Annotated in this window: 51 protein-coding genes and 1 pseudogene (1 of these 52 cut by a window edge); 18 read left to right on the top strand and 34 right to left on the bottom strand. The window is 67.3% G+C overall.

Annotated elements, in window-relative coordinates; translation table 11 throughout:
• Positions 1-109: 109 nt before the first annotated feature.
• Complete coding sequence (locus ACFVTM_RS14790) at positions 110-433, bottom strand: DUF4229 domain-containing protein (RefSeq protein WP_390204230.1); 324 nt, start codon at positions 431-433, stop codon at positions 110-112.
• A 131-nt stretch (positions 434-564) separates the two neighbouring features.
• Here ACFVTM_RS14790 and ACFVTM_RS14795 point away from each other — a divergent pair, with 131 nt between their 5' ends.
• Both ACFVTM_RS14795 and ACFVTM_RS14800 read left to right on the top strand, forming a co-directional pair.
• On the top strand, positions 565-1,014 hold the full coding sequence (locus ACFVTM_RS14795) for a PLD nuclease N-terminal domain-containing protein (RefSeq protein WP_390204232.1): 450 nt from the start codon (positions 565-567) through the stop codon (positions 1,012-1,014).
• 642 nt (positions 1,015-1,656) lie between these two features.
• Positions 1,657-2,478: a hypothetical protein gene (locus ACFVTM_RS14800; protein WP_390204233.1), complete on the top strand. Its 822-nt coding sequence runs from the start codon at positions 1,657-1,659 to the stop codon at positions 2,476-2,478.
• A 434-nt stretch (positions 2,479-2,912) separates the two neighbouring features.
• On the opposite strand, the gene ccsB is transcribed toward ACFVTM_RS14800, so the two are convergent.
• Genes ccsB through ACFVTM_RS14825 form a run of 5 tightly spaced genes read right to left on the bottom strand, consistent with a single transcriptional unit; the run spans position 2,913 to position 7,887 of the window.
• A complete protein-coding gene (ccsB, locus tag ACFVTM_RS14805; RefSeq protein ID WP_390204234.1) occupies positions 2,913-4,025 on the bottom strand; it encodes a c-type cytochrome biogenesis protein CcsB in 1,113 nt (370 codons plus the stop codon).
• Positions 4,025-5,830, bottom strand: a complete 1,806-nt coding sequence (locus ACFVTM_RS14810) for a cytochrome c biogenesis protein ResB (RefSeq protein ID WP_390204235.1) — start codon at positions 5,828-5,830, stop codon at positions 4,025-4,027. Before ACFVTM_RS14810 ends, ccsB begins: the two co-directional genes overlap by 1 nt.
• Positions 5,830-6,585: a cytochrome c biogenesis CcdA family protein gene (locus ACFVTM_RS14815; protein WP_390204236.1), complete on the bottom strand. Its 756-nt coding sequence runs from the start codon at positions 6,583-6,585 to the stop codon at positions 5,830-5,832. The genes ACFVTM_RS14810 and ACFVTM_RS14815 overlap by 1 nt, the downstream gene beginning before the upstream one ends.
• A 13-nt stretch (positions 6,586-6,598) precedes the next feature.
• Positions 6,599-7,219 (bottom strand): TlpA family protein disulfide reductase, encoded by a 621-nt coding sequence (locus ACFVTM_RS14820; RefSeq protein WP_390204237.1) that lies wholly within the window; start codon positions 7,217-7,219, stop codon positions 6,599-6,601.
• A gap of 2 nt (positions 7,220-7,221) precedes the next feature.
• The gene (locus tag ACFVTM_RS14825; protein WP_390204239.1) at positions 7,222-7,887 is read right to left on the bottom strand and encodes a histidine phosphatase family protein; all 666 of its coding nucleotides are present in this window, start codon (positions 7,885-7,887) and stop codon (positions 7,222-7,224) included.
• 213 nt (positions 7,888-8,100) lie between these two features.
• Between ACFVTM_RS14825 and ACFVTM_RS14830 the strand changes: the two genes are divergently transcribed.
• The 3 genes from ACFVTM_RS14830 (at position 8,101) to ACFVTM_RS14840 (ending at position 10,597) form a co-directional block, all read left to right on the top strand.
• Positions 8,101-8,649, top strand: a complete 549-nt coding sequence (locus ACFVTM_RS14830; protein WP_390204241.1) for a YceI family protein — start codon at positions 8,101-8,103, stop codon at positions 8,647-8,649.
• A 175-nt stretch (positions 8,650-8,824) separates the two neighbouring features.
• Positions 8,825-9,559: a hypothetical protein gene (locus tag ACFVTM_RS14835; protein WP_390204243.1), complete on the top strand. Its 735-nt coding sequence runs from the start codon at positions 8,825-8,827 to the stop codon at positions 9,557-9,559.
• Positions 9,560-9,799: 240 nt separating this feature from the next.
• Complete coding sequence (locus ACFVTM_RS14840) at positions 9,800-10,597, top strand: hypothetical protein (RefSeq protein WP_390204245.1); 798 nt, start codon at positions 9,800-9,802, stop codon at positions 10,595-10,597.
• Positions 10,598-10,648: 51 nt separating this feature from the next.
• On the opposite strand, the gene ACFVTM_RS14845 is transcribed toward ACFVTM_RS14840, so the two are convergent.
• Together ACFVTM_RS14845 and ACFVTM_RS14850 are read right to left on the bottom strand one after the other, a co-directional pair.
• A complete protein-coding gene (locus ACFVTM_RS14845) occupies positions 10,649-11,344 on the bottom strand; it encodes a redox-sensing transcriptional repressor Rex (protein ID WP_390204246.1) in 696 nt (231 codons plus the stop codon).
• Between the two features lie 74 nt (positions 11,345-11,418).
• Positions 11,419-11,691 carry a glutaredoxin family protein gene (locus ACFVTM_RS14850; RefSeq protein ID WP_390204248.1) on the bottom strand — a complete coding sequence of 91 codons (273 nt, stop codon included), beginning with the start codon at positions 11,689-11,691 and terminating at the stop codon, positions 11,419-11,421.
• A 157-nt stretch (positions 11,692-11,848) separates the two neighbouring features.
• Here ACFVTM_RS14850 and ACFVTM_RS14855 point away from each other — a divergent pair, with 157 nt between their 5' ends.
• Positions 11,849-12,667 carry an HAD family hydrolase gene (locus ACFVTM_RS14855; RefSeq protein WP_390204250.1) on the top strand — a complete coding sequence of 273 codons (819 nt, stop codon included), beginning with the start codon at positions 11,849-11,851 and terminating at the stop codon, positions 12,665-12,667.
• 205 nt (positions 12,668-12,872) lie between these two features.
• Here ACFVTM_RS14855 and ACFVTM_RS14860 read toward each other — a convergent pair whose 3' ends face one another.
• The 6 genes from ACFVTM_RS14860 to ACFVTM_RS14885 form a co-directional block, all read right to left on the bottom strand.
• The gene (locus tag ACFVTM_RS14860; protein ID WP_003792170.1) at positions 12,873-12,971 is read right to left on the bottom strand and encodes a 30S ribosomal protein bS22; all 99 of its coding nucleotides are present in this window, start codon (positions 12,969-12,971) and stop codon (positions 12,873-12,875) included.
• Between the two features lie 204 nt (positions 12,972-13,175).
• Positions 13,176-13,397: a helix-turn-helix domain-containing protein gene (locus ACFVTM_RS14865; RefSeq protein ID WP_223980874.1), complete on the bottom strand. Its 222-nt coding sequence runs from the start codon at positions 13,395-13,397 to the stop codon at positions 13,176-13,178.
• A 198-nt stretch (positions 13,398-13,595) separates the two neighbouring features.
• The gene (locus ACFVTM_RS14870) at positions 13,596-14,708 is read right to left on the bottom strand and encodes a 3-deoxy-7-phosphoheptulonate synthase (protein WP_390204252.1); all 1,113 of its coding nucleotides are present in this window, start codon (positions 14,706-14,708) and stop codon (positions 13,596-13,598) included.
• 327 nt (positions 14,709-15,035) lie between these two features.
• On the bottom strand, positions 15,036-16,388 hold the full coding sequence (locus tag ACFVTM_RS14875; RefSeq protein WP_390204253.1) for an ABC transporter substrate-binding protein: 1,353 nt from the start codon (positions 16,386-16,388) through the stop codon (positions 15,036-15,038).
• A gap of 267 nt (positions 16,389-16,655) precedes the next feature.
• Positions 16,656-17,609 carry a carbohydrate ABC transporter permease gene (locus ACFVTM_RS14880; RefSeq protein WP_390204254.1) on the bottom strand — a complete coding sequence of 318 codons (954 nt, stop codon included), beginning with the start codon at positions 17,607-17,609 and terminating at the stop codon, positions 16,656-16,658.
• Positions 17,602-18,546 (bottom strand): carbohydrate ABC transporter permease, encoded by a 945-nt coding sequence (locus tag ACFVTM_RS14885; RefSeq protein WP_390204255.1) that lies wholly within the window; start codon positions 18,544-18,546, stop codon positions 17,602-17,604. The genes ACFVTM_RS14880 and ACFVTM_RS14885 overlap by 8 nt, the downstream gene beginning before the upstream one ends.
• 332 nt (positions 18,547-18,878) lie before the next feature.
• Here ACFVTM_RS14885 and ACFVTM_RS14890 point away from each other — a divergent pair, with 332 nt between their 5' ends.
• Genes ACFVTM_RS14890 through ACFVTM_RS14900 form a run of 3 tightly spaced genes read left to right on the top strand, consistent with a single transcriptional unit; the run spans position 18,879 to position 23,439 of the window.
• On the top strand, positions 18,879-20,159 hold the full coding sequence (locus ACFVTM_RS14890) for a dienelactone hydrolase family protein (RefSeq protein WP_390204256.1): 1,281 nt from the start codon (positions 18,879-18,881) through the stop codon (positions 20,157-20,159).
• A 2-nt stretch (positions 20,160-20,161) separates the two neighbouring features.
• Positions 20,162-22,309 (top strand): DUF6807 family protein, encoded by a 2,148-nt coding sequence (locus ACFVTM_RS14895; protein WP_390204258.1) that lies wholly within the window; start codon positions 20,162-20,164, stop codon positions 22,307-22,309.
• A 20-nt stretch (positions 22,310-22,329) separates the two neighbouring features.
• Complete coding sequence (locus ACFVTM_RS14900) at positions 22,330-23,439, top strand: M24 family metallopeptidase (RefSeq protein ID WP_390204313.1); 1,110 nt, start codon at positions 22,330-22,332, stop codon at positions 23,437-23,439.
• Between the two features lie 89 nt (positions 23,440-23,528).
• Here the strand turns inward: ACFVTM_RS14900 and ACFVTM_RS14905 are convergent, their stop codons facing one another.
• Genes ACFVTM_RS14905 through ACFVTM_RS14920 form a run of 4 tightly spaced genes read right to left on the bottom strand, consistent with a single transcriptional unit; the run spans position 23,529 to position 28,006 of the window.
• The gene (locus tag ACFVTM_RS14905) at positions 23,529-24,668 is read right to left on the bottom strand and encodes a mandelate racemase/muconate lactonizing enzyme family protein (RefSeq protein WP_390204259.1); all 1,140 of its coding nucleotides are present in this window, start codon (positions 24,666-24,668) and stop codon (positions 23,529-23,531) included.
• Complete coding sequence (locus ACFVTM_RS14910; RefSeq protein WP_390204260.1) at positions 24,668-25,573, bottom strand: 5-dehydro-4-deoxyglucarate dehydratase; 906 nt, start codon at positions 25,571-25,573, stop codon at positions 24,668-24,670. Before ACFVTM_RS14910 ends, ACFVTM_RS14905 begins: the two co-directional genes overlap by 1 nt.
• Positions 25,570-26,547, bottom strand: a complete 978-nt coding sequence (locus ACFVTM_RS14915) for an NAD-dependent epimerase/dehydratase family protein (RefSeq protein ID WP_390204262.1) — start codon at positions 26,545-26,547, stop codon at positions 25,570-25,572. Before ACFVTM_RS14915 ends, ACFVTM_RS14910 begins: the two co-directional genes overlap by 4 nt.
• Positions 26,548-26,578: 31 nt before the next feature.
• Positions 26,579-28,006 carry a Gfo/Idh/MocA family protein gene (locus tag ACFVTM_RS14920; protein ID WP_390204263.1) on the bottom strand — a complete coding sequence of 476 codons (1,428 nt, stop codon included), beginning with the start codon at positions 28,004-28,006 and terminating at the stop codon, positions 26,579-26,581.
• A gap of 177 nt (positions 28,007-28,183) precedes the next feature.
• Between ACFVTM_RS14920 and ACFVTM_RS14925 the strand changes: the two genes are divergently transcribed.
• Together ACFVTM_RS14925 and ACFVTM_RS14930 are read left to right on the top strand one after the other, a co-directional pair.
• Positions 28,184-29,200 (top strand): LacI family DNA-binding transcriptional regulator, encoded by a 1,017-nt coding sequence (locus ACFVTM_RS14925; RefSeq protein WP_390204264.1) that lies wholly within the window; start codon positions 28,184-28,186, stop codon positions 29,198-29,200.
• Positions 29,201-29,333: 133 nt separating this feature from the next.
• Positions 29,334-30,683, top strand: coding sequence for an alpha-hydroxy-acid oxidizing protein (locus ACFVTM_RS14930; RefSeq protein ID WP_390204266.1), 1,350 nt, complete (start codon positions 29,334-29,336; stop codon positions 30,681-30,683).
• A gap of 79 nt (positions 30,684-30,762) precedes the next feature.
• On the opposite strand, the gene ACFVTM_RS14935 is transcribed toward ACFVTM_RS14930, so the two are convergent.
• On the bottom strand, positions 30,763-31,323 hold the full coding sequence (locus ACFVTM_RS14935) for an ArsR/SmtB family transcription factor (RefSeq protein WP_390204268.1): 561 nt from the start codon (positions 31,321-31,323) through the stop codon (positions 30,763-30,765).
• A gap of 81 nt (positions 31,324-31,404) precedes the next feature.
• Positions 31,405-32,628, bottom strand: coding sequence for an acetoin utilization protein AcuC (locus tag ACFVTM_RS14940; RefSeq protein WP_390204269.1), 1,224 nt, complete (start codon positions 32,626-32,628; stop codon positions 31,405-31,407).
• Positions 32,629-32,746: 118 nt separating this feature from the next.
• Between ACFVTM_RS14940 and ACFVTM_RS14945 the strand changes: the two genes are divergently transcribed.
• Positions 32,747-34,177: a TrkH family potassium uptake protein gene (locus ACFVTM_RS14945; RefSeq protein ID WP_390204270.1), complete on the top strand. Its 1,431-nt coding sequence runs from the start codon at positions 32,747-32,749 to the stop codon at positions 34,175-34,177.
• Between the two features lie 40 nt (positions 34,178-34,217).
• Positions 34,218-34,856: a TrkA family potassium uptake protein gene (locus tag ACFVTM_RS14950; RefSeq protein WP_374208249.1), complete on the top strand. Its 639-nt coding sequence runs from the start codon at positions 34,218-34,220 to the stop codon at positions 34,854-34,856.
• Positions 34,857-34,858: 2 nt separating this feature from the next.
• Here the strand turns inward: ACFVTM_RS14950 and proC are convergent, their stop codons facing one another.
• From proC to ACFVTM_RS14985, 7 genes are all read right to left on the bottom strand, one after another.
• Positions 34,859-35,692: a pyrroline-5-carboxylate reductase gene (gene proC, locus ACFVTM_RS14955; protein ID WP_390204272.1), complete on the bottom strand. Its 834-nt coding sequence runs from the start codon at positions 35,690-35,692 to the stop codon at positions 34,859-34,861.
• Between the two features lie 467 nt (positions 35,693-36,159).
• Positions 36,160-37,479 carry an RNA polymerase sigma factor gene (locus tag ACFVTM_RS14960; protein WP_390204314.1) on the bottom strand — a complete coding sequence of 440 codons (1,320 nt, stop codon included), beginning with the start codon at positions 37,477-37,479 and terminating at the stop codon, positions 36,160-36,162.
• Positions 37,480-37,501: 22 nt separating this feature from the next.
• Complete coding sequence (locus tag ACFVTM_RS14965) at positions 37,502-37,843, bottom strand: YciI family protein (protein ID WP_390204274.1); 342 nt, start codon at positions 37,841-37,843, stop codon at positions 37,502-37,504.
• Positions 37,844-37,943: 100 nt separating this feature from the next.
• Positions 37,944-38,948 (bottom strand): Ppx/GppA phosphatase family protein, encoded by a 1,005-nt coding sequence (locus ACFVTM_RS14970; protein ID WP_390204275.1) that lies wholly within the window; start codon positions 38,946-38,948, stop codon positions 37,944-37,946.
• Between the two features lie 99 nt (positions 38,949-39,047).
• Complete coding sequence (locus tag ACFVTM_RS14975; protein WP_390204276.1) at positions 39,048-39,542, bottom strand: SseB family protein; 495 nt, start codon at positions 39,540-39,542, stop codon at positions 39,048-39,050.
• 117 nt (positions 39,543-39,659) lie between these two features.
• Positions 39,660-42,407 (bottom strand): type I DNA topoisomerase, encoded by a 2,748-nt coding sequence (gene topA / locus ACFVTM_RS14980; protein WP_390204278.1) that lies wholly within the window; start codon positions 42,405-42,407, stop codon positions 39,660-39,662.
• 171 nt (positions 42,408-42,578) lie between these two features.
• A complete protein-coding gene (locus ACFVTM_RS14985) occupies positions 42,579-43,331 on the bottom strand; it encodes an ArsR/SmtB family transcription factor (protein WP_390204279.1) in 753 nt (250 codons plus the stop codon).
• A gap of 190 nt (positions 43,332-43,521) precedes the next feature.
• Between ACFVTM_RS14985 and ACFVTM_RS14990 the strand changes: the two are divergent.
• Positions 43,522-44,667 (top strand): annotated as a pseudogene (locus ACFVTM_RS14990) (MFS transporter); the annotation flags it as partial.
• Positions 44,668-44,778: 111 nt separating this feature from the next.
• Here the strand turns inward: ACFVTM_RS14990 and ACFVTM_RS14995 are convergent.
• Both ACFVTM_RS14995 and ACFVTM_RS15000 read right to left on the bottom strand, forming a co-directional pair.
• A complete protein-coding gene (locus tag ACFVTM_RS14995; RefSeq protein ID WP_390204316.1) occupies positions 44,779-46,365 on the bottom strand; it encodes a methyltransferase in 1,587 nt (528 codons plus the stop codon).
• A 260-nt stretch (positions 46,366-46,625) separates the two neighbouring features.
• Positions 46,626-47,435, bottom strand: coding sequence for a MerR family transcriptional regulator (locus ACFVTM_RS15000; RefSeq protein ID WP_390204281.1), 810 nt, complete (start codon positions 47,433-47,435; stop codon positions 46,626-46,628).
• Between the two features lie 191 nt (positions 47,436-47,626).
• Here ACFVTM_RS15000 and ACFVTM_RS15005 point away from each other — a divergent pair, with 191 nt between their 5' ends.
• Positions 47,627-48,085, top strand: coding sequence for a hypothetical protein (locus tag ACFVTM_RS15005; RefSeq protein ID WP_390204282.1), 459 nt, complete (start codon positions 47,627-47,629; stop codon positions 48,083-48,085).
• A gap of 111 nt (positions 48,086-48,196) precedes the next feature.
• Positions 48,197-48,739 carry a hypothetical protein gene (locus tag ACFVTM_RS15010; RefSeq protein ID WP_390204284.1) on the top strand — a complete coding sequence of 181 codons (543 nt, stop codon included), beginning with the start codon at positions 48,197-48,199 and terminating at the stop codon, positions 48,737-48,739.
• 34 nt (positions 48,740-48,773) lie between these two features.
• Here the strand turns inward: ACFVTM_RS15010 and ACFVTM_RS15015 are convergent, their stop codons facing one another.
• On the bottom strand, positions 48,774-49,667 hold the full coding sequence (locus ACFVTM_RS15015) for a rhodanese-related sulfurtransferase (protein ID WP_390204286.1): 894 nt from the start codon (positions 49,665-49,667) through the stop codon (positions 48,774-48,776).
• Between the two features lie 117 nt (positions 49,668-49,784).
• Between ACFVTM_RS15015 and ACFVTM_RS15020 the strand changes: the two genes are divergently transcribed.
• Together ACFVTM_RS15020 and ACFVTM_RS15025 are read left to right on the top strand one after the other, a co-directional pair.
• The gene (locus ACFVTM_RS15020; protein WP_390204287.1) at positions 49,785-50,477 is read left to right on the top strand and encodes a GNAT family N-acetyltransferase; all 693 of its coding nucleotides are present in this window, start codon (positions 49,785-49,787) and stop codon (positions 50,475-50,477) included.
• Positions 50,478-50,803: 326 nt separating this feature from the next.
• Entirely contained in the window at positions 50,804-53,230 is a 2,427-nt protein-coding gene (locus ACFVTM_RS15025) for a DEAD/DEAH box helicase (RefSeq protein WP_390204288.1), read from the top strand.
• A 23-nt stretch (positions 53,231-53,253) separates the two neighbouring features.
• Here ACFVTM_RS15025 and ACFVTM_RS15030 read toward each other — a convergent pair whose 3' ends face one another.
• The 4 genes from ACFVTM_RS15030 to ACFVTM_RS15045 form a co-directional block, all read right to left on the bottom strand.
• Positions 53,254-53,673, bottom strand: a complete 420-nt coding sequence (locus ACFVTM_RS15030; protein WP_390204289.1) for an Rv3654c family TadE-like protein — start codon at positions 53,671-53,673, stop codon at positions 53,254-53,256.
• Positions 53,673-54,050 (bottom strand): TadE family type IV pilus minor pilin, encoded by a 378-nt coding sequence (locus tag ACFVTM_RS15035; RefSeq protein ID WP_390204290.1) that lies wholly within the window; start codon positions 54,048-54,050, stop codon positions 53,673-53,675. The genes ACFVTM_RS15030 and ACFVTM_RS15035 overlap by 1 nt, the downstream gene beginning before the upstream one ends.
• A gap of 71 nt (positions 54,051-54,121) precedes the next feature.
• Positions 54,122-54,406 carry a DUF4244 domain-containing protein gene (locus ACFVTM_RS15040; RefSeq protein WP_390204291.1) on the bottom strand — a complete coding sequence of 95 codons (285 nt, stop codon included), beginning with the start codon at positions 54,404-54,406 and terminating at the stop codon, positions 54,122-54,124.
• 321 nt (positions 54,407-54,727) lie between these two features.
• Positions 54,728-56,310: the 3' portion of a hypothetical protein gene (locus ACFVTM_RS15045; RefSeq protein ID WP_390204292.1), read on the bottom strand. 181 nt of this gene lie beyond the right edge of the window; 1,583 of the gene's 1,764 nt are visible here — the last part of the coding sequence; its start codon lies off the right edge, out of view; its stop codon occupies positions 54,728-54,730.

Raw genomic sequence — 56,310 nt, forward strand, 5'->3', positions numbered from 1 at the left:
CCGGGTTCTAACCGGGTCCGGGTTCTAACCGGGTCCGGGTTCTAACCGGGTCCGGGTTCTAACCGGGTCCGGGTTCTAACCGGGTCCGGGTTCTAGGCAGGGCTGGGTTCTAGGCCCCGGGCTGCTGCGAGTCCTTGGGGCGGTGGTCCGTGCGGACGGCAATGTCGGGGTTCGCGTCCACGAGGCGGTCTTCGGCCTCGGCGTCGGCCACCTCGCCGGCGCTGCGCAGCGGCTTGGCCTTGCCCGAGAACCGGTGGTGCAGCGTTGCGGTGGCCGCGTCGCGCTGCCTCTGGAAGAACAGGAAACTGACAGCGAAGGACATCATCCCGGCACACAGCGCGGCCAGGAGCACTCCCAGCTGCAAGTAGAGGAAAAGCGCAAACAAGGGAGCAAACAGCGCCAGCCGAATCAGGGTGTATTTAAGGAAAGCCACCCCACAAGTTTAGCCGCCAGGACGGCGGCCACGCTTCGGCCCTTATCCCCGCACGCGCCGGTAGTGCGGGTGGCCCGCGCCTGCACACAGTGACCCACGCCGTCGGGCCGCCCGACGGCTAGACTGAAGGTATGCTCCGTGTAGTGGTTCCGATCGTCATACTGGTCGTGTTTGTCTATGGACTGGTCGACCTCATCCGGACTGACGCGCGGCTGACCAGAGGGATCTCCAAGACGTCCTGGGTCTTTGTCCAGATCCTCCTTCCCGTGGTCGGCGCCATCCTGTGGTTCATCATTGGGCGGCCCCGCGCCACGGACACCGCCCCCGTCGCCTACAGCCACCCGGTAGCGCCCGACGACGACCCGGACTTCCTCCGCAACCTTGAAATCCGCCGGCGCAACCAGGCCGAGGCCGACAGGCTCAAGAAGCTCAAGGACGAACTCGACGCCAAGGAGCGCAAGGCCGACGCCGGCAGCGCGGAAGCCGCCGAGGCCGCCGGCACCGCAGGCACCGGTGACGCCCACGAACCCGGCGACGCCGGAACTGACGCCGGAACGCCCGGCACTGACGAAGCGAAGTAGCCCCGCGGAATCCCGTCACCATTAGCGGCCCCTGTCACCCCCGGGCGGCCCAGCTGCGGCCAGTAGCCACAGGTGGCCGGAATTCCAGCCTCAAAGCGGCCATCTCCGGCAAATGGCCGCCCCCAATCGGCGCCCCGTCGGCAGTCCTATGGCACGTCGTCGAGAGCTGCCGTTAGATCACGGTCTCGAATGGCCGTTCCGTCGTTCCGTCGGTATCCCGTACCCATCTCCGACCGCCCCGCAACCCCCGGGCATACCAGCTGCGGCTAGTAGCCACAGATGGCCGGAATCCCGGCCTCAAAGCGGCCAACTCCGTCAAATGACCGCCCCCAAACGGCGCCCCGTCGGCATTCCTATGGCTCTTCGTCGAGAGCTGCGGTTAGATCACGGCCTCGAATGGCCGTTTCGTCGTTCCGTCGGTATCCCGTACCCATCTCCGACCGCCCGGCAACCCCCGGGCATACCAGCTGCGGCTAGTAGCCACAGATGGCCGGAATCCCGGCCTCAAAGCGGCCAACTCCGTCAAATGGCCGCCCCCTCGGGCGCCCGCGCCTGCTGCTCACACGGCCCACTCCTCCCCCACACCGTGCCCGGTCTGTGGATAACCTCCGAGCCAGCTCGGCGCGGGCGCAGAATGCTCGTATGCGCCAGCCCAGTGACCTTCCCCCGCATCTTCGAAGCCGGCCGTTCACTGTGGCCGAGGCGCGCGCTGCCGGGCTGAGCCGACGACGGACCCGGGCCAGGGATCTCGTCAGCCCGTGCTACGGAGTGCGCGCCGCAGCTGCCGCGCCCGATGGTTTGCTGGAACGCGTGCATGCCCTGACTGCCGTGACGGGCGCGGTCGTGAGCCATCTGTCTGCGGCAGTGCTGTGGGGCTTCCCGCTGTCGCAGGCCTTTGGGAACTCGTCTGTCGTCCACCTGACGAGCCGGCCCGGCCAGCGCGCCGTGCGGCACAAGAACGTGGTTGGCCATCAGCAGTCACTTGAACCGGATGAGATCGCGACCGGGACCAGGGTGAGCTGCACTTCCCCGTTGCGGACGTGGTTCGATCTCGCCAGCCTAATTAGCCTCGATGAACTGGTGATTGCCGGCGACTTCCTGTTGCGGCGGAGGAATCCATTGACCACGATCGACAAGCTGGACGCCTTCCTCGCCGGGAAGCAAGGCAGGGCGGGCTACCGGCTCGCCATGCGGGCCCGAGCCTTGATCCGCGCCGGTACGGACTCCCCCAAAGAGACCGAGCTCCGGCTGCTTCTGGTTCGCCATGGCCTGCCCGAGCCCGGAATCAACGTCCCCATGTTCGACGAGACCGGCGGCTGGCTCCAGGACCCGGACCTCTCCTACGAACAGGAAAGATCGCGATTCAGTACGACGGCGGGCATCATGCCAGTCCTGCCCAACGTCGCAGCGACATCTTCCGGGACGAGAACGCGAGGGATGCCGGGTGGCGCGTTGTCGTATTGACCCAATGGCATTTGACCCCGTTCGCCCCTGGGGTGGAGCCGGCCGCGGTCACCCGTGTGCGGGCGGCACTGACGGAGCGGGGATGGACTCCGGGCCCGGTTCCGAAACCGAGACGACGCCAACGTGCTCGCGCGACGTCGCCCCGCATTGCACTCATCTGACACGAATGGCCGCTAAGCAGGTTCCTTCGCGGCCCTTCGGGGCAAGCCGACGGAGAGGAGTGCCCGCATGCCGTGCCACGTCGGCCTAACCGCCTCGCGCCGCCCCACCGCACTCGTCTGACACGAATGGCCGCCAAACCGGATAGCTTAGCGGCCATCTATGGCAAATCGTGCGCTTCTGCTGGTGTCTACAGCCTGCTGGTGTCTACAGCCCCCTGGTGTCTACCGCCTGCTGGTGTCTACAGCCCCCTGGTGTCTACAGCCCGCTGGTGTCTACAGCCCCGAGTAGGAGTGCAGGCCGTTGAAGAACTGGTTCACGATCGTGAAGTTGAAGACCACGCACAGGTAGCCGACGATCGACAGCCAGGCCGCCCGGGTGCCGGTCCAGCCACGGGTGGCGCGGGCGTGCAGGTATCCGGCGTAGACCACCCAGATCACGAACGTCCAGACTTCCTTCGTATCCCAGCCCCAGAACCGGCCCCAGGCCTTCTCCGCCCAGATGGCGCCGAACATGAGCGTGAACGTCCAGCCGACGAACGCGATGGCGTTGATGCGGTAGGAGAGGTTCTCCAGGCTCAGGGCGTTCGGCACGAGTCGCATGAACCCGAGCTTGTCGGCACCACCGGCGGCGATGGTCTTCTGCCGGTGGGACTGCACGAGCTGCAGCGCGGACATGGCGAACGTCAGGGTGAACAGCGCCGAGGACAACACGGCGATCGAAACGTGGATGATCAGCCAGTAGCTCTGCAGCGCCGGCACCAAGTGGCCCACCGGCGTCCAGAAGGAGATGGACGCCGCCACCAGCATGATGATGGCCAGGCCGATCACGAACGTGCCCAGAAAGCGCAGATCGCGGCGGATCAGCACCAGCAGGAAGACGGCCACGGCCACGAACGCGCCGGTGGTGAGGAATTCGTACATGTTGCCCCACGGCACCCGGCCCGCACCCAGCGCGCGGGTGATCACGCCGGCCGCATGAATGGCGGCGCCGAGGACGGTCAACGCGACAGCCACCCGCGCAGGGGCACGCCGCTCGCCGCCGTAGCGCATGCTGCCGTCGGCGGTCTGGCCCGCACCCGCCGCTGCCCCGCGGCCGGAGACGGCCGACGTCGGACGCTCCGCACGGCCTGCAGGTCCGCTGACGTCCGCATCGGAGCGGTCACTGCCGCTTCCGGCGGCCCCCGCACCGACGCCGACGGGGACGCGGGCCGCATGGGTCCCATCCGCCTGGATCTCCGCGGCCTTGAGATCCACCGCGCGCAGCATCTTGCTGCTCTTGGCCAGGTCCCAGGCGAAGGCGATGAACGCCACCGTGTACGTGCCGGCTGCCAGCAGCATGAAGAGCTCGCTGTACTGGCCCATGGTTTCGTTGATCGAGAACAGCATTACTGGTCCTTCTTCGACTCGGACGAGCCGGCTGTTGACTGGATGAAGTCTTCTGCGGGTTGTTCAGGGGAGGCGTGCGCGCCGCCGTCTGCCGCGCTGCCTGTTGCGGTGCTGCCTATCGCCGTGCCGGCGTTATCCGCCCGGCCATTATCCGCCGTCGTGCTGGGAGCGGGCTGGGAGCCGGCCGCGGCATCCTCCGCCAGCTGCCATTCGCCGGCCAGGAGTTTGCGGATGGCCGCGGCTTCCCCGGCAAGCCGGTGGTCTTCGCCGCGGGCCAGGAGACCGTACTCCACCATGGTGCGGCCGTCCTCGTGGGTGCCGGTGCGGACCCAGACGCGACGCCGGTTCACATAGAGCGAGGTCACCAGCCCGGCCACGGCCAGGAGCGCGAAGATCAGGGCGTAGAGCTGGCCGGGGTTGTGGTGGATGTCGACGCCGATGTACCGCTTCACGCCGTCGAAGCTGATGGAGCCCTTGCCGTTTGGCAGCGTGTAGCTGCCTCCGGGCGCCAGGACGATGCCCTTGGTGTCCAGGTTGCGGGCGTTGAGCGGCGTCAGTTTCTTGACGTCGAGTTCGAAGACGTTCTGCGGGGCACCTGCATCCAGGCCGAGGTCGCCGTAGTAGGAGTTCAGGCTCAGCTGCGGGTTGATGAGCTCCGGGTCGCCGCTGAAGGACACGCCCTGATCTGTGACGAAGGCCGTCGGCAGGAAGAACCCGGCGAACGCGAGCTGTTCCGGCTTGGCGTCCGGGACCTTGATGACCACGGAAGAGTAGTAGTTCTCGCCCTGGAGCTTGGCGACCACGGGGCCCTGCATGGCAATATTGCCGGCGGCGTCGCGGACGGTGACCACGGGAGCGTAGCCGTTGCCCGTCAGGTACACGCTGGTGCCGCCGAGGCTGAGGGGGTCGTTGACCTTGAGGACTTCCTTCTTGGCCGGCGCGCCCGGGTTTTCCTTCGTGGTCACGGCGGCCGCGAAGTCGATGGGCTGGCCGAACTTGCCCTTCGACTCACGGTCGAAGGTGATGTCGAACTTGTCCAGCTGGACCGAATACGGCTGGAGCTGGCTGCTCTGGAAGTTGGTGCCGGGCGTGAACTGGTCGTAGCCGACGAGCGTGTTGACGAACGTGTCACCCTCCACCAGGATCCGCTGCCCGCTGTAGCCGAAGAGGCCGCCGGCCGCCACCGAGACCAGCACGCCGATCAGTGCGGTGTGGAAGACGAGGTTGCCGACTTCCTTCAGGAAGCCGCGCTCGGCACCCAGGGAGGGGCGGTCGCCGTCGCGGTCCCGGACGTCGACGCGGTAGCCGCGTTTCTTCAGCAGCTCCGCGGCATCGGAGATGGCTTCCGACGCCGGGATCCCGGCGTCGGCCGGCAGCACCAGAGTGCCGTATTCGGGGAGCCGGGACAGCCGTGCGGGGGTGCGCGGGGGCTGGGAGCGCATCGCCTTGTAGTGCGCGATGGCGCGCGGGATCACGCAGCCGATCAGCGAGATGAACAGCAGGATGTAGATCGCGGAAAACCAGGCCGAGGAGTAGACGTCGTAAAGCTGCAGCGAGTCCAGGATCTTGCCGTAGTCCGGGTGGTCCTTGATGTACTGCGTGACAATGGCCGGGTTGGCCGGGCGCTGCGGGAACAGCGACCCGGGCACGGCGGCGACGGCCAGCAGCAGGAGCAGGAACAGGGCCGTGCGCATGCTGGTCAGCTGCGTCCACGCCCAACGGAGCATACCCAACGGACCCAGCGAGGGCAGGACAGCCTCGGGCTTCGGGGACTTCTTCTTCTTTACGTTCACGCGCTCGCTCATCAGATTGGCAATTTCACATCGGTTTGGAACCAGTACTGCAACCCGGAGACCCAGGTGCCCCACACGCCGCTGGCCATCAGGATCCCGAGCAGGACCAGGATGCCGCCGCCGGTGCGCTGGATGGCGAGCCGGTGCTTGCGGAAGAAGGACATCACGCCGATGCCGCGGCGCACGGCCAGGGCGATCAGCAGGAACGGGATTCCCAGCCCAAGGCTGTATACGAACGCCAGGAACGCCCCTTTGGCCGCCGACGAGCCACCGGAGAGGCTGAGCAGTTGGACGGCGGAATAGGTGGGGCCGATGCACGGCGCCCAGCCCAGCCCGAAGGTGATGCCCAGCAAGGGCGCGCCCCACAGCCCGGCCGGCGGTTTGGCATGGATCTTGGCATCGCGCTGGAGCCAGCCGAAGCCGCCCATGAACACCACGCCCATGACGATCACCAGGACGCCCAGCAGCTGGGTGATCCATTTGTTCTGTGTGCCGGTGATGAGGCTGCCCAGCTGCCCGAAGGCCCCGCCGAGCAGCACGAAGATCACGGAGAATCCGAGGACGAACAGGCCGATGCCGGCCAGCATGCGGCCGCGCCTTTGCTTCTGCAGGTCGACGCCGGTCAGTCCCGTGACGTAGCCCAGGTATCCGGGCACCAGAGGAAGGACGCAGGGCGAGAGGAAGGAGACGAGTCCGGCCAGCAGCGCGACGGGAATGGCGAGCAGGAGCGATCCGTTGAGGATGGCTTCGGCGAAGGGGCTGTTCACGGTCCGGACCGCGCTACTCGGCCACGGCGGAGGCAATGAGGGACTTCAGGGTGCCCGGCTGAATTTCGCCCAGGACCCGGGAGGCGACGCGGCCCTGCTTGTCCAGCACGAGCGTGGTGGGCACGGCGCCGGGCGGCACGAGTCCGGAAACGGCCAGCAGCACGGCGCCGTCCTTGTCGTTGAAGCTCGGGTACGTCAGGTTGAAGGTCTTGTCGAACGCGTCGGCGGTGGCTTTCTCGTCGCGCAGGTTGACGCCGAAGAACTGCACTCCCTTGCTCTTGAACTCCTGGTTCAGCGCCTCCAGGGAGGGCGCCTCGACCCGGCAGGGGGCGCAGGCGGCGAACCAGAAGTTCAGCACGGTGACCTTGCCGGGGAAGTCCGCCGAGGTGACGGCGGTACCGTCGAACAGCGTCCCCTTGAGCGCCACAGGACTCTTGCGGTCCGCGACGGCGAATTCGGTCACGGACCCGTCGCCGGCCACGTAGTTCTTGTTGTCCCCGGCCTTGGCCTGCTTGGCGAGGGCATCGTCCTGGGCGCAGCCGGACAGCCCGAACGCTGCGGCCAGCGCGGCGCCGCCGGCGGTCAGGAGGTGGCGGCGGGACAGCGGGGTCCCTTCGCGGCGGTTCCTGGCCATGGTCAGGCTCCCGGGGTGCTGGCGGCACCGGGCAGGAGGGCGGCAGCAGGCTCGCTGTAGTCGACCCGCAGGAGCCCGCCGGCGTCGTCGAACACCAGCGAGGTCAGGGACGTCAACGTGCATTCGCGTTTGCGCGGGTCGTGCCACAACGGCCTGCCCTCGGCGCTGAGCCGTGTGGCCCAGATCGGCAGCTGGTGGCTGACAAGGATGGCTTCGGCCCCGTTGCCGCCCAGTTCGATGGCCCGGATGCGTGCATCCTGGACTGCCGCGATGACGCGTGCGGCCTGTTCCTTATACGGCTCACCCCAGGATGGCCGGAGCGGGTTGTACAGCTTGGCCCAGTGCTTCGGGCGGAGCAGTTCAGCCTTGGAGACGTGCATACCCTCGAAGGAGTTGGCGGCCTCGATAATGCGGGCCTCGGTGGCGATCTCGAGGCCCAGGGCGTCGGCGATCGGCTGTGCGGTCTCCTGCGCGCGCGCCAGCGGCGACGCGGCGAGGTGGACAATCCGGGCTCCTTGGGCGGAGCGCTCACTGAAGTGTTCCGCCAGCGTGCGGGCCATCTCCCGGCCGAGTTCGGAGAGGTGGAATTCCGGCAGCCTGCCGTACAGGACACCATCGGGATTGTGGACCTCGCCGTGGCGGAGCAAATGAACAGTGGCTTGGGGCATGTCTACCAGTTTCTCAAAGATGCCGGTCGATCTGAAATCTTCTACAAGGAGTAGAACTGAAGAGTTTGGAAAAATGTTCCCCGGAGTTGGAATAAAAGATGCAAATGCATGTTTATACTGGGTGAAGCAGTTAGTTGAGGATTCAACCAATGATGCTTCAACTGACGATCAGACGAACAACCACAGCACCAACCCGACTCAAGGAGAACCACCATGGCACTTCCCGCTAACGTCACCACCGGCATCTGGACCCTCGACCCGTCGCACAGCGAGATCGGTTTCACCGTCCGTCACGCCGGCATCAGCAAGGTCCGCGGCCAGTTCACCGACGCCGCAGCCACCCTGGATCTCGCCGAGAACGTCACTGACTCCAAGGTCAATGCCTCGATCAAGACGGCCAGCTTCGACTCCGGCGACGCCAACCGCGACGGCCACGTCCGCGGCGAAGACTTCTTCGACGTCGAGTCGTTCCCGGAGATCTCCTTTGTCTCCAGCACAATCGTCCCCAAGGGCGACGCCTACGAACTCCAGGGCGACCTCACCATCAAGGGCATCACCCGCCCCGTGGCCCTCGAGACCGAATTCAACGGCGTGGCCGTCGATCCGTTCGGCAACACCCGCGCCGGCCTCTCCGCCGAAACCACCATCAGCCGCAAGGACTTCGGCCTGACCTGGAACGCCGTTCTCGAAGCCGGCGGCGTGCTGGTCAGCGACAAGGTTGCCATCAACCTGGAACTGGCTTTCATCGCTCCGGCAGCCTAGTCAGCAGACAGAGCCACCGGCCGACGCCGGTAACCTGTTCCAGCGCCCCGCTTCATCCTTGTGATGAAGCGGGGCGCTGCTGTTTCCGCCACCACTTTGCGGGTGCCGCGACAGGCCGGAGAGTCCCTAGATAACTCCCTAGATAACAAGGAATCGGCGGTCTACAGTGAGAGCCATGAGCAACCCGAGTGATGTACCGCCGCAGCAGCCGGGCGCACAACCTCCCGCGTCGGGCAACGTCCCTCCCGCCGTCCAAGGGCAGCCGCCGGCCAACCAGCCGCCCGCTCCGGGATACCAGGGCCAGCCCGGATTCCAGGCCCCGCCGGCGGGGTACCAGGCTCCCCCGCCGGGCTACCAGGGGCAGCCGCCGGGCTACCAGGGGCAGCCGCCGGGCTATCAGGGGCAGCCTGCGTCTTCGGGCGGATTCCGTTTCGAGATGCCCACTGACCGTCCCAGGAACTTCAGCGATGCCCTGCCTGTAGGCGGTCTCTCCGGTATGTTCAAGGTCGCTGCGATGCCCACCGAGCTGAAGGTCTCGTACTGGATCTGGCTTATCGGCGGCCTCCTGGGCCTCCTTGGTGGAATCATCGGGTTGTTCGGGTCTTTCGTCCTGATCGCCTTCGCGCCGCCAATCGGGCTCCTGGTGCTGGTGCTTGTCATCGTGGCCCTTGCACTGGCCACGGCCCAGATCCTCCTGGCGATGAAAATGAAGGAAGGCCGGGAGTGGGCCCGCTTCGCCCTCACTATTCTTGTCGGCATCTCCTTGGTGCTGGCGGTCATCAGTGCTGGCGTCGCCGACGGGCGGGGCGGTGGAAGCCTGCCGGGCTTCCTCATCAGCCTGGTGGCCACCGTGCTCATGTGGCTGCCGAACTCACAGGCCTGGTTTGTCGCCAACCGGGGCCGAATCTAGGGCCGCCGCTCCCGAGGAATTCTGGCCAATACTGGCGGCGCCATCGCATCCCTGGGACCGGCCAGGCAGCGTCCGTGCCGTGGCCGTTCCGTAGTTCGAATGCGGGTTGAGAATACCTCTCCGGAATGATCCACACGGCGGGCCGCCCGCGGTACGGTTGAGCTAAACCATGCTGGGGGCAGGGCAGGAGCGCTGGTCCCGGTGGCCGATTCAGTGTATCGACACGCAAAGGACCGCTTCATGAGCAACCCTCCAGTCCAGCCACCACCTCCGAACGGCTCCGAGCCGGGCGGAGAAGCCACTCCCCAGTTCGGCCAGAACGCGCCGCAGGCCCCGCAGTTTGGCCAGAACGCCCCGCAGGCGCCGCAGTACGGCCAGCAGGCCCCTCCCGCGTATGGCCAGAACGCCCCGCAATACGGCCAGCAGACCCCGCCGGCCTACGGCCAGAACGCCCCGCAATACGGCCAGCAGACCCCGCCGGCCTACGGCCAGAACGCGCCGCAGTACGGCCAGCAGCCTCCGGCCTACGGCCAGTCCCCCTATGCCCAGTACCCCTCCCAACAGCCGCAGGCTCCGGGCGCAGTCCCCCAGCTTGTCAACACGTCGTTCTGGCTGATCATCGCGGCCGGGGCCCTCTGGGTCGTCTCCATGCTCGTGTCGCTCGGAACCCTGGACACACCAGCCGTCCGGGACATGTTCGAGCAGCAGATGGCATCGAGCGGCACGAGCGTCAATTTCGAATCCATCAGGGGCGTCCTGATCGGCACCATCGTAGTGTTCGCCGTCATCAGCGCCGGGCTCTACGCCCTCGTCGCATTCAATGTCCGCAAGGGCAAGAACTGGGCTCGGATCCTGGGCACCGTGTTCGCCGCCTTGTCAGTGTTCAACATCGTCCCGCTCAGCCTTGCCACCCTCGCGGCACTGGTCGGCATCGCGGCGATCATCCTGCTGTACCTGCCCGCAACCTCGCCCTATTTCCAGAAGCGGCAGTCCTTCGCTAACCCCTTCGGGCAGCCCGGAGCCCCCTTCGGGAAGTAGCCGCACAGAGAACCGTGCAGCGGGCGCGGGAACCGGAAGGCCTGGCCGAACCTAGTCGGCGTCCTCCGGATCCTGCGCCCTTTGTGCGTGATAAGCCAGGATCTGCAGTTCAGTGGCCATGTCCACCTTGCGGAGGTTGACCCCCGGAGGGACCTGCAGCATCACCGGCGCGAAGCTGAGGATGCTCCGCACGCCGGCGGCAATCACGCGGTCGCAGACGTCCTGGGCCACCGCGGCGGGCAGGGCCAGGACCACCATATTGGCACCGGTTCGCTGCAGTACCGGCTCAAGGTCGGCGGCGTCGCTGACCCGCAGCCAGCCGACCTCGCTGCCCACCACCATCTGGTCGGCGTCGAATATTGCCACAATGTCAAAGCCCCGCGACTCGAATCCGCCGTACCGGGCCAGGGCTTTGCCCAGGTTGCCGGCACCGACGATCGCGACTTTCCAGTCATGGGTCAGCCCGAGTGCGGCCGCGATGTTGCGGTTCAGGTACTGGACCTCGTAGCCGACACCCCGGGTTCCGTAGGAGCCGACGTAGGAGAGGTCCTTGCGCAGCGTTGAGGAACTGACTCCGGAGGCCTCGGCCAGCGACTCGGAGGAGACGCGGTCCACCCCGTCGGCCAGCAGCGTGGTCAGGGCGCGCAGATAGATGGTCAACCGGGCCACGGCCGCGGGGGGTATCTGTTTGGCGGCAGTTCCGGCTCCCCCGGGCACAGCCTCGGAAAATGAATCCAGCGAAGTCACTATCTGCTCCATTGCGTCGCGTTGTGCTTCCCACTCTAGAGCCCCCGTGCACCGCGCAACAAAGCAGGCGGGCGTCAGGACGGCTGGCTCAGGATCCGCTGCAGGGTCCGTGTCAGGCGGGCCTCGTCGATCTTCCAGAAATCCCGCTGGACACCGTTCACCAGCACCACCGGGATCTCCTCGGCGAAGCGTTCACGCAGCCCGGCGTCGTGGTCCACTGTCTGCTCCGACCAGTCGATTCCGAGCGCAGCCGTGACGCGGCCGACGGCGGCGCGCGCCTCCGCGCACAGGTGGCAGTCAGCTTTGGTGATCAGCACTACATCGGGCAAAGACGCGGGTTCGGCCATGCAACCACCGTAGCCCGTGGCCGCATCCGCGTCGACGCGCGGCGCAGAGGACCCTGAAGCCGGTAAAGGAGCCACCGGCCGGGACCGGGGCGGTCCTGCCGCGGCGTCGCCCGCCCCCGGAAGCGTACGGGGGCCGGTCATTGACTAGACTCGTGGCATGCCCGAGGAGAAATACGTCACTGTGGCCAGTGAGCCTGCTGCATCGACGCAGCACGGCGAGGCCGCATTTTTCGACGTCGACAACACCCTCATGAAGGGCGCAAGCCTTTTCCACGTCGCCCGCAAGCTTCACCAGCGCGGCGCCTTCACACTGCGGCAGGCTGCCGGTTTCGCCTGGAAACAGTTCATGTTCGTGCTGCGCGGCGAAAACATGGATGACGTCCATGCCGTCCGCGATTCCGCCCTGACGCTCGCCGCCGGCATCACTGCCAGCGACATCGAGGCCCTGGGCGAAGAGGTCTACGACGAGATGATCGAGTCGCGGATCTGGCCGGGGGCCAAGGCCCTGGCCGAGCAGCATCTCCGGGTCGGGCGCAAAGTATGGCTCGTCACGGCGACGCCGATCGAGGTGGCCACTGTTATCGCGGCCCGGCTGGGCCTCACCGGGGCCCTGGGCACGGTGGGCGAGATCCTGGACGGCTCCTACACGGGGCGGCTGGTGGGAGAGATCCTCCACGGCCCGGCCAAGGCGGTCGCGGTCCAAAAGATTGCCGAGGAGCAGGGCCTGGACCTCAGCCGCTGCTGGGCCTACAGCGATTCCCACAACGACATCCCGCTACTGAGCATGGTGGGGCACCCCGTGGCCATCAATCCGGACTCGAAGCTGCGCCGCTACGCCCGCGAGCACAACTGGCCGGTCTACGATTTCCGCTCCGGCCGGCGCGCCGCCACTTTGGGGTTCAAGGCCGCGACGGTCGGCGGGGTCATTTATGGCCTGTGGCGGGGGTTCTCCCGCTTCCGCGGCCCCAGCCGCTAGGCCCGGCAACTTTTCCGCTGCGGTTCCGGACACGCGCGCCGCGGATCCGGGCCGCCGTCGTCCATTTCCGCAGCCCAAGTCCGCTTCCGGTGCAGCAAAAGGACGGCAGCAAGGAGACGGCAGCAAGAAGACCGGGCGGCAAGAAGGCAAGAAAAATGCCCGCCGCCTGGAAGGCAACGGGCATTTCATGCAGTGCGAAGTATTGCTACTTCTTATTGCGACGCTGGTGGCGCGTCTTGCGAAGCAGCTTGCGGTGCTTCTTCTTGGCCATACGCTTGCGACGCTTCTTAATAACTGAACCCACGAAAGTTCCTTACCGGCTAGATGCAGTACCTGCCTGTTGGGAAGGGTCCGCGGGCTAGGCTGCAGACTGAAACAACTGACAGGTTCTTACAATGACGTAAAACGTTCCTTAACAGGGTACCGCCTCTGCGAGGCACCCTACGACCGCGGGTCAGGTGCGGGCCCAAAGCAGTCGATACACCCTGCGAATGTTGCCGCGGACTGTTCAGCCAGTCCCGGCCTGGCCGTCACTCCGGTCGACGACGGCACCCTTGAGGTACTGTTCGACGGCGTTTTCCGGCACCCGGTAAGAGCGGCCGAACCGCACGGCCGGCATCTCCCCAGAATGTACAAGACGGTACACGGTCATTTTTGATACCCGCATCAGTTCCGCGACCTCGGCCACGGTCAAAAAACGGGCCTTGGAGAAGTTGGCCTCCGTAGACATTTCCCTATTCCTTTGCTCCAGCGAACGGCAGCCCCACCTGGTGACATGGCGGTGTGCCGATGCTGAGCCATCAAACAACCATGTGTTAGCAACACTAGTTGCTCATGGTGCCAATGTGAAAGGCTTCCTCAGGAATCCCCACACGATTTCCGCAGGAATCTCGAAATTCCCGGCAGCACCAGCACCGCCGCTCCTTCCTCAGGAACGCGTCCGGCGCGTGCGGGCCGAGGCGGCCAGCTGGCTGAGGACCGACGCCGTCACGTCCCAGTCCATGCAGGCATCCGTGACGCTCTGGCCGTAGACCAGCTCGTCCCGATCCGCGGCGGGCACGGCGACGTCAAGGTTCTGCGCCCCGCCCACCAGGAAGCTCTCCAACATGACGCCGGCGATGGCCCCGGCAGCGGCTCCGGCACTTTCCAGCTGGGAGCCAATTTCGAGGGCGACCTCGGCCTGGCGGTGGTGGTTCTTGCCGCTGTTGGCATGGCTGGCGTCCACGATCAGGCGGGGGTTCAACTGCTTCGCGGCCAGCTTGGCGGACGCCGCTTCAACGTCGGCGGCGGAGTAGTTGGGTCCCTTGCGTCCGCCGCGGAGGATGATGTGGGTGTCCGGGTTGCCGGCGGTGGCCACGAGCGCTGCCCGGCCGTCGTCGTCGATCCCGAGGAACGCCTGGGCGGCGGCCGCGGCGCTGCACGCATCCAGCGCCACCTGGAGGTCCCCGTCGGTGCCGTTCTTGAAGCCAATCGGCATCGACAGCCCGGAGGCCAGTTGGCGGTGGATCTGGCTCTCCGTGGTGCGGGCACCGATCGCGCCCCAGGCGACGAGGTCCGCGACGTACTGGGGGCTGATGGGCTCGAGGAACTCGGTGGCGGTGGGCAGTCCGAGGGCGGTGACCTGCCGCAGGAAGGCCCGGGCCGCGCGCAGGCCCGCCGCGATGTCGTGACTGCCGTCCAGCCGGGGATCGTTGATCAGGCCCTTCCAGCCCACCGTGGTGCGCGGCTTCTCGAAGTACGTGCGCATGACGATCAGCAGGTCTTCGCGGTGCTTCTCGGCCTGGCTGACCAGCCGGCGGGCGTATTCCAGCCCGGCCTTGGGGTCGTGGATGGAGCAGGGGCCAACGATGACGAGCAGCCGGTTGTCCACGCCGTCCATGATGGCCCGGACCTCGTCCCGGCCCCGCCCGACCACGTCCGCCATCCGCGCCTCAAGCGGCAGTTCGGCCATGAGGTCCTGCGGGGTGGGCAGCGGGGTGAACTCGCTGACGCGCAGGTTCGAGGTGGAGTGCTGGGTGTCGGCTGCTGCTTCGATGCTCATTTTCGGGTCCTGTTCCGGATGCGGAGCGGGCCCTGATCAGAACCCGCCGGAGAAATGGCGAAGGGCAGAGAATGATCTCTGCCCTGTTGGCTCTGAAGGAAAGTTGGATGCGTGTCAGTTAGACGCGGGCCCCTCCAGAGCCAACGAAAAATACGCATACCAACGGTTAGTCATAGCGTCGACCATAGCCCGGAGCCGCGGCCGGGGGCAAATCTCCCGCCTCAGGCGTGTCATTTTCCCCGTCACATGGCTGCCAACAACGCAGATGTGCCCCCACCGGATGGGATCCGGTGGGGGCACATCTTGAGCAGGGCGGCGCCGCTGCCGCTAGCTGCTAATGGCGGATTTCATTTCGTCCACGGCCTTTTGGCCGGCTTCTTCCGGCGAGAGCCTGTCGAACAGGACCTCGGAGGTGTACCGCTTAACGATTTCCTGGATGGCGCCCGCACCCTTCGGCGGCGGGGCCGGAGCCTCGCCGAGCTCGCCCTTGATTTGGTCGATGAAGCCCACCACCTTGACGTCCGCCGGAGTCAGTTTCGGGGCGATGGCCTCGCGCACGTCGGAGTTCGGCGCCACCCCGCGGTCGGCAAGCAGGGCTTCGCCGGCCTTGACGTTGTTGGCCAGGAAGTTGATGAACTTGGCCGTCTCCTCGGGGTGCTTGGTCCGGGACGACGCCGACCAGAACTGGGACGCCTTGTACCAAAGTTTGCTGTCCGCAGCATGTCCCGTCTTGGACGGCATGCGGAGGATCTTCAACTCGCTCCCCGCCGCCTTCTCAAGCGCGGGCAACTGGTTGGACCACCAGAAGGCCATGCCGTTCTTTCCGGTCGCCAGGCCGCTTTGGTCCAGCGGCGCAGCCTCGGCTTCCACCACTTCAGACGCCGACGGCACAGCCTTCTTCGCGCTCAGTTCCTTCAGGAGCGACCACCACGACGCAATGTCCCCCGATTCGAATCCGAGTTTGCCGTCCGCGGTGTACAGCGACTTTCCGTCCTGGCGGAGCCACACACCCAGGGAGGCCTCGTCCGTTCCATAGGCTGCCGCACCATAGGTGCCCTTGGGCGACTTCGCGGTCACCTCGGCCGCGATGCGTCCGAAGTCCTCCCACGTCCACGTGGCATCGTCGGGCAGTGGTACTCCGGCCGCCTTGAAGACTGCCGGGTTGGCGAGGATCGTGGCGGCATTGATGCCGGCCGCGATGCCGGTGAGGCCTTTGCTTCCCTTGCCGGCGTTGAGCGCTGCTTCATCGAACTTGGAGGTGTCGACGTCGTACTTGGACAGGTCGAGAAGTGCCCCGCGGGTGGAGTATTCCGTGATGAACTTTTCGTCCATCTGGATGATGTCCGGGGCGTCATTGGCGGCCATCTGGGTGGCGAGCTTGTCCCAGTATCCGCTCCAGTCGCCGAACTCCGGCTTGATCCTGATGTTCGGGTTCTCCGCTTCGAAGGCGGCGATTGCAGACTGCGTCAGCTGCGCCCGCTTGTCACCTCCCCACCAGGAAAAGCGCAGTTCTACTTTGCCGTCGGCGCTGGTGGGGGCGGCTCCACCGCCGCAGGCGCTGAGGGCGAGGACGACGGCGGCCGCTGCGGCCACCGCGCCGGTCCGGCGCAACCTTCGCGCCGACTTCGTGGATCTTGTCTCGCCTGGGTTGGCGGTTTTGGATGGGCGGGAAAATGGCACTGAATTCTCCGATCTTCTTTGATCTTGAAAGCTGACATGGGTTGAAGGCCAGTGGCGGCTTTGCGTGCCGGGCTGACGGCTGAAGCGAGTCGGGAAAGCGCTTTCTGAAAACTGATCATACAAGCAACCTACTTGTACTACAAGTAGCTTTCCGGTCTGATTTTACGGAACCATTACTGGCAGGTCCGCCCTCCGGCATGAACGACAGGCAGGGCCGGGAGCGCAAGCCAGCCACCGGACGCGTGCGGTCCGGCGCCGCATGGACGCTTACTTGATTCCGGTCGTCGCGATTCCCTTGATGAGGAACCGTTGGCCGAACAGGAACACCAGGAACACGGGCAGCAGGGACACAATGGACATCGCGAAGAGCGAGCCCCAGCTTGTCGCAGACTGCGAGTCCACGAAGGCCCGCAGGGCAACCGGCACAGTGAACATCTCGGGATCAGTGAGGTAGATCAGGGCGCCGAAGAAGTCGTTCCAGGTCCAGATGAAGGTGAAGATCGTGGTGGTGGCGAGAGCCGGGACCATCAGGGGCAGGATGACCCGCAGGAAGATGCGGGGGTGGCCGGCGCCGTCGATCCGCGCCGCCTCATCCAGTTCCGTGGGAATGCCGCGGATGAACTGCACCATGAGGAAAACGAAGAATGCGTCCGTCGCGAGAAGCTTGGGCACAATGAGCGGCCAGAACGTGTTCACCCAGCCGATCTGGGAAAAGAGGATGTACTGCGGCACGATGATCACGTGGAACGGCAGCATGATGGTCAGCAGCATGATCCCGAAGAACAGTTTCTTGCCGCTGAACTGCAGCCGGGCGAAAGCATAGGCGGCCATGGAGCAGGAGATCAGGTTGCCCAGGATGGACCCGAGCACCACCACCGCCGAATTGAGCATGTAGTGCCCGAACGGGTGGGTCAGGGCCGACCATCCGTCGGTGTAGTTGCCCATCTCCAGGGTGCTCAGCCAGAGACCGGGATCGCGGAAAATCAGCTCGTTGGGCCGCAGGGATGAAACCACCATCCACAGCAACGGGTAAATCATGATGCCGCCGGCGATTATCAGTACGGCATGCTTCGCCATGGCTTTGAGGCGCGCGCTGCGGCTGAACGCGAGCGTGCCGCGGGATTCGCGTTTCCTGCCGCCGCCCCTGGGGCCCCTGCCCCGCGATTTCCCTCCGGTGGACGGCAGTTTCTCCGGAGCCGGCAAGGTCTGTAGATCAGTCATCGTAGAACACCCAATACTTTGAAGCGATGAAGTTGATGGCCGTAAAAGCGCCGATGATCACCAGCAGGACCCAGGCCATCGCCGAGGCATAACCCATCTCGAACTGGCCGAATCCCTTCTGGTACAGGTAGAGCGTGAAAAACATGGTGGAGTCGGAGGGCCCGCCGTTGCCTCCCGAGACGATGAACGCCTGGGTGAAGGACTGGAAGGAGCCGATGATCTGCAGGACCAGGTTGAAGAAGATGATGGGGCTCAGCATCGGCAACGTGATCCGCCAAAATTTCTGGAGCGTGGTGGCCCCGTCCACCTCGGCGGCTTCGTAGTACATGTTCGGAATCTGGCGCAGCCCGGCAAGGAAGATGATCATGGGGCTGCCGAAGGTCCAGACGTGGAGCAGGATGATGGAACCGAGCGAAGTGGACGGGTCCGAGATCCAGCCCGGCCCGGTGATCCCGAACATGGCCAGCACCTGGTTCACCAGGCCGGTCGTTCCGAAGATCTGCTTCCAGAGGATGGCGACGGCGACGGAGCCTCCCAGCAGGGACGGCAAGTAGAAAATGGAGCGGTAGAACGGCAGGCCGCGGAGACCCTTGTCCAGCACCAGGGCAATGAGAAGTGCCACGGCCAGCTGCAGCGGAACTCCGATCAGCACATAGGTGAAGGTCACCCGCAGCGAATTGTGGAGCCGCGCATCCCCCAGCATGCGGGTGAAGTTATCCAGCCCGATCCATTCCGGGGGCTGCAGCAGGTTGTAGTCCGTGAAGGACAGGTAGAGGGACATGATCATGGGGCCGACAGTGATGGCCACCAGGCCGATCAGCCACGGCAGCAGGAAGATGTAGGCCGCCTTGTTGTCGCGGCGGTTGGCGCGTTTTTCCTCGGCTGTGACCGGACCTTTCCGCCGGCCCATGGAGGACAGTTCGCTGATAGCGCTCATCGCCCGCCCCTCGGTGTACGGACGCTGTCCGGCGTCCCGCGGTGATGCTGTGCGGCCATGTGGTCTCCTTTGGTCATCGTGGCCTTCCACGGCGTGCTGGGTGAAGTGCCCTCGCCGCCCCGGGCTGCGCCGAAGAGATCCAGCACCTCCCGTCTGTCTGGCTTCCGGAGGGACCGGGCCAACAGCGGCTTTGTACCAAAGTAAACGCTTTCTTGACCCCTGTACACCCTTTTGCTAATTTTTGAGAAAGCGTTTTCTGAATTCGGTCAACTCCGGATAAGAGCGGCTGCGAGAGGCAGGATAACCATGTTTGCACCCGGCAGGCCGAGCCGATGAATTCAGGTCTGATGGATGACGCGGCACCAGATGACGTGCCGCGGCCAAGCGCCATCGGCGGCTACGAGGACTGGCCTGCCTTCATGCGTTCCCGCCCGCGCCACATTGCAGAGTCCGCGCCTTCGCAGGAACTGGCCGACGCCCTCGGCGTTCCGGCCGTTCCCGAGGCTCCGCACGCAGTGTTGGAGTCGGCGGAAACGCACGACGGCGTCACGATTTCCCGGGTCAGCTGGCAGTTGGGCTTCGGTCCCCGCACCCGCGCCTGGTTCCTGCGTCCCGCCGGGGCGTCCGGCCCCCTGCCAGGGGTCCTTGCGCTTCACTGCCATGCAGGCATCAAGTCGGTCGGCGCGGAGCGCCTGCTGCCTGCAGGCGCAGTCCCCGGTGCGTCTTCTGCGGAAACCGGTGCAGGGAAGACGAACGCGGATCTTCAGCGGCGCTTCTACGGCGGCGGGCCCCTTGCCGCCTGGCTGGCATCCCGGGGCTTCGCCGTCCTGGCCCACGACACCTTCTCCTGGGGCAGCCGCCGCTTTGAGCTCGGCACGACCCCGTGGCGCCTGTCCGCCGCCGTCGAGGGCCGCAAGGCACTGTGGCGTGAGGCCGGCGTCGTGCCTTCCGAAACGGAGGAGTACGACGCCGCCGCGGCGGCGCACGAGGACACCGTGGCGAAGGCGGCAGGCCTGCTGGGCACAAGTTTCGCGGGGATGGTGGCCCACGACGACCTTGCGGCCCTCCACGTCCTGGCGGGTCTTCCGGGCGTGGACCCTGGACGCCTGGGCACGGCCGGTTTCTCCGGAGGCGGCAGCCGGTCCCTCATGCTGGCCACAGTCAGCCCGCGGGTCCGGGCTTGCGCGGTGTCGTGCATGATGACCACTTACCGCTCGCTGTTCCCGGCATACCTGGAGGCCCACTCGTGGCTGCTGCAGACGCCGGGCCTTTCACGGCTTGGCGAATATCCGGAGCTGGCGGGGCGCTCGACGGCGGACCGCCTCCTGGTCCAGTACGCGCTGGACGACGAACTGTTCCCGGCGAACGGCATGCGCGACGCCGACGCAACGCTCCGCGGCCAGCTGGCGCCTGGCCAGCACACCGGGAGCTTCTGGCCGGGAGGACACGCCTTCAGCACCGATATGCAGGACGAGGCCGCGCGCTTCCTGGCCGATTCGCTGTCCTGGTCGTTGTCTGGTTCGCTGTCCCGTTTGCTGTCCGGTTCCCTGCCCGCTTCACGGTCCGCGGGCGTCGCCCCGGTCCCTTCTCAGCCACCCAGCCAGGACGGATAGACATGACACGCCCCTCCCCCAGCGCTTCGGCGCCCACAGTCCCTCATCCGGACACGTCTCCGGACACTCCGGCGGCCGTTCATCCCGCGGCGCCGCGGGTCGCACTCGTGGGCGCCCACGGCTACGGTGCCCGGCATCTGGAGAACCTGGCCCGCCTCGCCGCGCTCAACCTTGTAGACGTCGTAGCCGTCGCGGACCCGCGGCCCCCGGCCGAGGGCACCCTGGCCGCAGGCGTGGCCACGTTCTCGTCGCTGGCGGAGCTCCTGGCCGTCGGGCCGGCACCGGATGTGGTCATCCTGGCCACGCCCATCCAGACACATGCCCCGCTGGCCCTCGCCGCCCTCGCAGCGGGTGCCGACGTCTATGTGGAGAAACCGCCCATGGCCTCCCTGGCCCAGTTCAACGAGGTGCTGGCCGCCGCTGACGAGGCGGACCGCCTGGTCCAGGTCGGCTTCCAGAGCCTCGGTTCGCATGCGTTGCCCGCCCTGGACCGGCTGGTGGCGGACGGCGAGATCGGTGATGTCCGGGGTGTCAGCGCCGTGGGCACCTGGGTGCGCACCACCGGCTATTTCAAACGTTCCCGCTGGGCGGGCAAGCGCAGCCTGGACGGCACGGACGTGGTGGACGGTGTCGCCACCAACGCGCTGGCTCATGCGGTGGCCACCGGACTGAGAATCGCCGGTGCGGCCCGGGCGGCCGACGTCGCGGCCGTGGAGACGGATCTCTACCGCGCACACGCGACCGAAAGCGACGACACGTCCGTCATCCGGGTGCGCACCGCCGCGGGAACGGTCCTGCTGTGCGCCCTGACGCTGTGCGCCGACGAACAGACCGCCCCGTCGGTGACCATCCACGGCAGCAAGGGGCAGGCGGAATTCTTCTACACCGAGGACCGGTTGACGGTTTCGACACCCGACGGCGAGCGCACGCAGACGTTTGGCCGCACCGACCTGGTGGAGAACCTGCTGGCGGCCCGCCGTTCCAGCAACCCCGATGCAGCCCTGCTGAGCCCGCTGGCCGGCAACGGTGCTTTCATGAGGGTGCTTGAGGCAATCCGGACAGCGGAACCTCCCCGAGGCATCGGCGCCGAGCATGTCACGTGGGAAGGCGATGGCGACGACGCCCGTCCTGTTGTCCACGGCATCGGCCAGCTGGTGCGCAGGGCCGCGGCGGCGCAGGCAACCTTCGCCGAGCTCGGCACGCCCTGGGCCAGGGAACTGCCCGGAGCAGCAGGCCCGCTTCCGGCGTTCACGATGCACGGAAAAGTGGTGGCGCGGCCGGCAGACGGCAGCCGGATCCGGCCGACGTCCTCGCCCCGGCCCTACCTCCATCCGGTCAGCACCCTGGCCGGCACGGTGGTTACCGATCACATGCCCGAGGACCATGTGTGGCACCTCGGCGCGGGCGTTGCCATCCAGGACGTGGACGGCGTCAATTTCTGGGGCGGGCGCACGTACACCCGCAACGCCGGGGCTTACGTCTGGCGCAAGGACCACGGCCGGATCGCCACGCTCGCGGTGGCAGCCGGGGAATCGGGCGAGAACCGCGGCGGGTGGCGGACCGAAACCCTGAGCTGGCTGGCGGAGCGCGGCTCCACCGGGCCCGACGCTCCCCTCCTCAGCGAGCAGCGGAACTGGAGCTGGGCCGCCGTCGGGCCCTCCAGTTGGCGGCTGACCCTCGACTTCGAACTCACCCCGGCCGGACCTGGTCCGGTCGCTCTCGGCAGCCCCGGTTCCAACGGCAGGCCCCAGGGCGGCTACGGCGGCTTCTTCTGGCGCCTTCCGGCCGTCGCCGAGGCGAGGGTGTGGACCGCAATCGCGGAAGGTGAAGACGCGGTGCACGGCGCCCTGCCACGTCCCGAGGCTCCCTGGCTGGCGTGGTCCGGCGATTTCCGGAAGGGAGAGTCCGACGGCGGTCCCGCCACCCTCGTGTTCCTGCCCCAGACGGCGGGGACGACACCAGCGAACGATCCGTGGTTCGTCCGCGTGGCGGGGTATCCCGGCGTCGGCCTGTCCCTTGCGTGGGAACACGCGGCCACGGCCAGCCACGGCAACCCGCTTCGCCGAAGGGTCACCGTGCTGGTGGCCGACGGCCTCCTGTCCACGCCGGACATCGAACAGCTCATCACGACTTTGGGGGAATCTGCATGAACACGACCGTCAACACCACCATGACAGCCACAGCCGAGGAACCGGGCGGCGGGGCCACTCCTGCCACTCCGGGGAACAAGGCCGACCGCGCAATCAAGAGGCAGCGCGTGCTGGACGTCCTGGCCGAATCAGGCCGGGACTCCCTCCTGCTCACCACCAACACGGCGCTGACCTGGTACCTGGACGGGAGCCGGGTCCACATCAGCCTTGCCGGAGATCCCATCGCGGCGATGCTGGTGGACGGCGACGGCGACCACCTGCTCACGTTCAACAACGAGGCCGCCCGGATCGCCGCCGAGGAACTGCCCGACGGCGTCGCGCTCCACTCGGTGCCCTGGCACGGGCAGCTGCATGCCGCTGCGGCCATGCTGGCGCCCGGCGGCGCCCCCCTGGCCGAGGCTGAAGTCGCTGCCGAGCTGAGGGCTGCGCGGCAGCAATTCCTGCCCGGCGAAAGCGCCCGGTACGCCATGCTCTGTGCCGAAACAGCTGCCGCGTTGACCGACGTTCTCTCGGAGGCGACGCCCGAAACCACCGAGTTTGGCGTGGGCTCGGCCCTGGCTGCACGGATCGTTGCCATGGGAGCTGAGCCGTTGGTGCTCCTCTGCAACGGAGCCGAACGCAGCGAATTCCGGCATCCACTTCCTACGCACTCCCCACTCGGGCGGCGGGCCATGGCCGTGGTCTGCGCGCGGCGGAACGGATTGGTGGCCAACGTGACCCGCTGGGTCAGGTTCGACGCCGGGACGCCGGCGGAGCTCGACGCCGAAGCCCGGATCGCCGCAGTTGAGGCCGATGTCTTTGATGCGACCGTTCCGGGTGCCCGGCTGAACGGCGTTTTCGCCGAAATCCGGGAGGCCTATGGCCGGCATGGTTTCGGAGCCGGCCAGTGGGCCCTCCACCATCAGGGCGGCCCGGCGGGCTATGCGGGCCGGGACCCCCGCGCCACTCCTTCCACCGAGGAGACAGTGGTCCTCAACCAGACCTTTACGTGGAACCCCTCGGGACCGGGGGTGAAGATCGAGGATACGGTGCAGCTGACGGAGTCCGGCATCGCCGTCCTCAGCGTGGATCCGCGCTGGCCTGTGGCCGTGGTGAACGGAATCCGGCGCCCGCTGACCCTGCAGCTATGACCGTCGCGCGAGCGCTAACCCGGTGCCGCTGAAGCTACTGTGCCGCGATGGCAGGAGCGCGAGCTCCCGCCATCGCGGCACAGGGCAGGTCAGTTGAAGGCGAACCCCAGCCCGGGCCGGCCGGCGAGCGTGAGCCGGCTGTTGCGGACCTGCACAGGTGACGGTCCGTCCAGCGCGCCAAGCTGTTCAAAGGAGGCATCCTCGACGTCCTCCACCATGGTGGGTTCGGCCATGGCCAGCGCGAGCTGGCCGGACAGTTCCGGCAGCAGGTGCGGCATGACCCTGATGCTGTGGGCGCGGGCCAGTTCCACGATGCGCCGGAAGGGGGTGATGCCGCCGACCCGGATGATGTTGGGCTGGATGATGTCCACCGCCCCGGCCTCGATGAAGTCACGGAAGCGGTAGATGTTGTGCAGGTTCTCGCCGAGTGCGATCGGCACGGGCGAGTGTTTCCGCAGCCTGCGGTAGGCCCAGAGGTCGTCCGCCCGGAGGGGCTCCTCCAGCCATTCGAGGTCAAACTCCCCCAGTACCTCCAGGGCGCGGAATGTGGCGGGCAGGTCCCAGCGCTGGTTGGCGTCGATCATGAGCTTCCGGCGTGGCCCCAGCACCGTCCGGACGGCGGCAACGCGTTCGGCGTCCTCCCGGATGTCTGGCTTGCCCACCTTGATCTTGACGGCGTTGTGCCCGGCCGCCACCCAGCGTTCCGCCTGCGCCACGAGCTCCTCGAGGGAGTAGTGCAGGTTCACGCCGGACCCATACACCTCCGCCGAATCCTGGCGCTGCCCCAGCAGCCCGGTGACCGAGGTGCCGGTTCGCCGGGCCTGCAGATCCCACAGCGCAAGGTCCACTCCGGCCATGGCGATGGTGGTGAGTCCTCCGCCGCCGACCTCGTGCAGCCGCTTCCACAGCTGGTCCCACACTCCCTCGGGACTGGCGTGGAGCCCCCCGATGAAGGGCGCGACGTCGAAGTCCAGGAGGGCCTTGACCGCTTGCGGGCCGATGGTGGGCGTCCAGGAGAACCCGTGCCCCGCGCCGCCGTCGTCCGTGTGGATTTCGGTGACGATCACATGGTTCTCCGGCGCCTCATTGCCCCAGCTCCGCAGGAGCGGAACCGTCAGGTGGCGGGTGGAGAGACCCGTGATCCGGGGCAGCGTCCGCACGGCTTCGGCGGCCGGCGCTGCGGCAACTGGCTTTGCTGCAACTGGCTCTTCGACAACTGGCGATCCCATTAGCGGCCGGCCAGCTCGTAGCCCTTGGCAAGGATGGACTTGAGCTGGACCAACTGGTCGTCAGAAGGGTCCACCAGCGGCGCACGGACCGGTCCCACCGGTAGGCCGCCCAGGCGGAGACCGGCCTTGATGAGGGAGACGCCGAACCCGGGGGTCTGGTCGCGCAGCCGGACCAGCGGGGCGTAGAAGCCTTCCAGCAGGGCTTGCCGCCGGTCCTCGTCGCCGGAGGTGTAGGCATCGTAATAGGCCTTGGCGATTTCCGGGGCCATGGCGAACGCGGCCGACGAGTAGAGCGGGATGCCCAGGCCACGGTAGGCGCCCTGGGTGAGTTCGGCCGTAAGAAGTCCGTTGAAGAGCAGGAAGTCCTTGCGTCCTGTGGCGGCGACTGCAGTGACGATCTCCTGCGCCAGCCCCACGTCCCCAAGGCCGTCCTTGAAGCCGATCACCTTGGGGTTCGCGGCCAGGCGTGCCATGGATGCCGCCGTGTATTTGGCGTTCCCGCGGTGGTAGACGATCACCGGCAGGCTGCTGGCAGCCGCCACCGCTTCGATATACGCCACGAGGCCGTCTGTGGGTCCGGTGACGAGGTACGGCGGGAGGACCAGCAGGGCGTCCGCCCCCGCTTCCCCGGCGGCGCGGGCGGCGGCGAGCGCGTGGCCCAGGGGACCGCCGGCACCGGCAACAACCGGCACCTGGCCGGCAACGGCCTCGACGGCGGCGACCACCACGGTGCGCACCTCGTCAATGCTCAGGGCGTGGAATTCACCGGTTCCGCAGGCGGGGAACACACCGCCGGGGCCGTACGGAAGGCGGGACGCAATGTGCTCCTTGAGGACATCCACGTCCACGTCCCCCTCCGGTGTGAAGGGTGTGACGGGAAAGAACAGTACGCCGTCGAATTTCATGGGGTCTCCTTGGATCCTGTTCCGGCCGCGACCAGCGCGTCGGGGTTCTCATCATTGAGGGGCAAAGCATTGGCTGGCTGGGCAAGCTCGGTCCGCCAGCTTCGCCGCGGCTTCCAGCCGAGAAGTTCACCGGCCTTGGCGATGGAGAACGCGGGGCTGGCGCCCTCGAGTCCGGCGGCAAGGTGGGAGCTGCCGGGCAGGAATTGCGGCAACAGCTCCGACAGCGGTGCGGTGGCCAGCGCGTCGGCGGCCCCCACGAAGAAGGTCTGGCCGTTGGGGATGGTGTCCATCTTCGCAAGCAGCAGGTCCAGGAAGTCCGCCACGTCCCGCGCATCCACGTAGTTGAACAGGGCCGGCGCGGACAGCGCCGGGTCGTCCAGCCGCTCGCGGACCGTGTGGCCCTGCTGGGTGGGAGCGCCGGCCCATTCTTCCGGCGAAATGACGTAGCACGGCCGGAAGGCCGCGTACCGGATTGCGTCCCCCTGGGCGGCGGCGAACATCTGCACGGTCTGTTCGGCGATGAGCTTGGACAGCGCATAGGCGTTCCAGGGCCGGGGCGTGGTTTCTTCGTCCACGGGAAAGCTGTCCGGCAGCCAGCCTGCGGGTGAGCCGTAGCCCAGCACGGTGGGGCTGCTTGCCGTGATGATCTTGCCGATGCGCAGCTCGGTCGCGGCGCTGATGACGGCGTACGCCAGCCTCGTGTTGGTACTGAGGATGACGTCTTCTGGCGCGCTGAACGGTACGGCGATCGCCGCAAGGTGCACGACGGCGTCGGGTGCTGTTTCGCGAAGGAGGCGCAAGGACTCCCCCTGGGTCAGAAGGTCGGCACTGCGCTGCTCGACGCCGTCGGGCAGCTGCGCGGCCGGCACGGCCTCGCGGTCGACCGAGATGACCTGGTGGCCAGCGGCCGCCAGGCCGGCAACAACGCTGCGCCCCAGGCGGCCTGAACCGCCGGTGACAAATATCCTGCTCATGGTTATCCGGTCCTTACTCGGGTGCGCGGGGTCAGTTGCCGCGGCGAAGGTCGACGCCGAGCCCCAGGTCCGCCGTGCGGACCGGCAGTCCGGATTCCAGGGATGCGTTGCCGGCGATGCCGACGGAGACGGAGCGCAGGCCGTCCAGGTAACCCGACGGCCGCCCCAGGGGATCCTCTCCCGGGCCGTTGAAAAGATCGGACAGGAGGAGCTCGTCGCCGCCACCGTGGCCGCCTTCGCCGTTGACGATCGGCACCTCGTATGCGGGTTCCCAGTGCCGCTGGACTACCAGCCGTTCGCCGTTGCGCCGGACCTGGTCATCCTCCTCCACGGGCGTGGCGCTTGGATCCACCACTGTCTTCCTGTCGGTGCTGTGCTGGACCGCGGCGCGCTCCACCACTTCCAGCTCGGCCCGTCCTTCGGTTCCGTTCACGGCCACGCGGTAGCCCTCCCACGGGCTGTGCGCGTTGAGCGAGTAGCTGAGGACGGGGCCGCCCTGGTAGTCCACCACCAGTGCCAGGTTGTCCTCGATGGTGATGCCGGACGTGAAGACATCCTGGTCGCGGCGGTAGCCGTCAAAGTGCTCGTTGTCGTAGTACAGCGCGCGCAGGCGTTCGTCCTCGCGCAGGTCCAGGACGAACGGATCCTTGGCCGCCGCGCCTGCACCGGCGTCAGGAGTTCCGCGCTCGGGCCGTGCACCGAGGCCACGTTCCGCGGCGTTCCTGTCCCCGTAGAACTTCAGTCCGCCTGAGGCGAAAACCCGCTCCGGGACGTCGTCGATCCACCAGTTGACGAGGTCGAAATGGTGGGAGGACTTGTGGATCAGCAGGCCGCCGGAGTTCTCCTTTTCCCGGTGCCAGCGGCGGAAATAGTCTGCGCCGTGCACTGTGTCGAGGACCCAGCTGAAATCGACGGACGTGACCTTGCCGATCACCCCGCTCTGGATGATCTCCTTGAGGGCGCTGTTGCGCGGCGAGTATCGGTAGTTGAATGTGACCACCACGTTGCGGCCGGTCCGGGCCACGGCATCGGTGATCCGCCGGCACCCTTCGGCGTTGATGGTCAGCGGCTTCTCCACCACGACGTCGGCACCCGCCTCGAGCGCTTCCACAATGTAGTCCGCGTGCGTGTAGTCGGGTGTCGTGACCACCACGCGCTCGATCCCGTTGTCCCTGATGAACGCCGTCAGCTGCCCCGGTTCGAACGACTCCACCGGCTCCGCCCCGCCGAGCTCGCTGATGAGCCTCTGGTAGAACTCCACCCGGCCCGGGTTGACGTCCGACAGGCCCACCAGCTCGGCTGTGTCGGCATGCCTGCCGTAGATGGCCCGGATGTACATCTCGGAACGTCCTCCCGTGCCGATCAGGGCGATCCGCGCCCTGCGGACCGTGGCGGGGGAAGCGGCTGCGTCGGCGTCGACATAGCCGCCAGGGTTGGCGAGTTTGGCTGTGTTGCCCATGCGGTGAGTCCCTTTCGGAAGGCATCGTGCTGGCCGCTTGACGGCCCGGAGCGGCGCGGGAATAATTGTGAGAAAGCGTTTTCTCAGGACGTTATAAGCTTTCTATCAAGACTCTGGCGGTCACGTCAACCATCGCCCTGGCGGGCGGATGCCGGAGACAGCCCGGAAAGGGGCAGCATGGGCAGGAGAGCCACCACACGGCGAATCGGCATCGCCGACGTCGCACTCAAGGCCGGCGTTTCGCATGCCACGGTGTCGCGCGTCATGAACGGCAACTTCACCGTGGACCCTGCCATCGCCGAGCGCGTGCGGGCCGCTGCCACCGAGCTGAACTACCAGCCGAACCCTGTTGGCCGCAGCCTGGCGCTGGGCAAGACGGACACCATCGGCATTGTGGTGCCGGACTTGTCCAACCCCACCTTCCAGGCCATCCTCCGCGGACTCAGCATGGCCGCGGCGCAGGATGGCTACCGGGTGCTGATTGCCGATTCCTCGGAAGTCTCCAGCGAGGAGGCCATCCTGGCCGGCGAGGCACGGCGCCGCTGTGACGGCCTGGTGCTGTGTGCCCCGCGCATGGGCGACGCCGAGCTGGAAGAGCTTGCGCCGTCACTGCATCCCATGGTGTTGATCAACCGCAGCACCATGGACACCAACGCGCCCAGCCTCATGGTGGACTACGGCCAGGGCATCCAGGAACTGGCAGAGCTCCTGGTGGGGCTGGGCCACACGCGGCTGGCGTTCCTGGCCGGACCCGCGCGGAGCGCCTCGAACGAGCTGCGCCTGCAGGGGCTGGAAAAGTTCAAGGCCGCCCACCCGGACATCGACCTCCGGATGCTCGACGCCGGCTCCAACTTCGAGGCGGGCCACCAGTGCGTGGATGCCGTCCTGGCCAGCGGGGCCACCGGCATCATGGCCTTCAACGACCTCGTGGCCATGGGCCTGCTGAGCGGGCTCCACGAGCGCGGCGTCCGGGTCCCCGAGGACATTTCCGTGACCGGCTTCGATGACATCCCCTTTGCGCGCTACACCACGCCCCCGCTCAGCACCGCCGCGGTTCCCATCAACGAGCTCGGCCAGCAGGCATGGCACCGGATGCGGGACCTGATCCGGAACCTGTCGCCCGACGCCGAGGGGCCCACGATATTCTTGCCCCGGCTGGAAGTCCGCGGCAGCACAGGGCCGGCGAAGCCCTAGCGCGCCGGGCGTGACGAGGACGTCGATGAGCTTCCCGGCGGGAGCTGGGGCCAGGCGTTGCCGGGGGCCAAAACATCCCCGCTAGAGTGTTCTGGAGCACACGCTGAAGATCCTGCAGAACCGGAGGCAGCAAATGACGCAGACCGTCCCGCCCGGCAATCCCGAGGCTCCGACCACTCCCGAGGCAACCGCGCCGGGCCCCGGGGCCGCCGCATCCGGGCGAGGCACAGCCGCGGCGGCCGCCGGCGGGGTCCCTGCCGCGCTGAGGCGCCGCGTGCCCAAATACTCGGACCTTGCGCCGCTGATGCAGTTCAAGAAGCCGGAGTTCAGCCGGGCCGCCAGGCTGCGCCGGGCGAGCACCATCTGGGACCTCCGCGACATGGCCAAGCGCCGCACGCCGCAGGCCCCGTTCGACTATACCGACGGCGCCGCCGAGGCCGAGATCAGCCTCCGCCGCGCCCGCCAGGCCTTCCTGGACATCGAGTTCCGGCCCGGGGTCCTGCGCGACGTCTCCAGCATTGACCTCAGTACCCACATCCTGGGCGGGCCCTCCCGCCTGCCGGTGGGGATCGCGCCCACCGGCTTCACCCGGATGATGCAGTCCGAGGGCGAATACGCCGGCTCCCAGGCCGCCGAGGCAGCTGGGATCCCCTACACCCTTTCCACCATGGGCACCGCATCCCTCGAGGACGTGGCCGCCGCCGCACCCGCGGGCCGCAACTGGTTCCAGCTGTACCTGTGGACAGACCGGGACCGTTCCCTGGAACTGATCCAGCGCGCCGCCTCGGCCGGCAACGACACCCTCATGGTCACCGTGGACACCGCCGTCGCCGGCGCCAGGCTCCGCGACGTCCGCAACGGCATGACCATCCCGCCCGCCCTGACACTCAAAACCGTCCTGGACGCGTCCTACCGGCCCGCGTGGTGGTTCAACTTCCTCACGCACGAGCCGCTGACTTTCGCCTCCCTGTCCCGATACACCGGCACCGTCGCGGACCTCATCAACTCCATGTTCGACCCCACCCTGACCTACGCCGACCTCGACTGGCTGCGCGAGACCTGGAAGGGCAAGCTCGTGGTCAAGGGCATCCAGACGGTCGAGGACGCCCGCAGGGTGGTGGACCACGGCGCGGACGGCATCGTGCTCTCCAACCACGGCGGCCGCCAGCTGGACCGCGCACCCATCCCCTTCCACCTGCTCCCCGAAGTCTCCGCCGCGCTGAAGGCAGACCGCAGCGACGCCGCCATCATCCTGGACACCGGCATCATGAGCGGCGCCGACATCATCGCCGCCCTCGCACTCGGCGCCGACTTCACCCTGATCGGCCGCGCCTACCTCTACGGGCTCATGGCCGGCGGACGGGCCGGCGTGGACCGCGCCCTCCAAATCCTGGAGAAGGACATGCAACGCACCATGGCTCTGCTCGGCGTCAGCCGCACCGCGGACCTCACTCCGGAGCACGTGCGGCTGCTCACCAAGTAACCAACCCGGCCGTCCTACTGCCTTTGCGGCAGAGGCCGTTTTCGGCGCGCAGAACGGCTGCTGCCGCTCGCTCGTTGGACTACTTTTTGCGGCCGAACTTGGGCAGGTTGGCCAGGAGGTCGGCGGCCTTGGTGGCGGCGCGGCCCACGGTCCGCCCGATCTGCTGGGGCATCTTGTCCTCGCCTGCAGTTCCCACCGGAATGACGACGGCGGGACTCAGGGGGCTGCCTGCGGGGCGGCCCGCCAGCGCGGCGGCAGGCTGTGCGGCGGGCAGCGCGGCGACGGGTTGGGGGCTGGCCGCCGCGGCCAGCCCATCCGGGGCGGCGACGGGGCTGGACTCAGCCTGGCGGGCTGCGGCCGCGTCGGCTGTCGCCGCGGGGCCGACGTCGAACGCCTGCAGCCAGGTGGCGATCCCGGCGAGGGGCTTGGGGTTGAGTGTGTAGTAGCGCTTCTGGCCCTGGGCGCGCATGCTCACCAGGTCCGCTTCCCGCAGGACTTTGAGATGCTTGGAAATGGTGGGCTGGCTTGCTTCAAGCTCCTGGACCAGTTCCCCCACCGCTTTGTCCCCCTTGCGGAGGGCTATCAGAATGTCGCGCCTGGTTGCCTCAGCAATGACGGCAAATACGTCGTCTGTCACCATGCCCTCCACACTAGCGACATATACGCCGGATGGCATCCACCAATTAATGCCCCGAAAAAGGGTTGCAATCCCGGCTCGGAATTAGTCGAACCAGGGGTCCAGCCCGTGCAGGGGAAAGACTTCCTTGCGGGTGGCCATGATGGTGCGGTCCACCTCGTCGTTGGGGTCGAAACCCACTTCCCAGGACCGCCACCAGAGGTCGACGTCGTCACCCATCGCCTCAGGGGGCTCCACACCGAACCTGTCCCCGTATTTGTCTTTGACGTAGCTCCGCCAGTCCTCCGGAACCGGGGTGCGCAACGGTACGGGGCGGCCGGCGGCGATGGCGATGAGGTGGCTCCAGGACCGCGGCACCACGCTGACCACGTTGTAGCCGCCTCCCCCGGTGGAAATCCACCGGTTCTCGCAGTAGCGCGCGGCGAGGTTGCCGATGGCCGTCGCGGCCTCGCGCTGGCCGTCCACGCTGATGTTCAGGTGGGTGAGCGGGTCAAGCCGGTGCGAGTCGCAGCCGTGCTGACTGACGATGACTTCCGGTTCGAACGCGCCAATGAGCTGGGGCACGACGGCGTGGAAGGCCCGCAGCCAGCCGGCATCGGCGGTGCCGGCCGGGAGGGCAACGTTCACGGCGCTGCCCTGCGCGTTCGGGCCGCCGATCTCGTTGGCGAACCCGGTGCCCGGGAAGAGGGTCAGCCCGGACTCGTGCAGCGAAATAGTCAGCACGCGTGGGTCGTCCCAGAAGATGCTTTGGGTGCCGTCGCCGTGGTGCGCGTCGATGTCGACGTAGGCCACGCGCCGGACACCGCCGTCGAGCAGCCGCTGCACCGCGAGGGCGGCGTCGTTATATATGCAAAAACCGCTGGCCCGGTCCCGGGAGGCGTGGTGCATCCCGCCGCCGAAGTTCACAGCCCGCACCGCGCTGCCGTCCAGCACGGCAGCGGCCGCCAGCAGCGACCCGCCGGCCAGCCGGGCGCTGGCTTCGTGCATGCCGGCAAAGGCGGGGTCATCCTCGGTGCCCAGGCCCCTGGCGTGGTCGGGAATGTCCGGATTTTCGCTGACATTCCGCACGGCGGCCACAAACTCCGGGCTGTGGACCGTGCACAGTTCCGCGTCGGCGGCGACATGCGGAGCCGCGACCGTGACGTGGTCAAGATCCAGCAACCCCAGGCTGCCCGCCAGCTTCGCGGTGAGCTCCATGCGCTCCGGCGCCATCGGGTGGGAGTGGCCAAAGTTGTAGGCGGTCATGGCAGAAGCCCACACTACCGTCGTCGGCAGCGCGGTCTGAGCGAGTCCGGGCAGGAATGTCATCAATCACAGGCTACCCGAGCGGTCCCCGGCTTCCCGCGCGTGCACGCGTGCTCACCCGGCCATTACCCGGCGTTTAGTGGTTTACTACTTGGGGAAGAAGTTTCAACCGAGGAAAAACATGACGCAAAGCCAGTCGAGGTCTACGAGCCCGGCCAGCTGGCAGCCAGGCATGCCGGAGCGGGAAGGCCTGTGGATCTTCACACGCCTGCGCGACTTCATCGACAGCATCGCAAACAGCTCGCCGGCCCGCCTGGCGCTTACGGCGTTCGGCGTCGTGATCCTGGTCTTCACCGCTTTACTCTCCCTGCCCTTAGCGTCCGCGACGGGAGAGGTCACACCACTGCATCAGGCGTTCTTCACCGCGGCGTCCGCTGTCTGCGTCACGGGCCTGACCGTGGTCTCGACGGCGGTGCACTGGTCCTTCTTCGGCCAGCTCGTAATTCTGGTCGGCATTTTCGTGGGCGGCTTGGGCACCTTGACCCTCGCGTCGCTGCTGGCGCTCATGGTCAGCAAGAGACTCGGTGTCCGCGGCAAGCTGATCGCCCAGGAAGCCATGAATGCCGGCCGGCTCGGCGAAGTCGGTACGCTGCTGCGGATCGTGATCGTGACGTCCGTGGTGATCGAGGCTGCCCTGGCGCTGACGCTCATCCCCCGGTTCCTGATCCTCGGAGAGGACTTCTGGCAGTCCGTCTGGCACGGCGTCTTCTACTCCATTTCGGCGTTCAACAACGCCGGTTTCACCCCGCATTCCGACGGAATCGTGCCGTACGAAACAGATCTCTGGATCCTCGTCCCGCTCATGCTCGGGGTGTTCCTGGGCAGTCTGGGCTTCCCCGTGGTCATGGTGCTGCAGCAAAACGGACTGCGGTGGAAGAAATGGAACCTGCACACCAAACTGACCATCCAGGTTTCCTTCATCCTCCTCGCCGCCGGGACGCTGCTCTGGGGCTTCCTGGAGTGGGACAACCTGCGCACCATCGGCGACATGGACCTCGGCGACAAGGTCACGCATGCCCTGTTTGCGTCCGTCATGCTGCGTTCGGGCGGCTTCAACCTTGTCGATCAGAACCAGATGGAATCCACCACCATGCTGCTCTCCGATGCCCTCATGTTCGCTGGCGGCGGCTCGGCCTCCACGGCCGGCGGCATCAAGGTGACCACCATCGCCGTGATGTTCCTGGCGATCACCGCCGAAGCCCGCGGTGACGCCGACGTGAAGATCTACGGCCGCACCATCCCCGAGGGCACCATGCGCGTGGCCATTTCGGTGATCGTCGCCGGCGCCACCCTGGTCTCGGTCTCGGCCCTCCTGCTCCTGCACATCAGCCACGCCTCCCTGGACCGGGTCCTGTTTGAAACGATTTCCGCCTTCGCCACGGTAGGCCTAAGCACCAACCTCAGCGCAGAGTTGCCGCCGTCGGGGGTTTACGTCCTCGCTTTGCTCATGTTTGCCGGGCGCGTCGGGACGGTCACCCTTGCCGCCGGCCTGGCCCTGCGCCAGCGCAGCCAGCTGTACCACTACCCGGAAGAGAGACCGATCATTGGCTAGTTCCTCAGGCGCCGTAAACCGCCCCGCCCACAATGCCCCCGTGCTGGTGATCGGGCTGGGCCGTTTTGGCGCATCCACCGCAGAGCAGCTCGTCAAGCAGGGCCGGGAGGTCCTGGCCATTGAACGCGACCGCGCCCTCGTCCAGAAGTGGGCCAGCGTCCTGACGCACGTCGTGGAAGCCGACGCCACCAACATCGATGCCCTTCGCCAGCTCGGCGCCCAGGAATTCAGTTCCGCGGTGGTGGGCGTGGGCACCTCGATCGAGTCCTCGGTCCTGATCACGGTGAACCTCGTGGACCTCGGGATCGAACACCTCTGGGTCAAGGCGATCACGCCCTCGCACGGCAAGATCCTGACCCGGATCGGCGCCAACCATGTCATCTACCCGGAGGCCGACGCCGGTGTCCGCGCCGCGCACTTGGTCTCCGGGCGCATGCTGGACTTCATCGAGTTCGACGACGACTTCGCGATCGTGAAGATGTACCCGCCGCGCGAGACCGTGGGCTTCACCCTCGATGAGTCCAAGGTGCGGTCCAAGTACGGGGTGACGATTGTGGGCGTGAAGTCCCCGGGTGAGGACTTCACCTACGCGCGGCCGGAAACCAAGGTTTCCTCACGGGACATGCTCATTGTTTCGGGCCACGTGGACCTGCTCGAGCGGTTCGCGGCGCGCCCCTAGGCTCAGGCGAGCTGCCGGGTGATTTCTGCCGCGCGCTCAGCAGCGGCGCGGGCGCCGTCGGCGATGATCGCCGGAAGTCCCCGCTCGTCGAAGGTGGCGATGGCCCGTTCCGTGGTGCCGTTCGGGCTCGTGACCGCCTTGCGCAGCGCGGCAGGGTCCGCACCGGGCTCGGCCAGCATGAAGCCCGCCCCGGCGACCGTCTCGCGGGCCAGCAGGAGCGACAGCTCCGGGTCCAGGCCCAGTTTGGCACCTGCCTCCGCCATGGCCTCCGCCAGGTAGAAAGCGTAGGCGGGACCCGAGCCGCTGATCGCCGAGAGTGCGTCCACCTGGTCTTCGGGGATCTCCACCACGGTGCCGGCAGCCGCCAGGATGTCCTTGGCATGCTGGAGCTGCCCCGCGGAGCAATGGGATCCGGGCGAGACGGAGACGACGCCGCGGCCCAGCTTCGCCGGCGTGTTCGGCATGGTGCGGATGACGGGCTGGCCGGCCGGCAGCGCCGCCTCCAGCTGCTCCAGGGATACGGCTGCGGCGACGCTGATGACGATCGTGTCCGGTGACAGGGAGCCACTGATTTCCCGGGCCAGGTCAGCGATGCCGACGGGCTTGACGCCGAGGATCACGACGCCGGAGCCGGTGGCCGCCTGTTTGTTGTTGTCGGGCTCTTCTTCGCCCGCGATGGCCGTGATCCCGTGGTGCCGCTGGGCCAGTTCGGCCGCGCGCTCGGCCCGGCGGACGGTAGCGACGATATCTGCCGGGTCGACGCCGCCGTCGATCAACCCGCCCAGAATTGCCTCGTTCATTGACCCACAGCCCAGGAATGCGATTCGGTTGCTCATGCCCCCATCATTGCAGTCCGACGTGATTCCCAGCCAGCTCACACCTTCAGCGCAGTCATTGCACAACTTTGGACCCTAGCGTAGTAGGTACCTCATTGAGGGTGCGAGTGATGCAGCAGGCATGCGGATGCCTGTGCGGCACCGGTGGTCTGCAGCGGATTTTTCCCATTTTTCCCGCGGCGGACCTCCGGTGCCTTTGCCGCTTAAGCGCCCAGCCCCACGTGGCCCGTCCCATGCGGCCAGTCGGGTGTGGCCCGTCGCGGCGCCGACCGACGCCGGTGACATCCGTCGGATTGCCAGCCAACGCACAGGTAATACTCGCTGGACGCCCATGATCGGCCACTACCTTGGAAAGTGCCTCAACAGGTGCGAGTGATGATAGCCGGTTCCCCAGGAGCCGGCGGTGCGCCGGGCGATTTGCAGCAGAGTTCCCCCAAGTCCTGCTCCGATCGCCCGGCGCTACTCGTTTAACCCGGGTTGTTGGGTTCGCCGTCTCCGGCCCCGCCGGACGCTGCGCCCCGGAGCTTGCCTTCCAGGAACCGGCATTCCGCGGCGCTGCCGGCCAGCGCCAGGGCCCGTCTGTAGCCCTCGGCTGCTTCCGGAAAGCGCTCCAGGCGCACCAGGAAATCGGCGCGGACGGCATGGAAGAGGTAATAGTTGTCCAGTCCCAGGCCCTCTACCGCGTCCAACGCGGCGGCTGGCCCGTGCAGTTCGGCAAGGGCGACGGCGCGGTTGAGCGCCACGACCGGTCCGGGCGCGACTGCCAGGAGCTGGTCGTACAGCTGCAGGATCTGCGCCCAGTCGGTGTCCCCCGCGGCCGCGGCGTCGCTGTGGACGGCGTTGATCGCCGCCTGGAGCTGATATGGCCCCGGACGGTTCCGTCGCAGGCACCGTCGCACCAACTCCTGGCCTTCGGTGGCCAGGGCGCCGTCCCAGCGCGCCCGGTCCTGTACCGACAGCAGCACGAGTCCGCCGTCGGGGGCGAACCGGGCCGCGCGGCGGGACTCAATGAGCAGCATCAGTGCCAGCAGTCCCGTCGCCTCCGGCTCGTCCGGCATCAGGGACGCCAGGAGCCTGCCGAGCCGGACGGCTTCCGCGCAGAGCTCCGCGCGGGCCGGGCTGTCGGCGGGGCCAGCGGTGTAGCCCTCGTTGAAGATGAGGTAGACCACCGCCAGCACCGATTGCAGCCGTTCCGGCAGTTCGGCGCCCTGCGGGACACGGTACGGGACCTTCGCATCCCGGATTTTTGCCTTGGCCCGGACCAGCCGCTGCGCCATGGTTGCTTCCGGAACCAGGAAGGCCCGGGCGATCTCCGGCGTCGTCAGGCCCCCCAGGAGCCGCAGCGTGAGCGCCACCTGGGCGGACCTGGCCAGGGCCGGATGGCAGCAGGTGAACATCAGCCGCAAAACGTCGTCGTCCACGTCCTCCACCCCTGCCTGGTCCGCCAGGAACTGCTCCTCAGCGGCCGGTGCGGGTCCGTTCCCGGACCGCGCCGCCGCCAGCAGGGCCGCCTGGGCATGTTTGTCTTCGCGTGAGGCCTCCCGCCGCAGCCGGTCGATCGCCCGGTGCCGTGCTGTGGTGATGATCCAGCCGGCCGGGCTGGGCGGGACGCCTCTCTCGGGCCAGAGCTGGACGGCCGCAGCAAAGGCATCCTGGACGGCGTCCTCGGCAATATCGATGCTGCCGAACGTACGGGTCAGGACGGCTACGGCACGGCCGTATTCGTGCCGGAACACCCGGGCAATGTCGGCCTCGGTCGCGGCGCCATGTACGCCCCGGCCGCCCACAGCAGCGCCCCCGGCCCGGCGGCTAGTGCTGGAAGGGTCGGACTTCAACGGGAAGTGTGGTGGCGCCGGCCAGCTTCCGCGCCCAGCCAAGGGCCATGTCCAGATCCTCGGCCTCGATGACCGTGAATCCGCCCAAGTGCTCTTTGCCCTCGGTAAACGGACCGTCGGTGATGAGGATTTCACCATCACTGGGCCGGAGGACCGTGGCCGATTCCGCAGAGTGGAGGCCCGCTGCGAACACCCAGGCCCCCGCGTCCTGCATTTCCTGGTTCAGGGCCGCCAGGTCACGCATGATCGGTTCGAGGAATTCCGGGCTCGGCGCGGGGCCGTCCGGCTGGTAAATGCTGAGCAGGTACTGCGTCATTTCGGTGCCTCCTTGTCGAATCAGCCGGCGGTGTGCCGGCCTCTCAGCAATTACACGATGGGGACCCCTGCAAATCGACACCGCCGAGGCACCGGCAGCCTCAGGAAATTTTTTCCGGTGACTGGAGCCGCGCCGGTGGTTGTTCTGCCAGATGCGGCGCGGGATCTATCGGTCCCTCAAACACCAGCTGGTCCAGGCGGCGGAGGATGAGTCCCTCACGCAGGGCCCACGGGCATGTCACCATGCTGTCGAACTTGAACATTTCAAGGGCCGCTTCCGCGACGAGAGCGCCGGCAAGGACCTGCGGCGCGCGGGCCTCGGAGACACCGGGCAGGTGGAGCCTGTCCCCTATCTCCATGGCCGAGATCCGCTGCGCCCAGAGCCCCAGGTCCAGGGCCAGCAGCTCCCGCCTAACGTAGGGCCCGGCGGCGCTGGGGGCGGCACCGGCGATCCTGGCGAGGGACCGGAAAGTCTTGGATGTGCCCGCCACGAGGTTGGGCGGTCCCAGTTTCTCGAATTTGCGCACCGCGGGTTTGAGCGTGGAGCGGATGTAGCGTCGCAGATCCTTGATGCTCTTGGCCGAGGGCGGGTCCTCGGGCAGCCAGTCGCGCGTCAACCGGCTGGCGCCGAGCGGAACGGACATCGCCAGCTCGGGCAGCTCGTCCTGTCCGAGCGCCATCTCGAAGGAGCCGCCGCCGATATCCAGGTTCAGGATGGGCCCGGCGCCCCAGCCGTACCAGCGACGGACGGCGAAGAACGTCATGGAAGCCTCTTCGCTGCCGCTGAGCTCCCGGAGGGTGACAGTGGTTTCATGCTTGACGCGGGCCAGGACATCCGCGCCGTTGGTGGCCTCGCGGATTGCCGAAGTACAGAACGCGAGGAGGTCGTCGGCCTTGTGCTTGGCCGCGAATTCCCACGCCTCGAGGACGAACTCGACGAGTTCATGCTGCCCGGCGTCGTCGATGTTGCCGTCGTCGTCGAGGTACTGCACGAGCGACAGCCGCCGCTTGTGCGAGGCATAGGGGACCGGACGGGCGCCGGGATGGGCGTCGACCAGCAGGAGATGGACAGTGTTGGACCCGATGTCGAGGACGCCTAGACGCATGTTGCCATTATTCCCCCCACGCAAGCAGCTGGCCTACAGCAACGGCGGTATTCGCGAAGAATACCGCCGTTGCTGTAGGGATCGGGCCGGGCCGCGGGCTTAGGCCGGGGCGCTGCCCTGCGCCGGTCGGTCCGCGGCCGGGTCCGCGGGCTGGGCTGCGGGCAGTTCAGCGTCAGCGGGCTCGTCCGCCGGCTTGAAGTCCCGGCGGATGTTGGCCACGCCCTCCGGGTCGATTTCAAAGCCGTATGCGGCCCCGGGGTTGATCACCATGCCGAGTTCTTCGCCGAGGTTGCCGATGATCGCGGCGCCCTGAGTGCCCAGCACGTTCGGGGCGGCGGCGAGGTACTGCTCGGTGACGCGGCTCGGGTGCGAGAACACGGCCAGGACCGGCTTCCCGGAGGAGTTCGCGAGGACCAGCGGCTCCACCTGGGAGTCGGGGCCCTCCAGGGCGTCCGAGCTGACTACGTAGACCTCACTGTTGAGGAAGGCCAGGATCACGTCCACCGGGTTGGCGTCCGGCTGCTCCCCCCGGGCAAGCTGCTCTTCGAGTTCGTTCAGCGGCTGGTTGTCCAAGTGTGCGGGCTGTTCAGTCATCTTCCTACTCGATCACGTCCCCGCCCCGTCCGCAAACGCGAAATCGCCGGAAACCTGCGAAGTCGCCGGTAATTTCCAGCGAACCCGCACGTTTCCGGCGACTTCGGTGTGACTGACCTACTTCTTCGCAGGGGCTTTCCGCGCGGGTGCCTTGCGGGCCGTCGTCGTGCGCTTGACCGGGCCCTTGGCCCGTTTTTCCGCCAGGAGTTCGACGGCGCGTTCCCGGGTCAGCTCCTCGATCGAGGTGCTGCGCGGCACGGTGATGTTGGTGATGCCGTCGGTGATATACGGGCCGAAACGGCCCTCCTTCACCACGATGTTCTTCTCCGAGACCGGGTCCGGGCCGAATTCGGCCAGCGGCGGTACGGCGGCACGGGCGCCACGCTGCTTGGGCTGCGAGTAGATCTCCAGCGCCTGATCCAGCGTGATGGTGAAGATTTCCTCTTCGGAGCCGATCGAGCGGGAGTCCGTTCCCTTCTTCAGGTACGGTCCGAACCGGCCGTTCTGCACCGTGATGGGGTTGCCCTCGGCGTCCTGGCCGAGCACCCGGGGCAGGCTCATGAGCTGCAGGGCCTCATCCAGCGTGATGGTGTCCACGCTCATGGACGCGAACAGGGAACCCGTGCGCGGCTTGGCCTTGACGGGCTTCTTGGCCGGCTTCGGCTTGCCGTTCTTGTAGTACTCAACGGGCTGGGCGGCCAGCTGTTCGTCGGTCATCTCCGGGATGACCTCCGTGACGTAGGCGCCGTAGCGGCCGTTCTTGGCTACCACTGCGTGCCCGGTGTGCGGGTCCGTGCCCAGGACCCGCTCCTCCGGGGCAGCCGTTTCCATGAGTTCAACGGCCTTGGCGGCGGTGAGTTCGTCCGGGGCCAGGTCCTCGGGGACGTTGGCGCGGGCCGCTTCAACCACTTCGCCGGTCTCGGGATCCACGGTCGCGACGGAGCTTTCCAGGTACGGGCCGAACTTGCCGACGCGGAGTGTGATCCCGTCCGTGATGGGAATGGAGTTGATCTCGCGGGCATCGATCTCGCCGAGATTGTTCACGATGCTCAGCAGGCCGGGCTCGGTGTCTGCACCGAAGTAGAAGTGCTTGAGCCAGGCGGGTCCGGCCGCCTGGCCGTTGGCGATCTTGTCCAGGTCGGCTTCCATGTCCGCGGTGAACTCGTAGTCGACGTAGTCGTGGAAGTGCTGCTCGAGGAGCCGGATGACGGAGAACGCGATCCAGCTCGGGACCAGAGCGGAGCCCTGCTTCCGGACGTAGCCGCGGTCCTGGATGGTGGAGATGGTGGAGGCATAGGTCGACGGACGGCCGATGCCCTTCTTTTCCAGCTCGGCGGTCAGCGAGGCTTCAGTGAAGCGCGGCGGCGGCGAGGTCTCGTGGCCGACGGCGACGATGTCCGACGCCTGCAGCGCGTCGCCCTGGGCCACGTTCGGCAGCCGGCGGGCTTCCTCTGAGTCGTCATCGCCGCGGCTTTCGTCCTTGCCCTCTTCGTAGGCGGCCAGGAAGCCGGGGAAGGTGATGACGGTGCCGGACGCGGAGAATTCCGTGTCGCGGCCTGCCGCCGTGCCGCCCACTGCCACGGCGCCCAGGCGGATGGTGGCGGTGGAGCCCTTGGCGTCGGCCATCTGCGAGGCGACGGTGCGCTTCCAGATCAGCTCGTAGAGCCGGAACTCGTCGCCGGAGAGCTGGTTGGCCACCTGGGCCGGCGTGCGGAAGGAGTCACCGGCGGGACGGATGGCCTCGTGGGCCTCCTGGGCGTTGGCGGCCTTGCTGCTGTAGACCCGCGGCGACGGGGGAACGTATTCCGTGCCGTACAGCTCGGAGGCCTGGCGCCGGGCGGCCGTGACGGCCTCGTCGCTCAGCGCGGAGGAGTCCGTACGCATATAGGTGATGTAGCCGTTTTCGTACAGCCGCTGGGCAACCTGCATGGTGCTCTTGGAGGAGAAACGCAGTTTGCGGCCGGCCTCCTGCTGCAGCGTGGAGGTGGTGAACGGCGCCGCCGGGCGGCGGGTGTACGGCTTGGTGTCGACGGAGCGGACGCTGAAGTCGGCGCTCTGCAGGCCGGCCGCCAGGGCGGTGGCGAGTTCCTCGTCGACGTGGACGACGTTCCGGGAGGTCAGTTCGCCGTTGTCGTTGAAGTCGCGGCCGCTGGCCACCTTGGCTCCGTCGACGGCGGCGAGCTTGGCTTTGAACGAAGAAGCAGCTCCAGAGTCTGCCCCGAACTGGCCCGTCAGGTCCCAGTAGGAGGCGGCCTTGAAGGCCATCCGCTCGCGTTCGCGGTCCACCACCATGCGGGTGACGACGGACTGCACCCGGCCGGCGGAGAGGCCGCGGGCCACCTTGCGCCAGAGCACCGGGGAGATTTCATAGCCGTACAGGCGGTCCAGCACACGGCGCGTTTCCTGGGCGTCCACCAGGTCCTGGTCGACGTCGCGCAGGTTGTCCATGGCGCGGTGGATGGCTTCCTTGGTGATCTCACCGAAGGTCATCCGGTAGACGGGAACCTTGGGCTTGAGCACTTCCAGCAGGTGCCACGCGATGGCCTCGCCCTCGCGGTCCCCATCGGTTGCAAGATAGAGAGCGTCGGCATCCTTGAGCTGGGCCTTGAGTTCGGCGACCTTTTTCTTCTTGTCCGAGGAGACCACGTAGTAGGGCTTGAAGTCGTTTTCAATGTCGACGGCGAACTTGCCCAGCGGGGTCTTCTTCAGGTCCGCGGGGAGCTCCGAGGGCTGGGGAAGGTCGCGGATGTGACCGATGGAGGCCTCAACGATGAAGCCCTCGCCCAGGTACTTGGCGATGGTCTTGCTCTTGGCGGGAGACTCCACAATCACGAGTTTCTTGCCGGTTTTGGCCTTGCTTGGCACGATGCTCCTACAGAAAAAGGTGGCTCGGGCAGATGCGCCCATACCCGCCTAGTTCACCATATTTTGCAAAATCCCGCGCATCCGGCCGGAAATGACGGCTCCGTGGAGGTGGTATCCGGCCGAAACGAGTCCGGGTTACCGGTGGTTGTGGAGGGTGCTCCGGCGGCAGCCTCAGGCCTTGCCGGCCGCAGGCTTCGCGGTGGCCGTGGGCTTTCCGGCGGCAGCAGGCTTCGCGGTGGCCGTGGGCTTTCCAGCGGCCGGCGTCGTGGCGGCGGGCTTCGCGGCGGCCGGTCCGCGGTCGTCGGGAATCATCGACCACATCGTGGCCATGCGTTCGGCGCCCTCGGGCACGTGGTCCGGGTCCTCGAGCTCGTAGTCGCGCAGGAGGTCAAAGACCCGCCGCGTCACCTCGGCCCGCTGCTCCGGCGTCAGGTAGAGCAGGTTGCTGGCCAGCACCACAGAGGACGGGCCGTCGGTGGTGTCGCCGCTCTCGCGCCGCTCGTTGCGGGCCTTGGCGTAGGCAAGGACGCGGCGGCGGTAGGCGTCGAGCTCGAGGTCGAGGACCGCAAGTTCCGGGCTGGCCACTCCCCCCAGCGAGTGGATGGTGAAATCCGTGCCCGCAGCCTTCCAGCGCCGCTCCCGGGCGTCGCCGGCGGTGGCTGCAGGAACCACGATGCCCCACTTCTGCAGGGCCCGCAGGTGGTAGCTCATGGCACTGGGCGTCAGGCCGGTCTGCGCGGCAAGTTCCGTGGCCGTCCGGCTCACCTGGGTGGAATACAGCTCGGAAATGACCTCCAGCCGCGCGGCGTGGGCCAGGGCACGGATCGCCTTCGGGTCGGTGATTTCCACTTGCTTCTCCGGACGATGCCGGCGCTTGGTGGCCGGCGGAGTCGTGGTCTCCGCCGTCGGGGTTTCTGCATTCACTCCTCCAGTGTATCCAGCCCCGCCAAACTATGAAAGAAATGCTTGACATTATTTCCGGCGCAGGACTAGCTTGCTACTTATGAAACAGACACTTCATAATTTGTCCGCCTCCGCAGCGCCGGCCCAGCCTCTCTGGCGCAACCGCGACTTCCTGATCGCCGGCACGGCACGGTTCGTTGCGACGGCGGGGATGGGCGCCGTCGTCGTCAGCGTCATGCTGCACCTTCAGAACGAGGCCGCCGCCGGCGAAACGCCGGTCGCCGGGCCCTGGCTCGTGGCCGGGTACCTGCTGTGCTCGGCGCTGCCGCTGGTCCTGCTGGCCCCGTGGGCCGGCCGGCTCGCCGACACCATGGACTCCCGGACGCTGGCGACGGCGAGTTCCGCGGTCAGCGCCGCCGCCGTCGCCGGCATGGGCTTGGGCATGCAGTACCTGGAGAACTATCTGCCCGTGCTGTTCGCCATGACATTCCTGCTGGACGCGGCCCAGGCCGTCGCCAGCCCCACCTGGCAGGCCCTGCTGCCCCGGATCGTCGGCGAGGACCGCACGCCGCGGGCGATGGGGACCATGCAGGCGACCATCATGATTGCGGGCATGGCCGGTCCCGCCGCGGGCGGCCTGCTCAGCGGCTGGGCCGGGACCGGACTCGTGTTCGCCGTTGCCAGCGGCTGCTACGTCGCCATGGGGCTGGGCGCGCTGCTGATCCGGACCCGCCGCGGCACGGCAGCCGAACGGGCCGGCAAGGCCAAGCCCGCGCTGCTCGACGGACTGCGCGTGATCCGCCGCGACAGCCTCGTCTGGGCCCTGGTCCTCGGAGCGACGTTCTTCATCGTGGTGGGCGAGGCAACAAATGTCCTTGAGGTGTTCCTGGCCCGGGATGTACTGGGCGTCACCGAGGCGCAGTACGGGCTCCTGACCGCAGCGTTCGGCCTCGGAATGGCGGCCGGGGCGGCGATGGCAGGCAGGATCAGAACGCCCCGGGTCCGGCTGCGCATGCTGCTGGCATCCATGACCGGAGCCTCGGCGTTCCTGGTTCTCACGGGTCTCGTCCCCAACGTGGAACTGCTCTTTGTGGCCTACACGGCGACGGGGACGGCCTGCGGCGTCCTGAACGCCTGTTTCGGCGCGATCGCGATCCTGCGGATTCCGGAAAGCGGGCGCGGCCAGGCGATGGCAATCGTCGGCGGGATGACGCGTGCCGTCTCCATTGGCGCGCTGGCCCTGGGCGGGCTCCTGGGCGCACTGGGGCCGGTGCGTGCCAGCTTCGTGGTCACCGGGGCCGTCGGCGTCCTGGTGGCACTTGCCCTCGCCGCCTACGTCCTGCCGCGGTTCGGCCGGGAGGACGCCGGCGGCGCCGGTGCGGCGGCTGCCGGCGCGGCGGATGCCGCTTCAGCCACTCCAGCCGGGGCGGCCATGGCGGCCTTGCCGGTCCAGGCGGCAGGGGCAGTTTCAGACCGGCAGCAGGAAGCCGTCGCGGACCAGATTCCCGACTTCTTCGAGGAGGCCGGCGCGGAACTCCGCGCTGTCGAACCCCTCGTACCCGCCCAGCAGCGCCTCGAGGGCGCCGATGATCTGCCCGACGGAGAGGTCGCCGTCGCACGCTGAGACCAACCCGGCCAGCTCGGTACTGAGCAAGTTGGTGCGGCGCAGCCCGGCACCCTGCCGCAGCAGGATGACGCCGGGGTGTTCCGCACCAGGGCGCTGGTGCCGTTCCTCGGTGACGTCCTCCGCGACCAGCAGGTGGGCGGCGGCGAGATCGTGGGCGGCCAGCCAGTCGGCACGCTCGACGGCGGCGCCCAAGTGCGGTCCCACGGGCTGTTCGATCGGGTACGTGATCTCCTCAAAGCGGGAAATCACCTTCCCCGCTCCGTCAGCCGGCCGGCGCAGCCAGATCATGCCAAAGCCGATTCCCGCCACATTGCGGGCGGCGAAGTCCTCGAGGTAAGCCGCGTACGAGTCCTGATAGAGCCGGCGGTCGCGGTATTCCGAAGCGTCCTGCAGCCAAGTTTCGGCATACTGCTCCGGGCCCACCTGCTCGCGCTGGATGAACCAGGCGTCGGCGTCCGGACCGGCCCAGCTTTGCGGCCGCTCGGCCCAGCCGGCACCCTCCGTGATCTCCCAGTTGCCCAGCAGCTGGGCCGTTCCGGCCGGGGCAAGGACAGAGGGCAGTGCGCGGACCAGTGACGACACAATCTCGTCCCCCGGCAGGCCGCCGTCGCGGTACGTGAACTGGTCCGTTGCGCTCTCGCCGAGGCTGCGGGGCGTAATGACGAACGGCGGGTTGGACACCACCAGCTCGAACTCCTCGCCCGCGACGGGGTCCAGCAAGGATCCGAGCCTCAGGCTCACCCGGGCCTCAAGGTCGGCCGGGTCCAGGTGCAGCTCGGCGGCGTTGAGCAGGAGGTTGAACCGGGTGAACGCCAGCGCGCGTTCGGAAATGTCCGTGGCGGTCACGTGTTCCGCGTGGTGCAGCAGATGAAAGGTCTGGATGCCACAGCCCGTGCCGAGATCGAGGGCCCTGGCAACATGGCGGCGGGCCGTGATCTGGACCAGGGTGGTGGAGGCCTGCCCGATCCCGAGGACGTGGTCATGGCGGAGGACGCCTGCGCGCTGGTGGGCCGCGAGGTCGCTGGCCACCCAGAGGTCGGCTCCGCCCTGGCGAACGCCGTCCTCCCCCAGGATCGGGTCCCAGCCGTAGGGCCTCAGGTCCACCTTCGCCCGGAAGCGGCCCTGGTCTCCGTCTTGGTTCCCGTCTTGGTCCCCGTCCGCCGGTTCCACGAGCCCGAGCTCCAGCAGCCCCTCCGTGCGGATGCCGGGGAGGGCGGCGTCGAGGGTCTCCGGGCGCTGAGGCTCAGCAAGGAGCCAGAGACGCACGACGGCGGCGAGCGCCGTCGTCGCCGGTTCCCCGGAGGCGCGCCCCGTGACGATCAGTGCCGGGATGAGCTGGTCACGGCTGAGCGCCGAATGCGCAGCCTCGCCGAGCAGCTCCGCAACCCCGTCCACCGAGTAGCCCACGGCACGCAGGTCCGCGGCCAGGGCCTCGAGGAGGCCGGGGAGGTCACTGCGCGGAGCATCGGGGGTAGCTACGGTGGGCGGGGTTGCGGGAGCCTGCGTTGAATGAACCTGTGTTGAATCAAACGGTTCCGTGGGGCCTTGCGCTGAGGAAGTCACCGGACAAGTTTAGTCCCCGGGTTTAGTCCCGAACTTGGTCGCGGGCCTCAGTCAAGGGCCGTGCGAGTCCGGGCTTGGACACTCCGCGCGGGACCGGTCTTTGACCGGACTGTGTGCGGGACCGGCTAGAGTTCGGTTTCCGCGTAGATCCTCAGGGCGTCCCGGACGAAGGCCGCGCCGTCGGCACCGCCGTAGTTCGCGGCGAACCGGGGATCGGCCATATACATTTCACCGAGTCCTGTCACGTACCCCTTGATGTCCGGACGGGCGGCGTTCCCGCCGGCACTGTTGCCGCCTGAATTGTTGCCGCCTCCGGCGGGGGACGCCGCCGGAGTGCCAGGGATGCCCTTGAGCCATTCGACGTGGCGCCGGGCCAGGTCTTGCGCCTGCGCGCTGTCCGCCGCGACACCCGACGCTGCCGCTGCCGTCCAGTCCGCGCCGAGCTGCCGCGACTGCTCGGTCCAGGCGGCCTTTTCCCCGGCCCCCATACCGCGCCACCAGGCGTCTGAGCTCGCATAGGCGTCCTTGCCCCACCGCTGTTCGACTTCTTCCCGGTACTGGGTGTGGTCGAAACCGTCGAACATTTCCTCGGGCATGATCTTTCCTCCTGTTTGCAATGCCTCTATGGTGTGCCGGACCGACGCAACCTTCCGCCCCAGCCTGTCCTGTTCCTGCAGCAGCCACGCCAGATGCCGGCCCAACGCCCGTTCCGCGTCCGCGTCGTTGGCGAGCACGTCCGCGATCGCCGGCAGCCCAAGCCCCATGTCTCGCAGGAGCAGTATCCGCTGCAGGCGGACCAGCGACTCCTGGCTGTAATACCGGTAGCCGTTGTTGCCAGTGCGGCTTGGCCTGAGCAGGCCGATGTCGTCGTAGTGCCGCAACGTACGGCCGGTGGTGCCGGCCAATTTCGCGATCTGCTGAACGGACCAGTCCATGCTTCCACCTTCCTTATCCCTTGGGCCTGGTGTTCCTGCTGCCCTTGCTCTTCCCCTGCCGACCGGCCTCTGCCGGCCCCTCTCTTCGACTCTAAACTTTGACGTTGCGTCAAAGTCAAGGTTCCGCGAGCGACGGCGCCGGGAAAGCCCGCGCGGCCGGACGGGTGCGTACAAGACGGTAAGTTGGAGGCATGATTTTCCCTTCCTTCCCCGCCTCCGGCGCCCGGTTGATCCGGCGGACGCTCACGGGTGCGGCCGCCGTCGGCGTGGTGCTGGCCGCAGCAGCCTGTTCCCCGGCCGGTTCAGTTGAGAACACCGACGTCGCCGCGTGGAAGGCCACCGCACTGCCCTCCGCCCCCGGGACGGTGCTGGATGATGCAGGCAAGATCCTGAACCGGGATCCGATCGTCCGGACCGCTTCCGGCGTGCCCGCCGGCACCTACACGCTCACCATGACGTGCGACGGAGGCGGCAAGGCGTTCTTCGCCGTCAGCCTGGACGGCAGCCAGCTGGCCGAGGCAGGAGCCGCCTGCAACGGCAGCCGCGAAACGGCCCGCATCAAGGTACCCGCCGCGGGCGAGGTACGGCTCAGCACATCCAGTGTGGATGCCCCGCTGATCTACGCCTACCACCTGGCAGCGTCGGAGTAAGACCCGCCTGCAGCCTGTTCCCCGGCGTCCGGCCCGGCGCCCTTTAACTGGCCTGTCAGACCCGGACCTTTGGCTCTAGCGTTTGATCCCGGGCAATCCTAATCTCAGGGTATGCCAACTGTGCCGGCCAGCAGGGTGCCGCGACAGCGCACCCCGGCCGCCGCCGTGGTGCTCTCAGTTGCGGTGTTTCTCGGGGCGGTCCTGTCCGGCTGCGAATATCAATACAGCGCCGACAACTGGGATGAAACGACCGCCGTTGCCGCTCCGCCGACCACTGATGCGGCCCTTCCCCGGGACCCCCACCTCAACGAGCCGGTGTCCGGCAAGGAGCTGGACGACTGGGTTCACGACGCATTGCCCGACGCCGAGGGGCAGGTCTTCCATACGGGTTTCGGGACACTGGAGGCCGACGAGGAGCGGACCGAGACCACAACAGTGCTGCCCACGGGCACCTATGCCCTGACCCTGGCATGCCGGAGCGCCCTCCGGGTGTCCTTTTCCATCGAGAACGGTGACAACGAACTCGTGGACCTGAATCTCCGGTGCGGGACGTCCCGGGTGAACGTGGTTTATCTGCCCGCAGCCGCGTCCCTCTCAATCAAAGTGGACGCGAAAGGACCAGCGAACTTTGCGTACCGGGTGAACCGCATCTGAGGGCTCCCGGCGGGCACATCGTGGAGATGGTGCCTCAGGCGGCGCAGCCGTCGGGGCATCGCAGGGTTTCGGGGCTTGCCGCGCACTCGGCGCAATAGAGCGTCAAGGTCCGGCAGCTCGGGTTGGAGCAGTTTTCGAACTTGCTCGTGGGTGCCGAGCAGCGGACGCACTCGCCGATCGTCTTGGCGTCCCCGCTGAACTCGAGGTGCATGCGCTTGTCGAACACATACAGCGACCCCTCCCACAGGCCCTTGTCCTTGAAGGTCTCGCCGTAGCGGACGATTCCGCCGTCGAGCTGGTAGACCTCCTTGAAGCCGCGGTTCACCATGAGGCTGGACAACACCTCGCAGCGGATGCCGCCGGTGCAGTAGGTGACCACCGGTTTGTCCTTGAGGGCGTCGTATTTGCCGGAGTCGAGTTCCTTGATGAAGTCGTGGGTTGTGGCGACGTCCGGGACCACCGCGTCTTTGAACTTGCCGATCTGTGCCTCGAAGCCGTTGCGGCCGTCGAAGAACACGACCTCGTCGCCCTGCTGCTTCTTGGCTTCGATGAGTTCGTGGAGTTCCTCGGGTTTGAGGTGGGTCCCGCCGCCCACCACCCCGCCGGCGTCGACTTTGAGCTCGCCCGGGGCGCCGAACGATACGATTTCGTCCCGCACCTTCACGCTGAGCCGCGGGAAGTCTGCCGCGCCGCCGTCGGACCACTTCACGTCGATGTCGTGGAATCCCTTGTACTCACGGGTGGCCTTGACGTATTGCTTCACGGCGTTGAGTTCGCCGCCAACGGTGGCGTTGATGCCGTCCTTGGAAAGGAGGATGCGGCCGGTCAGTCCGAGCTTTTCGCACAGGGCGCGCTGCCAGAGCCGGACGGCGTCCGGGTCTGCTAGGGGGGTGAATCCGTAAAAGAGCACAATCCTGTTCAAAGCCACGTATTTAAGGGTACTGGCTGGGATGGGCGGCCGGGCAACAGTCACAATTGGATAAGCAAGCGGCCTTCCCCGATGCGGCCCCTGTTGCTTGTGGCACTGCTGGAATACGCTCATCACATGAGTCTTGACGCCATGGTTGAAGACACCACTCACCTGCTGGAAATCTGGGTTGCCGGATGGGCAGGTTGCCGCGGATATGAGACGCGCAGGGAGGGACGGTTCCCTGCGGCCTATCGGGCGGACACCACCCATGAATGGGAATACTTCGCCTACGACCCGTCCGACTCAGAGTTCGCGGAACTGGCGGCGAAGACGGCCGAAGCGCCGGCAAGGGTCCTCACGATCCTCACCAATGATGTGGCCAAGTACTCGTTCCTGGCACCGCGGCACGGCCTCCATGTCACCTCGGCTTCGCAGACCATGATGATCGTGGACATGGAGACCCAGGATTCGGAGGACCCGTGGCTATCGGACGACGACCTCAAGCTGGAGACGTCCCGGACGGACGGCGTCCACCACGCGGTGGTCAGCGCAGCCGATGAGATCGCCGCGAGCGGACGCGTGTTTGTGGTGGGACACACGGCCATATTCGACAAAATCATGACGTCGCCGACCTACCAGCGGCGGGGGCTGGGCAGCTTCATCATGAAAGCTCTGGCGGCCCAGGCCTTCGAACACGACGTCGACTCCGGACTGCTGCTCGCCTCCCTGGACGGGCAAAAACTCTATTCGCACCTCGGCTGGCGCATGGTGTGCCACGTCCTGATGCTCTCGACCTCGGACGAAGGAGCGGACCTGTCCGTCGGTTGACGCTTGGCCCGTCTGTTCCTGGCTGGGGAGTAGCCCGTCTGTCCATGGTTGGGGCGCAGCCTGCCTGTCCTTGGTCGGGGCGTAAGCCCGTCTGTCCCTGGTTGAGGCGCCTGCGACGCCCCGGGCGCCGGCTGGCGAAGAGCCGCTGCGCGCGAGGCCCGGGCCAGGGGCAAATGTCAGTTCTGTCTGCGTTCCCTGACGCCCGTCCACCGCGCCCACGCCCCGGCGCCCGCTGCGGGCCGGTGCCTGCTGCGCGGGCCCTTGCCTGCTGTGCGGGCCCTTGCCTGCTGTGCGGGCGATTTGAGGCCGGATGAAAGAATATGTGAGTGAACCCGCATGAGTCCTTGATTCCGCTGCTGGGCCGAGGCCCGAACCCGGAACAGCTGCGGCATGTGCGGACGATCCCCGCCCGGCAGGCCGTCAATGCGCCGTGGCCGGAGTGGGCCCACCCGGATCTCGTGACCGCCTACGGTTCCTTGGGCATCCACGAGCCCTACCTGCACCAGGTCCAGGCCGCCGAGCTGGCCCATGCCGGAGAGCACGTGGTGATTGCGACCGGCACGGCGTCCGGCAAATCCCTGGCGTATCAGCTGCCTGCCCTGGACGCGATCCACCGCTCCGAGCTCAGGGTCCTGTCCGATCCCGGCAAGATCCACGACGACGGCGCCGTGACCCTCTACCTGTCCCCCACCAAGGCGCTGGCCGCCGACCAGCTGGCCGCGATCCGGGCGCTGAAGCTCCCCACCGTCCGGGCCGAGACCTACGACGGCGACACCGACCCCGCTTCCAGGCGCTGGATCCGGGACCATGCGAACTTCATCCTGGCCAACCCCGACATGCTGCACTTCGGCATCCTCCCGAACCATGCCTGGTGGGCCAGGTTCTTCAGGCGCCTCCGCTATGTGATCGTGGACGAGGCCCACAGCTACCGCGGAGTCTTTGGCTCCCACGTGGCAAACCTCATGCGCCGGCTGCGACGGATCTGCGCCTACTACAGCCCCGGCGGCTCACACCCCGGCCCGGTGTTCATCGCGGCGTCCGCCACGGCCTCCGAACCCGGGCAGTCCTTCTATAGGCTGATCGGCGCGCCGGTGCGTGCCGTGTCCGAAGACAGCTCGCCCCACGGATCCACCACCGTGGCGTTCTGGGAGCCGGCCCTGACGGAACTCCGGGGCGAAAACGGCGCCAAGGAGCGCCGGACCGCCGTCGCCGAGACCGCCGACCTACTGGCCAATCTGGTGTCCTCCCGGACCCGGACCATTGCGTTCATCAAGTCCAGGCGCGGGGCAGAGACCATATCCTCCATCGCCAAGCGGCTCCTCGACGAGGTGGACCCCAGCCTGCCGCAGCGCGTGGCCGCCTACCGCTCGGGCTACCTGCCGGAAGAGCGGCGGGCCCTGGAAAAGTCGCTCCGCTCGGGTGCACTGCTGGGTATCTCCAGCACCTCCGCCCTGGAACTGGGCATCGACATTTCCGGTCTCGACGCCGTGCTGGTCGCGGGCTGGCCGGGCACCCGCGCGTCGTTGTTCCAGCAAATCGGCCGGGCGGGCCGCGCCGGCCAGGACGCGATCGCGGCCTTCGTGGCCAGCGACGACCCGCTGGACACTTACCTGGTGAACCACCCCGAGGCGATTTTCGACGTCTCGGTGGAAGCCACGGTCTTCGATCCCTCCAATCCGTATGTCCTGGGCCCGCATCTGTGCGCCGCGGCTGCGGAACTTCCGCTGGGTTTCGCCGAACTGGAGCTCTTCGGAGCCACCTCGGAAAAGCTTCTGGACCGGCTGGTTGCGCAGGGCTACCTGCGCAAACGGCCTGCGGGATGGTTTTGGACCCATCCGCAGAGCGCCGCCGCGATGGTGAACCTGCGGGCCGACGGCGGGGGGCCGGTGAGCATTGTGGATGCCGACACCGGGTCCTTGCTCGGCACCATGGATTCGCCCCAAACCCACTACCAGGCCCACACCGGCGCCATCTATGTCCACCAGGGTGACAGCTACGTGGTGGAAGACCTGAATGAAGACGATCACTGCGTGATGGTGCGCCGGGCGAACCCCGACTACTACACCACCGCCCGTGACGTGACCCAGATCGAGGTCCTGCAAACGGAACGCACCACCCAGTGGGGCGATGTGGCCGTACATTTCGGCGATGTAAAAGTGACGACTCAGGTGGTCTCCTTCCAGCGCAAGGCGTTGATTTCCAATGAGATCCTCGGTGAAGAACCCCTGGAACTGGGCGCCAGGGACCTGTTTACCAAGGCGGTCTGGTTTGTAGTGGACAACCGCTCGCTGACCGGTGCGGGGTTGATTGAGGCGCAGTTCCCCGGAGCCCTGCATGCTGCCGAACACGCGGCCATCGGGCTCCTGCCGCTCGTGGCATCCAGCGACCGCTGGGACATCGGCGGAGTGTCCACAGCCATTCACGCCGATACCGGTGTGCCCACGATCTTTGTCTACGACGGCCATCCCGGCGGGGCCGGCTTTGCCGAACGCGGCTACGACAAGGCCAGATTGTGGCTGACCGCCACGAGGGATGCCATCAAGGCCTGCGAATGCGAGTCCGGCTGCCCTTCCTGCGTCCAGTCGCCGAAGTGCGGGAACAAGAACAACCCGCTCGACAAGGACGCCGCCGTCACATTGATCGACGTGCTGCTCAAAGACGCCACCGAACGGATGTCCACCGGCAGCGCCGACCCAGTCCCGGCCGCGGCCGGGAGGTCGGGCGAAAACCCCGCCCAACCGCTCCGCGCCTGACCGCCGCCTCGCTGACCCGCGTCTCAGCGAGGCGGTGGTCCCGCTCTGGCAAGCCCTGTGGCCGAGCCGAGGAACGGTCCGGCGCTGAACTCCGTGCGGAGCTGGACTGTGGCGTCCGGGCCTTCAGAACAGGCAAGCATAGAGGCCTTGTTTTTCAGCGCGACCTCCCGGGCCACGGCGCAGGGTTCGCCGGACGTGATTCCCCGCGCGGCATCCGCGGCAGCCAGCGCCGCGAGATCGGCCGCCGCCGCAGCCCTCGACGCCGCAACTGCCGACTGGGCCAGAAGCAGCAGCAAAGCGATGGCCATGATGACCACGAGCCCGAGCCCCAGGGCCAGGATGGTCCCGGAACCCCGCTCTGAAGGCCGGAAGTGGAGGGGGTCTCGGGCCGGAGACGGATTTCGGGGCCGCAGCCTGCAGACCCAGGTACGTGTGGTCGGCATCAGATGCCCAGCCACGCGCCACGGGAGGCACCATCCGCCGCGGACTGTTGCGCAGCCCCAGGGTCTTCCGCACGCGCCCAGGCAGTGGCACTGAGGGCCCACGGGACAAGGGCCCCGACAGCCCCGGGGACGCGGCCCGACACCGTGACCCTGAGCCATTCGCCGTCGAGCGCCACCTCTGACCTTGCCGTTTCGCCGGCGAGCCGGCGGACAATGTCTCCGACTTCACCGGCCTCGGCTCCCCTCGCCAGTGCGCGGGCACCACCGCGGGCCGCTTCTTCAACACGGAGCTGGGTCACCCCGGCCGCCGACCCCGCGAGCAGCAGGGCGAGCAGGAGGACGACGGAGGGCAACGCCACCGCGAACTCGGCCGTCACAGCCCCTCGGCACTCCGCAGTCGGCGGTGACCCCCTCCGGCTGCCGCTCCCCTTGCCGCGCCGGACGCCCGTCATGGCAACGCGAGCGCCGTCCGGATGAGGTTCAGGAGGAAGCCTCGGACCTCATCGCTGCGCATGATGAACACGAGGACCCCGGCGAACCCCACCGCGGCGAGCGTTGCGATGGCGTATTCAGCGGTGGCCATTCCCGCCTGCGCGGATGGCGGCCCAGTCCGTCGGCGCGGCTGCGCGGGGACCACCGAGCTGGCGCCCGGATAGATCTCGAACACCTCGGCGTCGCCTTCCTCCCCTGTGCCCAAGCGATGCGCGGTGGGAGTGTCCTGATTGATTGACATCTGTATTCCTTCCACTGTTTCCTTCCACGGGACACCGGCATGACCGCCGGCTGATTCGACTCTCCCGGCTGGGACCCTGCGTCGTAACCCGTGGGATCCGCCAAGTGGAAAACATGCCCGTAAGTGGCAGCGTGCCGGGCTGTGGAGGAGAACTGAGTGGCCGTCTGGGCCGCCCACGGGCGGCAGTGCCGTGCCCGCGCCGGCCCGGCCCCACCCCCGGGCCGGTCCCACCCACAGAACTGAGCCCGAGGGACCGCGGTCCGTACTGCGACCACGGCCCCTCGGGCTCAGTTGGGTGTTCAGAACCTCATGCAGGCGTCCCTAGGGGAGGAAGTACCCCGCGAGGTCGGCGATGAGCTGGGCGGACCCCTTGGACTGGTTGGCCAACGTCACCTTCCCGTCAGGGCCGATCGGGACCGAGACCAGGTTCGGCACGGTCTGCCCGGTGGCGAAGTTCAAGTTGGACGCGTTGGGCAAGCCCGAGCCGGACGGGTAAGCGGTAACGAAACCGAAGGACTTGGGCGAGGTGACCGTCAGGTTGAAGACCGCTGCCAGGGCGCCGGTGGGGACGCCGTTGGCACCCGCGACTTGGAAGGACACCCCGCCGTTGGCTGCGACCGTCTTTGCATTCCGGGTGTCGAGGATCCGGGTAGGTCCAACTGCCTTGAACGCACCGGTGGCTGTGGGATTGCCTGGCAGGTAATAGCCTGCGACGTCGGCGATTAGGTGGGCGGAGCCCGATGACCTGTTGAACAACGCGACCTTTCCGTTGGCGCCGACGGGGACCGTGACCAAATTCGGCACCGTCTGGCCGGCGGAGAAGTTCAGGTTGGACGCGTTGGGACGCCCGCTGCCGGAAGCATAGGCGGTGACGAAGCCGAAGGACCGCGCCTGGGTCACCGTCAGGTTGAACACCACGGCAGCGACTGATGCGGGGATTCCGTTGACGCCGGCGACTTGGAAGGACACCGGTGAGTCTGCACCCACGGCCGACGAGTTCCTGGTGTCCAGCAGCCGGGAGGGCGAAATGCTCTTGAAGGAACCCGCCACCGTCGGTGTTCCGGTCACGTAAAAGCCCGTAACGTCGGCGATCAGGTGGGAGGATCCCGGGGACCTGTTGAACAGCGTGACCTTGCCGTCGGCGCCCACCGGCACCGTGACCAGGTTGGGCACGGTCTGTCGGGCGGAGAAGTTCAGGTTGGAGGCGTTGGGACGCGCTGTCCCGGACGCGTAGGCGGTGATAAATCCGAGTGACCGCGGTTGGGTAACCGTCAGGTTGAAGACGACGGCGGATACCTTGGCAGGGATCCCGTTGACGCCCGCAACCTTGAACGACACAGATGAATCCGCGCCGACAGGGGAGCTGTTCCGGGTGTCCAGGACTCGGGTCGGGGAGACCGGGCTGAAGGTGCCGGCCACCTGGCCCGCTGCCTTTCCGGCCTTGATGACGACGTCGTCAATGTAGCTGTCGCCTGCCTGCCGCCGGTGCTCTGCGCCGAGTTGCATCTTGGTGACTGCGTTAAAGCCCGTGGCGACCTGCTTGTTGGAATACAGGAGTTTGCCGTCGAACCACACCTCGACCGTGGTGGCGGATCCGTTTGCCACCACATGGGTGACAAGGTGGTGCCACGTGCCGAGCGGGACGTTGACTTTCATCGGGGTGTAGCCGAGCGTTCCGTTGGGTGCCGCGACGCGCAGCCACAGCGGTCCGCCGCCACCGTTGGAACGGTAGACGTCCACGAAGCGGGTGTTCCCGTTGAAGAAGCGGAAGTAGGGGACGTTGTTGCCTGCGACGCCCTCCTTGGTGACGTTGAACCAGCCGTCGGCGTAGACGTCATCGCTGCCGGCAGGAAGCGGGGCGGAGAAATTGGCTACGGAACCGGCCGCCGTGGTCACGTGGACGT

Source organism: Arthrobacter sp. NPDC058130, from assembly GCF_042884475.1.
In the GTDB taxonomy this organism is placed as follows: domain Bacteria; phylum Actinomycetota; class Actinomycetes; order Actinomycetales; family Micrococcaceae; genus Arthrobacter.

Excerpts from the sequence above, each read along its gene's own strand:
- ACFVTM_RS14795 (WP_390204232.1), top strand. The coding sequence starts at position 565 with ATGCTCCGTGTAGTGGTTCCGATCGTCATACTGGTCGTGTTTGTCTAT.
- ACFVTM_RS14800 (WP_390204233.1), top strand. The coding sequence starts at position 1,657 with ATGCGCCAGCCCAGTGACCTTCCCCCGCATCTTCGAAGCCGGCCGTTC.
- ccsB (WP_390204234.1), bottom strand. The coding sequence starts at position 4,025 with ATGCTGTTCTCGATCAACGAAACCATGGGCCAGTACAGCGAGCTCTTC.
- ACFVTM_RS14810 (WP_390204235.1), bottom strand. The coding sequence starts at position 5,830 with ATGAGCGAGCGCGTGAACGTAAAGAAGAAGAAGTCCCCGAAGCCCGAG.
- ACFVTM_RS14820 (WP_390204237.1), bottom strand. The coding sequence starts at position 7,219 with ATGGCCAGGAACCGCCGCGAAGGGACCCCGCTGTCCCGCCGCCACCTC.
- ACFVTM_RS14825 (WP_390204239.1), bottom strand. The coding sequence starts at position 7,887 with ATGCCCCAAGCCACTGTTCATTTGCTCCGCCACGGCGAGGTCCACAAT.
- ACFVTM_RS14830 (WP_390204241.1), top strand. The coding sequence starts at position 8,101 with ATGGCACTTCCCGCTAACGTCACCACCGGCATCTGGACCCTCGACCCG.
- ACFVTM_RS14835 (WP_390204243.1), top strand. The coding sequence starts at position 8,825 with ATGAGCAACCCGAGTGATGTACCGCCGCAGCAGCCGGGCGCACAACCT.
- ACFVTM_RS14840 (WP_390204245.1), top strand. The coding sequence starts at position 9,800 with ATGAGCAACCCTCCAGTCCAGCCACCACCTCCGAACGGCTCCGAGCCG.
- ACFVTM_RS14850 (WP_390204248.1), bottom strand. The coding sequence starts at position 11,691 with ATGGCCGAACCCGCGTCTTTGCCCGATGTAGTGCTGATCACCAAAGCT.
- ACFVTM_RS14855 (WP_390204250.1), top strand. The coding sequence starts at position 11,849 with ATGCCCGAGGAGAAATACGTCACTGTGGCCAGTGAGCCTGCTGCATCG.
- ACFVTM_RS14865 (WP_223980874.1), bottom strand. The coding sequence starts at position 13,397 with ATGTCTACGGAGGCCAACTTCTCCAAGGCCCGTTTTTTGACCGTGGCC.
- ACFVTM_RS14870 (WP_390204252.1), bottom strand. The coding sequence starts at position 14,708 with ATGAGCATCGAAGCAGCAGCCGACACCCAGCACTCCACCTCGAACCTG.
- ACFVTM_RS14880 (WP_390204254.1), bottom strand. The coding sequence starts at position 17,609 with ATGACTGATCTACAGACCTTGCCGGCTCCGGAGAAACTGCCGTCCACC.
- ACFVTM_RS14885 (WP_390204255.1), bottom strand. The coding sequence starts at position 18,546 with ATGAGCGCTATCAGCGAACTGTCCTCCATGGGCCGGCGGAAAGGTCCG.
- ACFVTM_RS14890 (WP_390204256.1), top strand. The coding sequence starts at position 18,879 with ATGAATTCAGGTCTGATGGATGACGCGGCACCAGATGACGTGCCGCGG.
- ACFVTM_RS14895 (WP_390204258.1), top strand. The coding sequence starts at position 20,162 with ATGACACGCCCCTCCCCCAGCGCTTCGGCGCCCACAGTCCCTCATCCG.
- ACFVTM_RS14900 (WP_390204313.1), top strand. The coding sequence starts at position 22,330 with ATGACAGCCACAGCCGAGGAACCGGGCGGCGGGGCCACTCCTGCCACT.
- ACFVTM_RS14905 (WP_390204259.1), bottom strand. The coding sequence starts at position 24,668 with ATGGGATCGCCAGTTGTCGAAGAGCCAGTTGCAGCAAAGCCAGTTGCC.
- ACFVTM_RS14910 (WP_390204260.1), bottom strand. The coding sequence starts at position 25,573 with ATGAAATTCGACGGCGTACTGTTCTTTCCCGTCACACCCTTCACACCG.
- ACFVTM_RS14915 (WP_390204262.1), bottom strand. The coding sequence starts at position 26,547 with ATGAGCAGGATATTTGTCACCGGCGGTTCAGGCCGCCTGGGGCGCAGC.
- ACFVTM_RS14920 (WP_390204263.1), bottom strand. The coding sequence starts at position 28,006 with ATGGGCAACACAGCCAAACTCGCCAACCCTGGCGGCTATGTCGACGCC.
- ACFVTM_RS14925 (WP_390204264.1), top strand. The coding sequence starts at position 28,184 with ATGGGCAGGAGAGCCACCACACGGCGAATCGGCATCGCCGACGTCGCA.
- ACFVTM_RS14930 (WP_390204266.1), top strand. The coding sequence starts at position 29,334 with ATGACGCAGACCGTCCCGCCCGGCAATCCCGAGGCTCCGACCACTCCC.
- ACFVTM_RS14935 (WP_390204268.1), bottom strand. The coding sequence starts at position 31,323 with ATGGTGACAGACGACGTATTTGCCGTCATTGCTGAGGCAACCAGGCGC.
- ACFVTM_RS14940 (WP_390204269.1), bottom strand. The coding sequence starts at position 32,628 with ATGACATTCCTGCCCGGACTCGCTCAGACCGCGCTGCCGACGACGGTA.
- ACFVTM_RS14945 (WP_390204270.1), top strand. The coding sequence starts at position 32,747 with ATGACGCAAAGCCAGTCGAGGTCTACGAGCCCGGCCAGCTGGCAGCCA.
- proC (WP_390204272.1), bottom strand. The coding sequence starts at position 35,692 with ATGAGCAACCGAATCGCATTCCTGGGCTGTGGGTCAATGAACGAGGCA.
- ACFVTM_RS14965 (WP_390204274.1), bottom strand. The coding sequence starts at position 37,843 with ATGACGCAGTACCTGCTCAGCATTTACCAGCCGGACGGCCCCGCGCCG.
- ACFVTM_RS14970 (WP_390204275.1), bottom strand. The coding sequence starts at position 38,948 with ATGCGTCTAGGCGTCCTCGACATCGGGTCCAACACTGTCCATCTCCTG.
- ACFVTM_RS14975 (WP_390204276.1), bottom strand. The coding sequence starts at position 39,542 with ATGACTGAACAGCCCGCACACTTGGACAACCAGCCGCTGAACGAACTC.
- ACFVTM_RS15000 (WP_390204281.1), bottom strand. The coding sequence starts at position 47,435 with ATGGACTGGTCCGTTCAGCAGATCGCGAAATTGGCCGGCACCACCGGC.
- ACFVTM_RS15005 (WP_390204282.1), top strand. The coding sequence starts at position 47,627 with ATGATTTTCCCTTCCTTCCCCGCCTCCGGCGCCCGGTTGATCCGGCGG.
- ACFVTM_RS15010 (WP_390204284.1), top strand. The coding sequence starts at position 48,197 with ATGCCAACTGTGCCGGCCAGCAGGGTGCCGCGACAGCGCACCCCGGCC.
- ACFVTM_RS15020 (WP_390204287.1), top strand. The coding sequence starts at position 49,785 with ATGAGTCTTGACGCCATGGTTGAAGACACCACTCACCTGCTGGAAATC.
- ACFVTM_RS15030 (WP_390204289.1), bottom strand. The coding sequence starts at position 53,673 with ATGCCGACCACACGTACCTGGGTCTGCAGGCTGCGGCCCCGAAATCCG.
- ACFVTM_RS15040 (WP_390204291.1), bottom strand. The coding sequence starts at position 54,406 with ATGTCAATCAATCAGGACACTCCCACCGCGCATCGCTTGGGCACAGGG.